Here is a 55,789-nt window from a genome sequence, read left to right on the forward strand (position 1 = left end):
GGTTGCTATCAGCCCCAAAGCGCCAGCGTGCGGTTGGGTGGGATCGTCGACCAACGCCCGTTGCGAACCGCGAGCTAGCGCTCTGCGGCTGATAAGATTTCGGCGATGGTGATACATGATCAGCCGCGACGCGCCAGCGTGCGGTTAGGCGGGCAGGATTGATCGGCGCCAAATCCATGCAACCGTCGCTAGCGCGATACCGGCTCAGTTTGGATCGTCGCTATCAGCCGCAACGCGCCAGCGTGCGGTTCAATGTCTTCCAAACGGCCTAGCGGCTTCGGCGTGACTGCATCCAGTATGCGTACTCTTTGACTGTCACGATCGCGTCTTTGTTTGCGTCCGCTTCGATAGGGCTCATCAACATCTTTTCGTATTCGCTTTTGACCAACTGCTTGTCGTTGTTCTTGTCATAGCGACCGATAATGCGCTCGGCATAAGCCATCATCTTCTCGTCGACTTCGCCAACCGGACCTGATGAAGCAGCGGCTGCTCGTGGAGATGAGTCCGTATCACCACGGCTGGACGCCATGGATCCACTGCTGGCCGACGAGGCGTTTTCTTCGACAGCTTGGTAGGCTTCCGAGATCGTGATAAATCCATCGCGGTTTAAATCCGAACGAAAGAATTCTTCAACCGTTTGGTCGTCCCACTTCTCGGCAAACTCAGCCATTTCGATCTGGCCATCGCGGTTTTCGTCTTTGTCGGCAAAGTAGCCCGGCAGGTCCTTTGGCAAATCCGCCTCGGTCAGCACTCGATAGGATTTTCGTCCGCCATAAACGTCAACGATTTCGGCTTCGCCACCACGGTCGCGACCGCGATCTCGATTGCGATTATCGCGTCCGGAATCTTCTGCCGTTTCACGACGACGCGCATAGCGAACGGCCAGTTCGCCTTCGGTCAGGCGTCCATCTTTGTTGCGATCGAAATCCAATGGGTTGCCTGACATGCGGCTCGAAATCTCGTTCTTGTCCAGCACGCCATTGCGGTTTCGGTCATAGCGTCGGATCGTATTCCGCGCGTCTTCACGGTCTTTTTCTGTCACGGCAACGGACATCATTTCCGCAGCAGCCCCAAAGCCGAGCAGGGTGGGTGCGGCCTCTTCGTCTTCTTCCATGCCGAAGCCGGGAACCAAAAGTTCAGGGGTTAGCCCTTCATCACCGTTGGAACGTGAGCCGCCACGAGAGGAATCGTCACCGCCACCTTCACGCATTTTTTGGAACGCTTCGGTGACCCGTTTGATCGAAATCGGCTGGCCCGGTTTGATGCTCGAATCAGTCGATTGCAGACGCTGGATCAGAAACTGCGCCGGGCCTTGCTGTTCGTCGGGATCAATGGTTCCGTTGCCGTTTCGGTCCAAGCGAGTCAGGAAACTGCTGGGATCAAATCCGCCCCGGCTTCCACCACGCCCGCCCCGATCGCCACCGCGGTCACCCCCACCACCGGGAGGTCCACCGGGGAATCCGCCACCGGGAGGACCGCCACGAAAGCCTCCGCCGGAAGGCCCACCGCTGGGAAATCCACCCCCAGGGAAGCCCCCTCCGGGAGGTCCGCCACGAAATCCGCCACGGCCTCCACCTTCATCATTTCCTCGCTGAGCGAAGGCGGATGTGGGGGTGAAAATTAGCGAAGCGGCGAAAATGCCGCGGACGAAAAGTTTTTGTGCGTTCATAGATGATGAAACCATCGCTGTGCGAAAAGGTTTCGATCGTCAAAACGCAAGACGCGAAGGACGACCGATCACGCAAATTTTAACAGAGCGTACTTCTTTTTACCGCGCCGCAGCACCATCACAGTCTCACTTGCGAGGTCAGATTCGGTCAATTTGAGGTTCATGTCGGTTACGCGCTTATTATTCAGGTACGCGCCCCCTTCCTTGATGCCTCGCCTTGCGTCACTGCTGCTGGATGCCAATCCGGCAAGTTGGAATGCTTCGACGATCCAAAGCCCCTCCCCCGAGAGCATGTCGCGGGAGAGCTGCTTGTTGGGAACATCCGCAAAAATTTGGCCCAATTGCTGGTCGTCCATGGCTTCGATTTCGCCACCGAATAGAACTTTGCTGGCCGATTGAGCCGAACGGAGGCCGGCGTCACCGTGAACAAATTCGACCAACCATTCGGCCAGACGCTTTTGAGCGGTACGGCGAGCCGGATCGGACTGCGTCACTTCGGCCAGTTCGTCGTACTCTTCACGCTCGATTTCGGTCAGGTACGCGATGCATCGCATAACGTCATTGTCATCGACATTGACCCAGTACTGATAGAACTCGTAAGGGCTGGTGCGTTCGGGATCGAGCCAAACGGTGCCTTTCTCCGTCTTGCCCATTTTCCGGCCATCGGTCGTCGTCAGCAGCGGCGCGGTGATTCCGTACACCTGCTTTGACAACATCCGTCGGGCCAAGTCGATCCCAGCGGTGACGTTGCCCCATTGATCGCTGCCACCGGCTTGGATTCGACAGTCGTGATGTTTGCACAAGTAAACGAAGTCATATGCCTGCAGCAGCATATAACTGAATTCCGTGTAGCTCAGTCCGGCATCGCTGCCCAAACGAGCACGCACAGATTCTTTGCCCATCATCGCTCCGACGGGAAAGTTTTTGCCGATGTCACGAAGGAATTCCAGGTAGCTGTAGTCCTTCATCCAGTCGAAATTGTTAAGCAGCATCGCGGCTTGGTCGCCTTCGAATCGCAGATGTTGCCGCATTTGAGATTCGATGCCAGCGACGTTCGCAGCCAGTTGATCGGCGGACAGCAGGTTGCGTTCTTCGCTTTTGCCACTGGGGTCACCGATCATCCCTGTCGCGCCACCGACCAAGGCGATCGGACGGTGACCGGCATTTTGAAACCGGCGAAGCATCATCAATTGCATCAACGAGCCGACGTGCAACGATGATGCGGTGGGGTCAAATCCGATGTAGACGGTTTGCGGGCCCGATTGCAGCAATTTCGCCAAGCCATCTTCGTCGGTGGTCTGATGAATCAATCCACGCCAACGTAGTTCTGAAATCAGGTCTTTTTCACTCATCGCGTTTTGCTTTTCGACTTTGCACTATGGCTTCGGCAACCGTCAGGTCGCCTGGGTGTGTGATTTTTAGGTTTTCGGCGGAGCATTCGACTAAGGCAACGTTCACGCCAGTGCGTGAGACCAACTCGGCATCGTCGGTGGCCGGCCGTCCACGGTGACGCTTATAAGCTTGACGTAAAACGTCCGGTTTAAAAACCTGGGGTGTCTGTGCCATCCACAAGATGCTTCGATCAATCGTCGAACATGAACTGCCTTGGTCAAGTGATTGTTTGACCGTTGCCGTCATCGGCGAAGCCAGGATTGCCGCACCACACTGCAGGGCCTTTTCGAAAACTCGTTGCAATTCATCCGTGTGAACCAGTGGTCTGGCCGCATCGTGGATCGCTACCAAATCGATGTCGTTGTCTGTCGCTAGATGATCTAGACCCGATCCGACGCTATCGGTTCGCTCCGCGCCACCTCGAACAATCTCGATCTGTAGTTGCTCGATAACACGGGACTTCTCGTTTTCAAAGTAGTCACGGTCATCGTCTGAAATCGGCATCACCAGACGTACGACAGCTGGATGTCGCCGAAGCATTTCAGCTGTTTGTTGCCAGATGGGTTTGCCGTCCAATTGAGCGAATAACTTATTTCGCTCCGAACCAAATCGGCGCCCGCTTCCTGCAGCGGGCATGATTACGGCAACGCGACTCGGTGAGGCGGACATCAGTTTTCTAATTCTCGCTTGAACCGGTCACTTCAATTGGCAAACGCATATCGCTGCGTTTGCGTTCGATTTTCAGGCGGGTAACGCAAGGGCCGATCTGTTAGGCCCAAGACTTTGTGCTACCTACCCGTCGACTATCGACGAGCGGCTTCGTGCTTCAGAGGCAACCAAGCCGCATTTTCGCTGCTGCTGGCGACACACTGCTGAATGAAGTACATGCCTTCGACACCGTCGTAGCAGTTGGTGTAGACCGTGTCTTTCTGCTCGACTTTATCACCAGCGGCACGCTTTGCCATCGCGTCAAACGCCGCAGCGTAGACGTTGGCAAACGCTTCAAAGAATGCTTCGGGGTGTCCCGATGGCAAACGGCAAGCCGCAGCCCCCATCGAATTCATGAAAGGTGCGTTGGGGTCACGGGTGAGGATTTGATGAGCCTTCCCGTTTTGGCGGAAGATCATCTCGTTCGGGTTTTCTTGCCGCCACTTCAAAGAACCTTTGGTGCCGTCGATTTCGATTTCGAGATCGTTTTCGCGGCCATGGCTGATCTGTGATGCGGTGACGGTCCCCAAAGCTCCGTTTTCATAACGAATCACTGCGGTGCCATAGTCGTCAAGTTTTCGGCCTTCGACAAACGCCTTCAAGCTGCAGCTAACCTGATCGGGCAACAGTCCGGTCATGTAGCGACCGAGGTTGTAAGCGTGCGTCGCGATGTCACCGAAGGCTCCCGCAGCGCCACTCTTGCTTGGGTCAGTTCGCCATGCCGCTTGCTTTTGATCTTCGGCTTCAAGCGATGTACGCAACCAACCTTGGATGTACTGGGCACGAACGGCGTTGATCTCGCCCAGTTCACCGCTGGCGATCATTTCGCGAGCTTGGCGAATCAGGGGATAACCGGTGTAGTTGTGCGAGAGCGCAAAAACGACATCGCTGTTTTGAAGCGTTTGCAGCAACTGTTCCGCTTGGGCCAAATCGAACGTCATCGGCTTGTCGCAAACGACGTTAAAGCCGGCTTTGATTGCCGCGTCGGCAACTTCGAAGTGAACGTGGTTTGGCGTGGCGATGCTGACGAAGTCGATCCGTTCGCCCTCGGGAAGCTTCAGTTCTGCGTCCAGCATTTCTTGATAGCTGGTGTAAGCTCGGTCTTCGGCGATTCCGTAATCGGGCGCGGATGCCTTCGCACGTTCGGGATTGCTGCTCAGTGCACCGGCAACCAATTCAGCGCGATTGTCTAAGCAAGCGGCAATGGAGTGAACGCGGCCAATAAAGGAGCCTTGTCCTCCGCCAACCAGTGCCATTCGGAGCTTGCGGTTTAGGGGTTCATTCAGAGCCATGGCGGTTTTGTTGACCTCGGTGATGCGAAGGGAGACAATAAACGCTTCAAGGGGAAAAAATCTCAGCAGGTTGCAATCGTAAAGATCCTCCGCCTGCGCTACAATTCCCCGTCAACCGCTTGTCCGGCCCCTCAACTGCTTGTCAGGCTCGTCTTCGACATTCAAACCGTTCGTCTGGAGCTTCGTTCATGACCTTGATCCCAACCGAAACCAATGCCGAAACGTCGTCGGCTGAATCGCGCATCGAAAATCTATCGTCGCGTCGAAAGGGTCGGAAACTTACCGTCTTTTTTGCGGTAACAACACTTGCGGCGACATTTGTTGCCGCTTACTTCGCCGGTCAAACACAAGCCCTGCGTGAAACCAGCTCGGGCACCGAAGTCGGCCAATGGAAACTTCCAGCACTCAACGCAACGGCCGCCATTTCCAGCGAAAAATTTTCGATGGCAACCGGTTTGATTAGCAACGAAGCCGAGGGGCTTTTCGTTCTCGACCACAATTCTGGTCTGTTGCAATGTTCGGTGATGTATCCACGGCTTGGCAAATTCATGGGCCTTTTCACCGTGAACGTCCAAGACGTCTTGGGAACCGGCAAGGGCACTGGCTACATGATGGTGACCGGGCTGGTCGACGCCCCCAGCAGCAACAACAACCCAGTTGCAAACTCCGTGATCTACGTTCTGAATACATCAAACGGTACCTACGCTTGCTACTACATTCCCTTCAACCGAACGTTCTTAAATTCGGGCAAGCCACAGCAGGGTTCATTGGTTCTGCTATCCACCGGTTCGGCTGACCCAGTGATCGACCGGGACGCTCAGCGCTAAATCGACCTCAGCGTTCGATCAGGACGCACACGCACGGCTGGGCGGCGAATCGTGTTGCTGATTGGTTCGAAGTACCGTTTACCAGTTCAGTCGGGTTCGTAATAAAACAAAGAAACGCTGGTGGGGCATTCCTCATCCAGCGTTTTTTTTATTTTGGCGCTATGCAACGAGGCGGTATTGACTCCCTCGAATTGCGACGCGCGGCAAAATCCTCGTTGACCTAAATTGTCACCTAGCTGGGACTGCATTTTACGGATCTGCCGAACTGCGGAGCCTGGACAGGTCATCTGCTGATCGTCGCTTGCCGATTTCCGCGGAATCATTAGCATTTCAGCTGAACGTACCGAACGCCAACGGTGCTCAATTTTGGCGACCATTCGTATCGCCGCTGGCCACCTCATCATCTCGCACGCTCAGGATCCCCGTTGTCTCACGGATTGAATCCCGCCCAATCAGACGCGGTCAACACATTGTCGGGGCCATTGTTGGTGCTTGCCGGAGCCGGAACGGGCAAAACGCGTGTGGTCACGTTTCGCATTGCCAATTTGATCAAACATGGGACGTCTCCTGATCGGATTCTGGCAGTCACGTTCACCAATAAAGCCGCCGGTGAAATGAAAGAGCGGATCGGTGAGCTGTTGGGGTATTCGAAAAAACGCAAAAAACGTGGCGAGAAACGCCCTGAGCCAACCATCAGCACCTTTCACGCACACTGCGTCAAAGTTCTTCGGCGTCACGCGACAGCGCTGGGCTATCCCGACAAATTTTCGATCTATGACCGAAGCGATCAGGAGTCGCTTGCTCGAGCGGTGCTTCGCGAATTGCGTCTGCCCAACACAGCGCTCAAGCCCGGTGACTTGCTGAACATTATCAGCAACTGGAAAAACGCTTCGATCCTTCCCGATCGAGCTCCCTTGGAAGCTTCAAATGACCGCGAGCATTTGGCCGCCGCGGGCTATCGACGTTACCAGGAGGGTTTGAAAAGCCGCGGCGCGATGGACTTTGACGACCTATTGCTGCAGACCGAGATGCTTTTCGATCAGCACATCAGCATTCGCGACGAAGAAGCCAAGCGGTTTGATCACGTCCTTGTCGATGAATACCAAGATACCAACGGTAGTCAGTATCGCATCACAAGGCACCTTGCCGGTGCGCACCGAAATCTCTGTGTGGTCGGTGACGACGATCAATCGATTTATGCCTGGCGTGGTGCCGACGTTACTCACATTCTGAACTTTAAGAACGATTGGCCGGATGCCAAAGTCGTTTGTCTGGAGGCGAACTATCGCAGTTGTGGTTCGATCCTCGAAATGGCGAACCGGCTGATCAAGTTCAATAAGTATCGGCACGACAAGGTCCTGCGTCCGTCACGTCCCGATGGCATCCGTCCGCGTATCGCACAGCACAAAGACGAAATCAAAGAGGCCCAATCGGTTGTTAGTGAGATCAAACACCTGATCGAAAACCAACATATCCAACCACGCGACATCGCGATCTTGTTCCGTACCAACGAACAGCCACGACTCTTTGAAACCGAGCTTCGTAAAGCGAATGTCCCCTACGTGATGTTGGGTAGCCAATCGTTTTTTGATCGGCGCGAAGTGCGTGACATGGTCGCTTACCTCAAGTGGATCGACCAACCCGACGATGAAGTCTCGTTGCTTCGTGTTATCAATACACCGGCACGCGGCATCAGTGCCAAAGCGGTGAAGACGTTGATGGAACATGCCGTCGCCGCGGGCGTTCCCATTTGGCAGATCATGCAGAAGCCAGATTTGGTTGCCGATCTATCCCCAGCAGCACAGCGTGGTGTCGAGCAGCTCAAGTCGATTCACGCCGACGTCAACACAAGAGCTAAAAGTGATTCGCTGGCGGCGGCGATGGAGACCCTGCTGACTCAAACCGCTTACAGCGACGAAATCAACCGTTTGTACGACGAACCCGAAGATCGTCAAAACCGCATGGCGTCGTTGGGAGAGGTTACCAACGCGATCTCGGCTTTCGAAGATGGTCGCGATGACGCTGACTTGACCGGGTTCCTTGCCGACATCGCTTTGTCGGGGCGTGAGATGGGAAACGAGAAAGACAAGCTAGCGATGCAAAACGCGGTGTGGCTATTGACGCTACACGCCGCCAAGGGACTGGAGTTCCCTGTCGTCTACATGGTTGGGCTCGAAGAAGGCCTGCTGCCACATTCACGTAGCGTTAAATCGGGACGTGACGAAGACATCGCCGAAGAGCGTCGTCTTTGCTACGTGGGAATCACCCGCGCCCAGGAAAAACTGACCATGTCACTCGCGTTGACCCGCCGAAAATGGGGCAAGGCACGGCCGACAATCCCAAGTCAGTTTTTATACGAAGTGACCGGACAGGCCGAAAATGCCAAGAAGTACCAACGCAAACGCGGGACTCCGGCCCGATAGTGAGTCCAACCTGCGGGCGATGGCTTGCAGTTGACGGTTTAAAACCTTGCCAGATTTCGCAGGTAGGAAACGCCGTGGGCGATCTCGTCGATTGTCGAGTCTTCTCGGCCGACGATCATCGGTCCGCTAAAGTCTGCGTCGTCGAGTGTTGCCAATAGATGCGGGTAGTCGACGGTGCCTTCGCCAATCGGAACACGAATTCCACGCCCGGCAGCGAGGTCCAGGACGCCATCGGTGGCACAAACGACTTGGACGCGGGATTTCAGCTTCGCTAATGATTCGATCGCATCATGGCGATTGACGACCAGCTGACCGGGGTTGAAAGCAACCGCGACGAAACCTTCGTCGTCTCTATCCAAAAGTTGCGCCAGAGTCTCGCCTGATTCGGCCCCCGTTTCAGCGGCTAAAAATGCCCCGACACGTGCACCGTAACGGCCGAGGTCTTGCATCACCGATTCCAAGGTTTCATATCGAGGATCGGTAATTTCTTCAGGTACGTAACCGATGTGATTGATGACGGCCGATGCGCCCAATTTGTAGGCAAGCTGCATCGCTGACTTCGTCGCATCAATTCGCCGTTGCAAGTCTTGCGGATTGTCATACCCACGACGCGTTTGAAAACGGAGGCTGGCGACACGCAGGTTGCGTTCATCAAGTAGCTTCTTCAGGTGTCTTAAACCGGTTTCGGTCAAGCTATCCGGATGAACTTCGCCACGACCGTTTAACTCAACCGAGCCAACGCCCATTCTGGCTGCCACATCAAGTGACTTTTTCAATGGCAGTTTCAAGGCGTCCAAGCGGATCGCGATTTTCGGTTCGGTCATGAGACTTTACAACGATGAGGCAGTTTCGAGCATGGAAATTAGCGTTCGATTGTGAACCAAGCAAGCACGAGATGAACAGGGCGAGGCGAACAGACGGATGTTTGGTCGGCAAAGCAATCGTTTTAAGGGGAAGGCTTTAGCCTACGTCCCAGATCTTTCCTAATCGCCTATGATAGTGACTTGATTCGACGTCTCGATTCGACGTCCAGTCAGACAGTCCGACTTTTTGCTCTGAGTGTGATATTGATGGCTGATCCTGCGAAACGAGTGGATGAACTTCGCGACGAAATCCGCAAGCATGACAACGCGTATTATGTGCTCGCCCAACCGACCATCACCGACCTGGCATACGACCAGCTGCTGGACGAACTTCGTCAGCTTGAACAGCAGCACCCGCAGCTACTAACCGCGGACTCACCAACGCAGCGAATTGGCGACGAACCCGTTCCACATTTGGAACAGGTCGAACACTCCGTTCCCATGTTATCGATCGATAACACGTACTCCATCGAAGAGCTACAAGCGTATTTTGAGCGGACCGAAAAGCTGCTCGAAGGGCAGGCAATCGGTTGGGTGATGGAGTACAAAATTGATGGGGTCGCCGCTTCGATTCGCTACGAAGACGGGCAGTTGACTCGGGGCCTGACGCGTGGAAACGGAGCCGTCGGTGACGATATCACGCACAACATACGCACGATCCGTGATCTTCCGCTGCGAACGTCGGGCGATACCGCACCCGCCGTGCTCGAAGTCCGTGGCGAAGTCTACATGACAAACGAGGATCTGTCGGAGCTCAACAATCGCCAAGTCGCCTCTGGTGGTGAGCCTTACAAGAACACTCGCAACGTCACCGCGGGGACAATTCGGTTGCTCGACCCGGCGATCGCGGCCCAGCGCAACCTGCGTTTCTTTTGTCATGGCGTCGGCCAAGTCGAAGGACTGCGAGCGACAAACCACATGGAGTTTCTTCGCGAGGTCGCCTCCTACGGAATTCCGATGACTCCGGATGTGAAAGAGTTCAAGCACTGGAAAGACGCATTGTCAGCAGTGCAAAAACTGGAAGAGGCGATGCCAGATTTGGCATTCGAGATCGATGGGATCGTCTTCAAGGTCAACGATTTCGCGCAGCGTGACGAACTGGGGATGCGCAGCAAAAGTCCTCGTTGGTTGATTGCCTATAAATTCGAACGCTATGAAGCCACAACGGTCCTGGAAAAGATCACCGTTCAAGTCGGTAAAACGGGCGCGATCACTCCGGTTGCTCACTTAAAGCCGGTCAACATTGCCGACACAACCGTCTCGCGTGCTTCGCTGCACAATGCTGACGAGATCGAACGTTTGGACGTACGTGTGGGCGACGTCGTCGTGGTTGAAAAGGCTGGCAAGATTATTCCCAAAGTCGTCCGCGTTGAAAAACACGAGCGTTCCAAAACGCTGCGCAAGTTCAAATTTCCTGACCAGTGTCCCGAATGTTCGACCGAGCTAGTTCGTGACGAAGGCGGGGTCTACATCCGCTGTCCCAACCCACAGTGCCCGGCCCAACTGAAACAACGATTGATTTATTTCGGAAGTCGTACCGGCATGGATATTGATGGGTTGGGTGAGGAAGTCGTTGATTTGTTGTTGTCGCATGAACTCGTTTCCAGCTACGCCGATCTTTATCGATTACAAGTCGAACAACTCAGCGAGCTCGAATGGAAGAAGCAGCGCAAAGGAAAAGATGGCAAGCTTGTCGAAGTTAAGTTTGGAAAACGCAATGCGGAGAACCTCGTCAAAGGCATCGAGAAAAGTCGCCAGCGCGGTCTTGCACGCGTCTTATCGTCTATCTCGATTCGCCACGTTGGCCCGCGCGTTGCGAAGCTGATCACTGCGAAATATCCGACCATCGAATCGCTGCAGGCAGCCAGTACGGAAGACCTTGCAGCGATTCACGAGATCGGCGAACGGATCGCTGAGAGCTTGCATGAGTTTTTGCACGATGACTATGGCCAGCAAATCATTCAGCAGTTCGCCGATGTCGAAGTCAAACTATTTGATGATGTCGAGGTATCTGAATCTGGCAACCGTCCGCTCGATGGCAAGACGCTTGTCGTAACAGGCACTTTGAATCACTACAAACGTGATGAAATCAAAAAGCTGATCGAGCAACTCGGCGGTCGGGCATCGGGAAGCGTCAGTAAGAACACGGATTATCTGGTCGCTGGGGAGAAGGCGGGCAGCAAGCTCGATAAAGCGAACCAGCTGGGAGTCAAGGTGCTCTCTGAAGATGAATTTCGACAGCTAGCCGAAGGTGAGTAACGTATCACCGTCGATCGACGGTGATGTTGCTTTAAATCAACATCGCGTCCCACCTGGTACGACCCATCCAATCGCCTTGGAGCGTTTTGTAAGCAGGGCTGTACTTGGAATTGATGAAAATAGAGTGACAGAAATGGGAGGCCGATCGAGCCTGGAAATGTTGACGTACGATTTTGCGATTTTCGAGTCAAAGTTGGCGAACATTGCGAGGGTAAGATGATCGAAAAATTCATTCAGGAAAATCAGATTTTTGTCGGTCTGGCGCTCATTCTGGGTGTCGGGCTGCTCGCGTCTATTTTCTCGCTCGGCGGTTTTGACGGCCATTCATCGAGTGACTGGAGTGGTGACTGTGACGGCGATTTCGGCGACTTTGACTAGGTTCAGCATGAAATCTGAAGCGGATCAATTGGAACGTGATGCAGGGAGCTTCAAAGTGAGAAAAGCTTGACCGGAGCAGCGGGAGCGAGGTCGAGATAGCCGAATTGGCGACCAAAGATGAAAATGTTTCGAAACGGCGTGAACTTGCTGAGGGTAAACGTACGAAACAGTCAGGTACGTCGATGAAGCGAGTGTTAAAAAACCGAGCATCGAAAGCCGATCCGGGCCTTGTTGGGCAGCCGGATGTTTTGTAAATAATGTGCCTCGCAGGAAGCACTGCAAAAAACAAAAAGGCGGCATAGCTCAGCTGGTTAGAGCAGCGGAATCATAATCGTATGAAACCGCTGCTTTTTGCATTTAATACCACGTTTTTACGTGAGTTTCTAGTCCTCGACCGGATTGCAGCGGACCCTAACGACCGTCACTGACGGTAGCTCACCGTCATGCATCTGATCACCGGCGCATCGGTCACCGTCATATCGAATCTTCACTCGGTGTGGGACAACTTCTACGTCAACGCCCACGCTCTTGTATGCGATCGCTTCACTGATCGCCTTGTCTTTTTTCATCAGCCACGGACCATCATTTCCCGTCCTGATGAATCTGATTTTGTACTGCATCTTCACTGACACATTCAGCTTGTGGATTGGAAAAGCGAGTGAAGTTATTTGCATGAACGCAAAGGTCAAAAGCAAACCTGACGGCAGTAGGTGCGAATAACCGTTTCTTAACACAGAACTGTCTACAGACCCCTCAACCGACGTTGCTTCGTTTTCTCAGAAGTGCAGTTGACTAAAAACATCGCGTAGCTACATTTCAGAAACAGTCCTGTTTAGGGCGTAGATCGGTTTTAAGTAAATCTCCCACGGAACGGCAAATGCTTAGCGACTTTATCAAGTCAGTCCAACTATCCGATGATGAACAACTTCGCTTGATCAAGAATGTGCAGGAGGACAACTGTGAGGAATCACTGATGATGTTGATTCGCCAGTACCTTGATGCGATCGAGTCGATCTGCAATTCAGGCTCGACGAAGTGCAAGCAGACTGCAGAGGAACGCGAGTCACTTGCAGTTGAGGCAGTCATCAATTCCGTCCGCAAGTTCGATGAGAATCGCGGAACCAAACCGAGCACCTACATCTTTCAATCGATGCTGAACTCAGTGTTCGACCGCGATGAAGCAGGTCCGATTCGGATTAGCAAACGGCGGAACCAGGACGGCAAGTTTGCAAAGCGGATTCCAACGCAAGCGATCCATCCCGAAGACAAGGTGTTCAGCGAAAGCCTCGGTCCAGAAGAAGAGGCAGTAGAGGCAGAAGAGAAGGAGATCAACGAGCAGGTTCTGGATCGAATCCTGAACATCCTGTCCGAAGACGATCGGAAGCTTTACGCAGACTACAAGCGACACGGATTCGTCCAGGTGAACCTTGCGAATGAGTATGGGATCTCACGCGGAACAGCCCACAGTCGCATCAAGCGGTTAACGGAACGCATGACCAATGTCGGGCACCGAGCACGCATCGAAGTCATGGCGGAACGCCGCGAAGCTTTGTCGGCCTGCTAGTCCTGAACTTGACTGTTTCCCGTTTCACTCATACCCTTCCACGGAATCACCGATAATGACACTTTCACCCGAGATCCTTAAACGCATCCAGCATCAAGTTCGCGGAGGGTTGCGAACTATGGGAGAAGGTCGGGACATCAACATCGAGTTGACACAGACTCTCGAAAACTTCGGCAGTTTCGAATACAAGACCGTGAAGTTCCTGGTTGGACCGGCTTGCTGCGAAGTTGAAGCGGAGAAGTTTCGGCGGTGGTCGACCGACTTCGCTGCAGATTCAATCACTAACGCCTTAATTGGGAAGCTTCAAACATGAACGCCAAAGAACTCGCGCTACGATGCGCAGCCTGCTTGCAGATGGTCGCGGACAACGAAGGCAAGGTCGATGAATCGATCCGCGACGAATTGATGGAGAGCGTCAACTACACGCTCAGATTGTGCCTCGATGTCATGAACACCGAGGATACCAAACCACCAAACCTTGAACCGGGGAACAACTAAATGTCGATGGTAATCGCTATTGATAAGCTGACTGAGAAACAGCTGCTCAAGGACAAGATTCATAGGCTTGAACACAAGGCAGAATATTTGCAGTTGAAGCTCAACGGCGTGAAGGATCATAACGAAGCCTTGATGCGTAAAACGTCTGAGTTGGAGTGCTACAACAAGACGCTGGAAGCGAGCAACAAAGTGCTTCGAGAAGACTGTGCAGCACTGAACGAGAAGTCTGAGAGGCAGTCGCGCCGATTGGCTAACATGGCTTCGCAAATGGCTCAGTTGGATAAGGACAAGGAGTCGCTGCAGAACGAGATGAAGCGGTTGCAGGGTGATCGCGAATACCTGCGGAAGAAACATGACACGGTCGTGGAATGCCTTGTGCATGCCCGCGAAGAGTGTGAGCAGCTAAAGAATCGCTGCAAGTCGCTTGAATCTGAACTCGGGACGACCAAGCTGATGGCAGACACCGATCGGTTCAACAACGCTCACATGGAATCCGAGGTGACCATCCGTCAGATGCAGGGGGTTGTGGACTCGCAGAAGCTTGCCGACAACGAACGGCAGATCAGCATGATGACGTCCGAGATCAGGTATCTGAACGCCCACGCCAACGCACAGGCGAAGGTGATCTCGAACTTGCAGGAACGTGTACGCACTGCTCGTGATCCTGAAGATGTGGAGCGCATCGCATCACTGCAGATGGTCAACAAGGGGCTGCGGTCTGAGGTTGTTCGACTTCGGAAGGCATCACATGAAGCCTTCGTTGCAATCAACAAGGAGCGTGCGAAGCATGAAGCAGACAAACGCTCAATCATCCGCGAAGCTCGGAATTGGAAGGCGAAGTCCGAGAAATTAGAGAAGCAGCTGGAAGACGCGGACCTAGCCATCGAGGACCTGACGGTGGACATCCAGAACGAACGCGCGAAGTTCAACCGCATGGATGAGCGGCTAGCACACTCGGAGCTAGAAAACCGGAGCCTGCAAGCGGTTATCAAGGACGAGCGTGAGAAGTTCAACCGCATGGCGAAGCAGCTGGCACCGCAGCAGCAGCCTGTCCAGGCTCAATCGGGACAGTCACCGATCGATGCAGGCATTCGGATGTTTGAGTCGCATCACAGGAACTATCTGCAGGATGTCGAGAGCCGCCTATCGGAAGTGAATGTGGGGTCCTGGTGCCACACAATGACAATCGATGCTGCCCTCCGGATGTTTGAGTCGCAGCACAGGAACTATCTGCAGGATGTCGAGAGCCGCCTGTCGGAAGTGAATGTGGGGTCCTGGTGCCACACAATGACACTGGAACGGGATGTGAGCATGTATTGGTTTGCCGTCTACATGCATTCCAAGGGCTACGGCGTGACGAGGTGCGAGGGCAGGGATGGACGCCGTCTCAAAATCTCACTGCTAAACCTTCGCTAGTCCTGAACAGACCCAAACAGACAATCGCCGCGCCGGGAATAGATTTCCGGCGTTTTTTTATGGAATCGCATCAAAATAACTTTTTGGGTGAGTTCCTGATGGGGGATGGGCAAAAAACCTCGAAAAACCGCCGATTGTGGTGGTGAGCCTCCCCAAAATTTTCTACGTGTCAGTTTTTCTCGTTCGGTCAGCTGCTCGCGAACCTACCCCCACCCCCGTTGGGAGGACCCGTCGCATTTTGAGACCGGGCAGTCGCATTCTGAGACGGCGTCGCATTTTGCGATTGCCCTGAATGTGAAGAAACCTTCATGCCAAACGCGATGAAACTGGAAAGATTTTGCCGCGACGCCCAATGTGAAGAACGTGTGAAGACTCGACGGCGCGGGCGGTAGCGTGTCGCCGGCTGCAGCAATTGCCGGTTTCGCGTGCGATTCGACGCCATTGTCGCCTACCGCAATAGGCGTGCCAAACCTGGCGTTCGAGGGTGCTAACAATTTGGGCTTAGTATTTGGGCGTGCTGCGCGAGTCCTGAGCAGGACAGAAAAGGGGAGTAACAGGACTAGAAAAGCGTAGGGCTAGCGTCGATAGTGACTGCGGATCGGTTGCTTCGACCGACCGCCCAACACCCCGCAAACGTCACAAGCAATGTCAATCGGACTAAACGACAGCGAAGCGAAGCTTGCAGCTATCGCCCTAGTTCTCGCCCTATTGAATCTCCTTGCGTGGTCGTTTGCATAACGAGGACTGAATCATGGAAACCGCAACACAAAACGAATGCTCCCATTTTGAAAACGCAAACACCCGAATGACTGCAGCTGCAGCGCGGGACTGGGTAGCCGATATGGGGTTCGAATGCCGTTTAGTCAATTCGCTTCAATATCGCTATCGAATCGAAGTGAAGCAAAACGGCGAATGGCTACCAATCGCAATGGCTAGCCAGACCGCGGGCATCGTCGCCAGTGAGCTATCGCGTTGCTTTGATCGGTTCTACGCATGCCGCGAAGCGCTACCGGGTTGCGATCCAGCGCATACAAACGAGCTACGGTTGGCACTCAGTTTCTTTAACGTGGCTTGTATCCACCGCTGGCGCTCACGGGTCGAATGGATTCTTGCCCGCTATCCCGAATTGATCACTCACGCCGAGTGCGTTTTGTTTGGCGAACGAACCCGATGCGCCGTAGGTGACCGGGAAGCTAACCCAGCATTTACTGGAGCGCTGCAGGCTGCAATTGACAACGCTCGACCCGTCCGCGCGGCGCAGATTGTCACGCAACTGCTGCAAGACGGCGAAGAAGTGTTGATCGGTTATTGTCCCGATATCCGCCACCCCCACAAAACGCGCAGTGTGAAAGCCACTGCAGCGGGTAGCGAGTTTGTTTTACCCGGTGACGGTACTGCGGTTGCCTCCTATCAGATTTACAAGATCCAAACCTTCGGTTGCATTCAAAACTTGCTGCACCAATACGTTTAACTTTTACCCTCCCTAGTCCTGATCAAGACAGAACACCCAAAACGAGACTCAATACAATGGCAAACCGATATTCTCACGCATACCGTGTCGCGCTAGTCCGCGAAGGCAAGATATCCAATCGAACGGCGATCACATCAACACAAACCGCGAGACAATTTGTCGGTGAATACTTCGCGGAACGGGATGATGCGCGCGAGGTGTTCGTTGTATTTATGCTCGACACAAAGCACAAAGTAATTGGCGCTACAGTCGTGACAACCGGAACGCTCGATGCATCGCTAGTTCATCCTCGCGAAGTATTCCAGCCCGCAATTCTCGCTAATAGCTCGGCTATCCTGATAGCCCACAATCACCCGTCAGGCGACCCCAAGCCTAGCAGGGAAGATCTGCAGGTAACCGACCGGATAACCGATGCCGGTAACCTCCTTGGGATCACCGTACTCGATCACATCGTTGTCGGTGACGTATTCCGCGAGGACTGGTCAATCTATTCAGACGTTGTATCCATTCGCGAGGACCGCTAGTCCTGATCAAGACAGAACACCCAAAACGAGACTCAATACAATGGCAAAAAAACAAGCAACATTCAGCACCGATCACATGATTCAGATTCACGAAAACGGCAAACACCTAGGGTATCTTGGGGGCGGCTATCCCCAGCGCCAGCTGATTCACGTTGACCACTTCCCAACGCGCACCGATGCCGAGTGGTTCAAATTCAGTGAGCTAGTTCTGCAGCTGCGCAAGCTGAACCCCGGTCTGCGGTTCACTCCCAAGCCAGCGCGAAAGAATCAACGTCTTTACAAATAACGGCACCACACAAAAACACGGGATAGCAAACGATGGAATTGAACGTAACGGCGCTAGTTGAACGCGCGACAGATCTGATTTATTACTCGGCAAGTGTTGCCGAGTTGGGGAGCGATGCCGGGTCGGTCACTTGGCAAAATGCCGTCGACCGGTCGGAAGAATCGCCATTGATCACAGCCGATGACCAGCTGCAGACCGCGCGGGACTACTTCGCCGAGTTTGGAGCATGGGAGCAAACTGAGATTGACGCATGGAATGCGCACGAAGTGAACGCGCTTCTATTGCAATTTATCAGCGGCGATATCCGTGAGGCTGATTCGCTCGGGTTGCTGTCCGATCCTGCAGCGTATGAGCGAGAAGCGGAGCGGGGGACAATCTCAGGACGGTTGTATTTTGGCGATTGCGGGCAATGGTTTTTCTATGTTGGCAACTGAAGGAGCGAAGACAATGCAAACTCAACATTCAACAGCGCCGGTAATCGGCAGCTATAGCAAGTCGATCGAGGGTGGCATCTCGATTAACTTCGGCACATCTGGCGGCGCGAACTGTGACGACGGTTGCACCCATAAGGGTTCAACTTGCTATGCCGAGCGATTAGAGATCCGACCAGACCGGCAGCAGCTGCGAACGAAGCTAGAACGTCACGAAGCTATGCCGCCGGCGCTCGTTTGCGGGGTAGCAATTTTGGAGATCCAGCGGCTAGTGTTGCTCGGCGCGCCGCCCCCTTGGATTCGCTTCTCAACAGCTGGTAGCCTTCCGCAGCCCGATAGCGTGCGCGGCGATTCGCTGTTCGCTTCACAGTTTCGGGCGCTGCTGCAGCTGTGCGAAAAACACTCAATCCCGGTCCACATTCCGGTCGAGACGTACAGCAAAGCGCGGTTCTATCGCGCTCTAGCTGGATCGCTCGTTGTCATTCGCGAATCGGCGCAGACTCGGGAGCGTTTCTTCACTGCAGCGGGTGCAGTCTCGTTTGCCGATCCGACAGACAAGCGCCGCACAATGACCGAGCGAATCGATCACGCGCGGAACCTAGCGGTTGAGCGGACACGGCGCAGCGGTCGGAAGGCTATCGTCTGCCCTGCAGTGACTGCTAACTTCCGATCGAGACTGGGACAGCGGAAAAACCCACTCGCGAAGTGCGGAAACTGTACCGCCTGTGCTGAAGGTCACATCGACGTTGTCTACCCGTTACACTAATCACCACCAACAAAAGGGAGCACCAATTGATAATCAGGCGAAACCAGCAGCTAACGAAAGATCAGGCAATCGATCCAGATCTAGTCGACTGCGCGGGATGGATTGAACACGGAAAACCGAGCGAAGCGCCCGACGGTTACAACTGTTTTGACTACATCAAAGGCAACCGGTATCTCGGTCGGGACGAATACGGGATTGAGCCTATCTTCGATGTTATCGAAACCAGCGAACTCGCTGCGGCGTTAGGCTATTTGTCGCTCTATCGCAATGGCTCGGGTGAATGGTGCGGCGTAGGCGCAGCCGATCCAAGCGATCGATCCCGAGACGGCGATGAGGAAGGTTTTTTAGTCGCAATTGATAGCGACGAATTGCTAAAAATCGCTCGGGAATTGGACACTAAACAGGAATAACAAAGGAATAAAACATGACAAAACCACCGAAACTAAACCCCGGCGCAGACCTGCACCTAACCGACGGTTACACAATCCAGCAGCACGGACACGGCACATGGTGCTGGGGTCCTGAGGATAACTTCGGTGACGTTGCATCGATCGAGGGCGAAGGATTCGAAACGTCAACGGAAGCGGAAAAACATATGTTTGACACGTTGCGTTTCAAACGGTCTGCATGCGATGCAGCAAACGAAACGCACCGACAGGCCGAAGCGTTCCGACGATCGCAGCGCGGACGCTAGCCGAACACAACACAACCGACCAACGCGAACCCCGTCAGATCAGATCTGACGGGGTTTTTTCGTGCTGCGCAGTCACCTCACAGCTGTTCGGTTGATTCGCGGTTGAGTCTCGATTGAGCCTTTGAAATTAATCCGCAATCCGATCGATAACTTCCGATCGATCAAGTTAATTTCACGCTGCCCCTTGAAATTTTGAAACCCCGCAAATTGCCGAGTGAAACCCGTGTAGAGATATAAAAACTCAATAAATCAACCCCTACACATGTATTCATTCCCTCTAATCGAAAAACCCCGTGTTTTTTGTTTCCACGCATGCGTGAGGCTGATTCGCGTTGAAACCTTCCGACGCAACCAGTGAGGCGACCACTTGCCGCGCAGCTGCAGAACCGATCAGAACCCTAGGGCAGTCCTGAACAGCCCTATCTAGCGCCAGAACAGCCACCATCGCCCGCTCGCGCGTAATCACGCCCGATCTCGTTTGCGCTCGTTAGCGCGGACGCTAGGTGCCTTCTCGACCTTGCACCCCTATCGGTGGCATCCCCGCAGACCGTAGACAATCCGTCTACGCATAGACAGCGTGTCTGCGGATCTTCACGGAACCTTCACAGACTCGATTAGTGGCGGGGATTGTCGCACTATCCGGCGATAGTGTCACCGTGAAATTTCGATGAAGAAACGGTGATCGGAGTGTGAAGATTTCGAAATTAAATTTCGGTTAATCCGCGAAATTGGCCTTGACACGCCAATTGTGAAGAAAGCTTAATGTGAAGATTGCGTGAAAAAACGGTTAATCTAATGTTAAGAAATTAACGCAATCTTCATGAAAAACGGGGTTTCGTTTTGGATTGCGTGTATTGTACCCCCGTTACGGGCCGCGCCCAAGGAGGCTCCTTCCGAAAACAAAGCAAATTTTTAGCGATCGGTATTTTTATCGTCGCTCAGCAATCACCGACTTGAGCCACTAGCAGGGGTGGGGGTCGTTTTTTCCGAGCATCCTGGTCGAGCTGGGAACCTAGGCGGATTGTCGAAACACGCCCTGCCTTTGGCGTGGTAGTAGCCGATGTCGCATGGCTTGCCGGGACAGATGATGCATCCCGTCGATCCGTTGACTGTACCCCAGCGAGGGCATGATCGATTGCACGCATCGTCAACCAGTCTTCGCCACTGTTCAATCGCGGTCTGGTTTGGATCCACCACAGGGATCTCCCCAGTCCACTGTAGCGGGCGTCCACAGCATTCTTGCATCCTTGGCGATCCAACCCGAAGACGTCCGCAGGATTCGCATCGAGCCTTCATGCTAGAACTCCCATGTCCAGTCCAACCCCACGACCGCTACGTGATCCGTGATCGCGGTTCCGCTGACTGTTGCGCCGTCGAGCAGATCATTGACTGGGATCGATTCCAGATCGTAGCTCACCCCATCGCTAGCCAGGGCACCCAACCTAGCCACCGGTTTTGGGTAATTGTCTCCTGCCGTCGCTAGTGGATAGGAGTAGTCCGCGTACCCTTGCACGCGCTGTCGGTAGTTCTGTTCGGGGAACGTCGAGAGTAGACCGTCTGCATCAGTCACATACCGCGAACCACTGCTGTTGTAAGTCTGCTCTGGATAGTCGTGAGTTGTGAGCGTGCTTTCCCACTCTTCAAGGCTGAGCGGATACGTCGCGAAGATGATCGCATAGCTAATCGAATGATCGTCAGCTGATCCAACCACCCTGGATGGCAGCGAATACAACGCAGTGCCAGCTGTGTTTGTGCAGTTGGTCGCTTGCCCTGTACTGACTGGCGATGCAGGTTGCCACTTGGTCATCTGTGTTCGACTTGCATGACCGACAGGTGTCTTCGTCCGCGACCATTCGCATGTCGAGTTCGTGAACGAATCGTAGGTCGGTCCACCCCCTGTCACCTCGACCGAATCGTCGATCGTCACATCCGGCCAGAACGCTTCGCCATCCGTCAATGGTTCGGATGGATTGTTCTCGTGACGCATTGCGAAGTAGGTCGCGGGGTCATTCTTGAGCAGTGCCAAGAACACGTTGTAGGGTCGCGGGTTCAGTTCTTCGGTATTGCATCCGATGTACTTGTCGCCGATCCAAACGAAGGCTGACTGGATGCCAGCCGCGTAGATCTTTCCAGACCCGCTAATCGTGATCATGCCCTCGGGTTCAGACACGAAGTCCTCGGTCAGGATCATTCCCAGGTTCTCGTCAGAATCAGATGTCCCGAAGGACACGGTGTCTGATGTTGCGATCGAAACCCAACTAGGCGTGACACGAACGAGCACCCGTGTTGGTGCAGCTGTCGGATCCAGATCTGCTGTTTTAGGAATTGATGCCGAGACTGATCCACATGTCAGCGTGCCTGTACTTCGATCGATCGACAGTTCAACACCACCGACTGACAGCGTGATGTCACCGTCGAGGTAAAAGTGCAGTAGGTACGAAGGCCCCATCGACGGGGTGATCGGTGTGTAAGTGCCCGAACCCATCACCAGCCAGTCATCGAATGGCAGCGACAGATCCGCTCCATCGTACGATGACTCAGTCATAGTGTCCTCGCCGCCATCCCAGTCTGCTGCGGTTTGCAGTCCAGCTGATTGGCATGACGGTAGGCAGCATGGCGAACCGGGGCGACGTTTCAGAACCTTAGTCATCGCATGCCTCCGAGATCACGATCCAGTCACCCTCTGTGATCCGACCGAGAACCAGCACAGTGTCGACTGGACATGTTCCGTTCCATGTCCAGATCACATCGACTGGTTCGCCTTCTGTCTCCTTGAGGGTAGGTGCATCTCCACCTGCGCTGTAGTCGGGGTACAGTAGGTCTGCAGTGAACTTCGTGCATGCCAACCCAGACGCTGAAGTTGGTGCTGTCTTGACTTTCGCGAGTGAAATTTCAGCGTACATTATCGGCTCCGCCACCGTTTGCTATCGAGATACCGCCTCCGTGCTTCTTGCCGCATTTCGCGTTCTGCTTTGCGACCAGCAAGAACCTCACGCCGATTCATTGACTTCTTGGCCGAGTGCCTGACGATCTCATCACCAGCTACGCGACCGAGCAGATCGACGATGTCAACATCATTCGTTGTCGCACGAATCGTTTGGATCACCGGGGGCACCGCGTTGGCATCACCGGTCGGTGCTTCGATCCGAACTTCACGCACGATCGAGTTCGTGTTCTCGCCATTGGCTTGCCGGATGATCGAACCGGGGAAGATCCCCGAGATCCGCCGTTGCGTTTGAATCCGAACCGACGTCCTGGTGTTCAGGAATGTTTGTGCCGCAAGGATGCATAGCGCCTGCAGCTGCGGTCGAGGGTCACGCAGAATCCCGCCTTCAGATGTCTTGAAGGTTCCGTCCAGATTCAGTCCGACCACACACCCCTTGGCAAGCCGAACGTGTTGAAGCGATGGATCTTCCAGTGTGATCACCTTGCGGCGGATAGCATCGCTGGTCGATCCGTTGCTGATCTTCCAGAATGGCCTGCGATCACCTTGCAGTGCGCATGTCAGCTTCATGTACCTGTAGTTGATGTACCCAAACACCCTCGCTGGCTTGTTGGTCTTGTCGCCATCATTGCCCGTGAAGGTGGTTGCAACTGCGTGTGCGGGGGCACCTTCGGTCTTCACGCGAAAAGATGGGCATGTTTCATTTTCGCCATCCACTGTGATCCTGACTGGAACGCTGTTGCCCTGTCGTGCCAACACGTTTGCTGGCAGCTTCCCTTTGCTGACTGCGTTGATCCACTTGCCTGGATTCTGGGGATCGCGATCGAAGTATAGGACTGGCTTTAACAGCACTGTCCCGCGTTCCTCGACTTCGTCCACTTTGCCTGAGTAGTCTGTCGATTCAAGCAGTGGCAAGTCATCAAGAACGATCACATTGTCATAGAACGGGACGTAGACTTCGCCCTCGTCATCCTTCTCGAATACCTCGGTCGGTTCCTCGCCGTCTTCGTTTCGATTCGCCTTCCCGTCCCAGGTCGACTTGATCTTGAACAGTTGGTAGACATCAGATACGGGTGGCAAACTTCGAAATGCCGCGTTTGCTTCCCACTTCTCGAACGGTTTTAAGTTCGCCCAAGCAGGGTCGTTCGAATCGGCTAGCTCGTACTTTTCCTCCAGTTCGCTTGTCCAACCCCTCTCGATTTCATCGTCGTACGTCAGCGTGCAGACCGCAATCTCTTTTGGTCCGCGTACGATCACTTCATCGACTTGCTGACTGTCGTCCTGGTCGATGCGAATGTTGGTGATCGGATCGTTGTCTGAATTGATGGTGTGGACGTACCGGTTGCCGGGCATCACACCCACGCCGGGCAATGAGATCGGTGATGCAGACCGCGCGAACGGAACGACTTCAACCGCACTGATGGTCGGGTATCCGCTGTCGTCGCTTGTCACTCCTGCGCCGACGAACCAGCCAAGCATCTTCTCGGGCGACAGGACTTGATCGAGGATGTCGCCAACCGATTCGCCATCAGTTTCGATCGTTGGTCGATCCCAAGTCGGAACCAGATTGCGACCTACTTGATTGACTTGCCAGGGGATTGCCGATGCGCCGTAGCTGTTCGTTGGCAGCTGGAAAGACAGTAGGTAGTCGACGATGTCACGCGATGACCAGTCTTTGATTGATGAAGTAGTGTTGTTGAACACATACTTGCTAAGCGGTCCCTTCGGATCGTCTGATCGGTTGCCGCTCTTTGGGTGCCAGTTGAATGTCGAACCACCGCCCGTGCGACGATACTCTTCTTCGCTGCTGTCCCAGGTCACTGTTGATGTGACGATCGTCTCACGCAGGGTAGCTTCCATCCCGTAACACGGAATGATCTGCATGCCAGAAACAGGCGTCTGGGAATCGCCGATGTCCTCCCATTGCTTGACTGCAGCATCTGCAATTCCAAGCCAGTACATCGGTTCCTCGGTGTCGGTGTGCCACTTGATGAGGACGTAGTACCCTCGCGATGTGATTGGCGACAGCGAGTATGAGCGGTTTGCACCTGGCGGTCGAACCATGCCGTAGCGATACTCGATCGCAGCTGTCGGGATCTGTGGACTGATCGACCATGTCGATTCAACGGGCAGCATGTCATAGCGACGAACCCATTCGTCACTCCAGTTCGCCCTGATCCAGACTTCCGCAGCTGGGCACAGCGGATTGTCAACCCATCGGGTTTTGTCGCCGAAGTTGTAAGTTGTCATTAGGCTGGCACCGCGTGCATAACGAGCTGTGACTTGATCTTGATTGCGGGTGAGTAATCGAACCGCTCACCGTCGAGGTATCCGCAGGCTGCGGGCAGTAGAACATCGTCGACGACACGGGCGTGGCTAACCAGGAACATGTAGCCGCCATACTGTGGCAGCGAGAATTGCATCCCATCGATCATGAGGTTGACCGCAGTGCCGTTCAGGCTGTTGATGAACGCACGGAACGACGACCGCTCTGATGGCAGGACGTATCGCGTCAGGATCAATTGGAAGGGTTGCCCCTTCTTGCCTGACACTTGAGCGCCGACATGATTCGATGTTGGCGAGTTGAAGACAGTCGTCTTACGCTCGGGCAGAACGTACGTGCCCTCACGTTTGTTGAACGCTGTCGTGTTGATGTAGGTGTTGCTAGTGGTACTCATTACCGATTCCCGTAGGCATCATTCATTGGCCGACCGCTAAGAGGATTCACCTTTGGCTTATCCGTGTTGTTTGCTGTGTCTTCGGATGCGTCAGCGGTGCGAGTCAGGATCTCGCGTTGCTCTTTGATTGCTTCGTGGATGGCGTGCAGCACATCGATCTGAGCCTGAGTGACTTCAGTGTTCGCGCCGTACTTTTCGCGGTATTCGGCGGTCGTGAACTTGGGTTTCTTCGCCCACCGACTTGCATCTGCCAGTTCGTCCGCTTGATACACACCCGACTCGATCTGACTTACAAGGTTCTTGCCGTACGTCCGGATTGTGTCGATTTCATACTGCTTTCGATTAAGCTGTTCCGTTGTCAGTGAATCGTTATCTGTCCTGTTCCACTTCTCGTTGGATCGAGCGTACATCCACTTCTGCATGTGGATGCCTTCTGACAGAAGGTTCCCCTGCTTGTCGCCCATGATGGATGCACGGAAGCTTCGACCGGTCACGACGTCATCAAGCTTGTTCAGGATGCCAGTCATCCCTTGACCGCGTGTCTCGGTGATGTACTGGTTGTAAAGTTCTCGGTTCTGAGCCAGATACGCTTCTTGCGAGGATGTTGCATCGCGACGGTCCTTCACCGCGTTGATTGCGTTCTGTTGCAATCCAGCTCGCTGTTGTGGGGTGGCGTTCTTTGTGATGCTGTCCAAGAACGTGCTCAAGTCATCCTGGCTTTGCGCGGCATGCAACAATCCCTGCCGACGTTGCCCCAATGTCATCCGTGTCTCGGGGTCGACCATGCTGCTTGGGTCCGTCAGCATCTGCTCGAACACCTTGCGGTATTTCTGCTCGGCAAATGGACCGACCGTTTGCAGCATCCGCTTATACAGTCCGTTCTGTGCGATCACGCTCTGGCGACCGCTGAACGTCTCGGGGTCCATGTCAGCGATTCGACGACCGTTGATGTAGTAGGACTGCTTCTCTTGACGCAAGCTATCCATGTGACGACGTTGCGCGTCGGTCACATACGCTCCACCCTTCAGCGATTCCAGTTCAGCAACCAGCTTCTCGCGGCGGATCTTCTGCGCTTCGGTGATCACCGGACCATCAACAGTCTCTCCGCGTCCACGCTGCCGAGCGCGTTCAACTGCTTTTTCCGTTTGGGATGCGATGATCCGATCCAGGTCAGCGAGTCCGCTCATCGCAGATTCACGCTTTGCGATGGTCTGGTCCTGAATGGTCTTGTTCAGGTTGCGGATCTTTTCATCGACACTGCTTTCGCCGTCACGCATGCCGGTGAAGAACTCAGCCATCTTGCTGTCGAGGTTAACCAAGTTGGTCACCGTCGCTTCACCACGCTTGTCGTTCACGAGCTGCGAAACGAGCGTGAAGGCAGAAGCTGCTTCGATCGCAGACTGAGCACCCTTGCCCTTCCCTGCATTCACGCTTGCCGATGCAAGCAGCGCTGGGAAGTCCTTTACCAGTTGCTCGTCGTCTTCGATCCGCGACATCCGCTTGACGTTCAGCAGGAAGTTGGCAGACTTCTCAGCGAACCCTTCGCCCTTGAGTCCAAGGTTCTGTCCGATCGAAACCAAACCGCTAGTTGTTTCGTCGATCTGGTCTTGCTTGAACAGGTTCATGCGAGTTGCGACATCGATCGCGCTCTTCACCTGATCGACCGTACCGCCAGCCGAGATACCCACGCCGCCGGCGAGGATCGTTGACGACAGACCAATTTCGCTCAGGTCATACTTTCGCTGCATCTCGAACGGGATGGTTTCTTGCAGCGACTTCCGATCAGCTGCATTCAACCCAGCAAAGTTCGACGCAGCTGCAGACTGAGCTTCACCGACCGAGATGTGCTTGTTCTTCATCCCATCGAGAAGTTCTTGCTGCTCCCTGAGAGTGTTGGTGACGCCCTGGATCGCTTGATCGATCCCGATGTACGTCGCCATTGCTCCGCCGATGTGCCGAACAGCATTGTCGGACATCTGCTGCATCAGCGTATTTGTTTCGTTGGTGTTCTTCTCGACCGTATTGCGGATGTCGGTCATCGCTCCAGACAGAGCGGTGTTTGATGGATCCAGTGGAGCGAAGATCTTATCGATCGCTGAAGCACTGAGGCGACCTGCCCGCTGCATGGCATCGACAATGGCATCCGCAGCCTTCTCACCTTCCGGTCCTGCCATGCGAAGGACGTTGATCGATTCACCGAGTTCTTCATGAACCTTGTCTGCAGCGATGTTCCATGTTCGCCGCCATTCTTGCGCGACACCAGCGAAGCGTGGTTCCATCGCCGAGATCTTCGCCATCAGCTGATCGATGCCGCCCCCGGCTTCAATCTCTGCTGATCGCATGTCATCGCGAAACATCCGCACAAGCAAGTCGCCTTGCGTACCAGCAGCAGCGAGTTGCTTCTCCCACTTGTCAAACTCTGTCCTGCCAGACGCAGCTTCTGCTCGTTCGATCGCCTCCTGCAGCTGCCTCGCGCGCTCGGGATCGATGTCCATCAGCTCGTTGACAATTTGGTTCGCTCGAACACGAGCATCACCCAGTGGCTGATTCAATGCCTCATCGATCTCGGTTCCCCATCCACCGAAGACGCCCTCGATGCCCTTCAGTTCGCCGACCAGTTCACGTACGCGGTCCTTCTGCTCCTTCAGTCCTTTGGAGTTGGCGATTTCCTCTTCGTTTTTCTTCCACTGAGCGCGAGCGTTTTCCAGAACCTTCGCAAGCTCTGGATTGACCTTCTTGTAGTGCGCAATGATGTCGTCCGCAGACTGTTTTCCTGCCAGTCCGTTGTCACGCAGATACTTTTCCATCGCATCGTGCATGTCTTTGCCTTCGCCCTTGATCGACCGAAGTTGTCGACCATAGAACGAAAAGCCATCGGCAGCACCTTTGATGAACGACTTGACGGAACCGGCGATGCGACTTACTTCTGCGTCAATGTCCTTCGCTGCAACACCATTGGCTGCTGCGTATTTGCGTGCAGCAGCCTCGGCAGCATCAAAGGACTTGATGATGCCGTCGTGCTTACCATTGATCGTTACGACTACGTTTTTGTCAGTCATCGCGCGTCTGCATGAACTCCATTAGTGCGACAAATTCGCCTACAGTTGGTCGGTAACTACTGGCAATTCCTTTGATGGCCGATCGACTCCAGAGGACGAATTGGAATCGTCGGGCGTCGACCGGCTCATGAAGTTTCCCAGCAGTTCACCGTAGGTATCCAAGTCCAATGCTTTGCGAGTGATCTCACTGCAGTCATCGGTTGACAGAGCCTTGAGGATCGACATCTCGAGAAGCGAGACGCGATAGTTGACAGCGAGTGCATCAACGGCAAACTTGAACATCTCGGACATGCTCATACTGCCATTGCCGTTGGGGTCCTTCTCTGCAGCGACGTACAGAGCGCGATGCACAGCAAGTGCCTTGTTCCAGATCTCGGTGTAACGAGGGATCACATCACCAGCGATCGCATTGCCCTGGTTGTCGATCGAGACGAGCGACGGAAGCTGAGTGCCGTAGGCAAACGGGATCTCTTCGTCGACAGGGAACCACTGACGGATGATTGGGATCTGCCATGTGTTGCCGTCCTGCAGCGTGTACGGAACGCTGGTGACGATGGAGTCCCGCAGCAAGTCGCCAGGACCGGGTGGATCAGCGGTGTTGTAGCCAACCCAGTACGGTGGCGATTCCTGATCGCCTTGCGGCGCGGGAGTCCACGTTTGGTTCGCCGGATCAGACATCACCGATTGACCGCTGCCAGTGTTCTGACGAAGCACTGCGCCTGGTTCACCGCTGGGGGTGTTGTTCCTGCATTGTCGCAGGACTGGTTTATCGATCCGGTCATACAGACCAAGTTCTTGCAGTCGCTTAGAACCGATCTGTGGTCCGCAGTGCGGAATAAAGTAGAAGAAGTCGGACATCGCCTAGTCCTTTGTTGAAGTCGACGCAGCAGAGTGCTCGCGTCGTAAAGAAGATGCCTGCGAATCAGAGATCGCGGCTACACATTGGTCGTCTCTGTATTCTTACGGCGACGACGCGGTTTGTTCGCGCCTTTCTCGACACGGGGCTTAGGGCCAGACAAGGCAGCGGTGATCAGATCGCGTACGCTCTTGCCTGCAGCGTGCAGATCGACCATTGATGCGACATCGGTTTCGGTCATGCGATCAACGACCGATGAGGCAGCTGGCTGACCATACCCGATGCTTCGAGAAACAATTTGAACAGGGTCCATAATCAAACTCGGTGTGGAGTAAAACGAAACGAGCCACCGAGGGAGTCTCGATGGCTCGCTGGATGAGATGTTGTTACGCGCCGTCGATGTCGTAATCGAATGCGAAGACGAGCGGTGCGTTAGTGCCGTCATCAAGACAGGTGATCTTGATGGTCATTTCCGAACGCTGGTTTCCCTGCGCGCTCATTGGACTGTCAACGGAAACCAGACCGTCGAACGTCAGTTCCATGCTGTCGGCGCTTGTGCTGAAGTCACCTGTGCCGTTCACCCGGCGACGGAAGACGATCGAGCTGTTCGAGTGCAAGCCATGCAAGCCACGCAATGGGATCGATCCGGTTGCGAACTTGCTCACGTCACGGGTCGTGATCATGATCTCGGGCTTGACCTGGACGATCTGCAAGTGCGTGTCGAACAAGTCGCTGTCACCACCGTCAGGTTGAACCTCAACACCGAAGTTGACTTCGACGCTGGTGTTGCCTTCAAGTGTGACACCAGCGACCGAAACAGCACCTAGGGTGAACCGGTAAGCGTCAGTCAGACCAGTCGGTGCAGCAACACTAGCGGTCGGAATGACAGGGTCATTCGTTCCGTCGTACGTTGCAATCACTTCGCTGGTTAGCTCGGCGTTTTGCCGGTGACTGCAGCTCAAGGATCGAGGGACGATTCGACCGTTGGGAATCAAGATCTTGCGGTGAACAGATCCGCTTGCAACTTCACCGCATTGGTCATGCTTGATCTGATAGAGCGCGAAACCTTCCGCGTCTCCACCTTCCAGACATGCACCTTCACTACCGATCAGGCCGAGCATCGTTCCGATGTCAAACGTCGTGACGCTGGCGCGTGGAGAGATGCTTGTGATTTCCGAGTGAGCGGCGCGTCGCTGACCAGCGGTCGGTTCAGCACCGTGTTCGGTTCCCAGCTGGGCGCTCTGGTTGCTTACGCCACCGAGGATGGTGACCGAGCTAGCGCCTTTGGGCTTCAGACCAATGCCCCAGCCATTGTATGTATCCATACTTGCCTCTGATGTTACAGTCCTGAACAGGACTAGGGAAACTAAGATGATTCGCCTGCAGCCATCTCTTGACTGAGATAGCGATCGAACTCCTGACCAAGCACGCCAAATTCGAACGGAAGCAACCGTCGGAACTCCTGTGCCATGTTGGCCTTCTGGTTTTTGGCGCGATAATTCAGCTTTCGCAGTGCGTAGTAGGTCAGCTTTGCGTAGCCGCCATCGCCTGCACGCTGTGATGCTGCAACAACAGCGATCTTGAACCTGTTCGATGCTGCCTTCGCTTCACCGCTGTAGACCAGTGGCAGTTGGTGACCGAACTTGTTCTTCTTGTCCTTCAGGTACTTCCGCGATCGTTTCGCGTACCCGGCAAGCACCGCGTGTTGTGTCGTGAACCGGCGTGGTCGCAGCTTGACCTGATAGGTTTCGCCGGTCTTCTTGTATGCTGTTTTCGCTGATTTCGTGAACAGCTTTCGCTTCCGCCGAACAACTTGCAGCGGAGTGATCTTCATCGCCATCGACGACTTTGCTTTCAGGCTCATTACAGCACCGTGAAGTCGATGATCCCGTACCAAAGTGATCGAGCGTCATTGCCGAGTTCGATTTCGTCGCTGTCAGGTCGCTCTGACCAGGGCACCTTCTCGGGATCGTAGATCACCGGATCACTGACATGCACGTTGCCCGCAGATCCGCTGATCTCCAACATCTCGAACAGGATCTTGCTCAGTTGGTCAGACGCCCATGTGAAGCGATCGTCATCGGTTACCGGGTCGGATGCTCCACCAGTCCAGTTGCCGAGCGCTCGCATGTCGTCGTCGGTTGGCGAGTACATGAAGAACCCGCAAGTCGAGACGCGATTCGAGACGCCCATGATGTTGCCGGTCGTGTCGGTTTCAAACTGAACCGGTTCCTTGCTGACGATCAGTCGCGGGAATCCCATGTTCTCTCGCGAGTACACGGTGCCCTTCTCGATCGCATCCGCCAGGTTCGAGACGCCCAAGATGGATTGCCAAGTTGCCGATCCTGATGCAAGCTTGCGCACCAGCAGATCAGTGTTGCTTAGCGATCCAGAGTTTGGTTGGTAGCTCATCCGCCACGACGTCCGCGCTGTGAGAAGAACTCGTTGGTCCTGACGCAAACAAGCGTCTGGGAAACAGGGTCCGCACCGGCTCGACGGTGCAGGTTCACATAGACTTCACTGCCTGATGGGTCGGTGACTTTGATGATGTCGCGTCCGTTCTCGTTGATCGATACGCTCGATGGCATTTCAATCGTGCAAGTCTGTCGAACGCTCTTGCCACGGTCCTGGTTCAGGCTGGACCGACCGTCGCCGCGTACCGAGTTGCTGCCTTCTTCGTCAGCCCAGGAAACATCTGCGTTGATGCTTTGCGGGCTATCCATGTCACCTTGGGAATACAAGGTGATCGTTTCGGCAAACATCTCGGTGTTGGTCATCACCGAAGCAAGAGCTGCTTCGGCGTTTTCGATTGCCGATGGCATGGCTTACTCGTTCAGCCCAAGAACCTTGGCGATCTTGTCGGCCTTGACCTTGCCGATGCCAGTCAAGTCGACAAGCTTCTTGCCGCTGGCGACATACTGCGCGATCGATTCAGGGGTGACTTCCCCGCCAAGTGCCTTGACGTTCTCGGGTTCATCAAGGATCGCAAGGATGTCATCATCCAGGTGGACATCGACGCTAGGATCGACGTCTTCACCTTGACGCTTGACATGCATCTTCCGCTTGCCTTCAAGCTTTAGCTCGCGACCAGCTGCGGCTTCAACGAAGGCACTTGTTTCGTCGTAAAGAATGTTGATGCGAATTGGGTCGGTGCCGTCCTGCTCGCAGATGAAGATGGCGCGTCCAACGTCATTGGCGACCGCCGCAAGATCATCACCTTCGCAAAGGACAGGGATTCCAGGTTCGAACACCAATAGCTTGATCGCTTCATCCTTCTCGTCACGGACTGAACGGCGGAATGGCGAACGCTTACCAGGGGCACGAACCAGCAGCAAACTTGACATATTGATGGGGTGGATTGTGGGTTGTGGTTTGAAGATGGGGCCGACCGCAAACACGATCGGCCCCTAATTGCCAGTGTTAGAGCACTGGACTTTTCATGGATCAGATCCGCTTACGACGCGGTCGTCAGCTTCTGGCGAATGGCCAACCACCAAGCCAAGCCACCGATGTTGTGGCGAGCCTTCGCACCGACAAGGATGTCGCGTTGGGTTGGCTTGTCAGCACCTTCTTGGAAGGTTGACAGCGATTCCCGGTCTTGGAACACGAGCGGCTTGATCGACTGTCCCGTGCGGAACACATCGAAGTAGTCGCCGGTCATGTGAGCCATCGGGATGAACGTCGGCTTGACAACGGTGTAGTTAGGCACCGCTGCACCACCCTCGACCTTCATCGTTCCGTTGAACGCTTCATCCAGCAAGAAGTAATACTTCAGCGGGCAGAAGACAACGAGATCGTTGATGGTCGTTGCATCGGGAGCGGCGAAAGCCTCACCCTTGTCGTTCTTGTAGCTCAAGAACTTGGTCAGGATGTTCTGGAACAACGCACGCAATTCAGCCTTGGTTGGTACATCCTTGTCAACGACCGCGGTCGTCAGCAAGTTGCTTTGCGTACCGCTGTCGCCCCAGCTGTGGTCGGTGTCAAAGAAGTATTGACCGTCGAACCCTTCGTACGCCTCAGCGTCCTCAAGGAACTCGAACATCAACTTGTCGGGGTGACGATCCATCTGCTCGACAAGACCTGGAATCAGGTTGTCAAAGTAGCCGGTGTTGCCGTCATCGATCTTCTGCTTGTTCAAGCGGATACCGGCGTAGAACTCGCGGTTCTTGATCGTGAAGTCGGCGCTCGCCATCTGTTCGAACACCATGTCGCCCAGCCATTCGCGAACCTTCGGGAACGCTCCCAGCCAGTCGTAATCTTCGCGATCGGTGGTCGAAGGCACCGTCATGGCGACCAAGTGGTAAAGCGCCTTGCTTGCTTCCAAGCCTTGCGAGATCCGGTGTCGAACACGCTGTGCAGCTTCGTAGTAGAGAGCGTTTTGAGTCAACGCCATTGTTGCAGTCCTGTGCAGGTTGTCGGCAGTCCTGAACAGGACTGCATAGAAGCGGGTAAAAAAACGTCAGGTCCGCTGACGATTAGCTAGTCGCGTCTTCGGGAGCGAAGATCGGCTTGACGAGCGCCTTGGTGGACGAGATGAACTTCTCGATCACACCGAACCACGATGCATTCGTTGCAGTGGGCGACAGACCGAAGTTGTCTTGGGCGTAGCAGCGATCGCCGGTATTCGCTTGCGTGATCGCGTCATTGAACGGAAGTTCGAAACGGTTCTTGAAAGCGTAGAAGACACCGCTGATGTCACCGTTACCGCCGCTGGTGTTGTCAGCGCGGCGTGCCATGATGCCTGCGACCTTGTTGGCACCACTGTTGGAGGTGTTGGTCAGCATGCCAAGAGTGGCATCAATGAACGCGATCGTGCCGTGTGGAAGCAGGATGCCTGCCTTCACGGGCATGTCCGATTCACCGTGCGGCTCGCCGGTCATCTGGACCTGTTGATCAACAGTTGTTTGAGTCATGATCGTTTGTCGTTGGGGAAGTTAATGAAGACAGATGATCGATTCGTCAGACTGGCTCGATCGGGCCTGAATAGAGCGACGGGTTAGTTGTCGCTCGGGATCTCGATGTTGCGTTCAGCAGCCTTTGCTGCCTTCCAGTCGTCCATCGTCCAGCCAGCCTTCTGCAAGTCGGCTTCATCCTTACGCCATTCGGCGTTCAGTTTTTCCCACGCGGTGGGCGCGACGTCGCCTTCGCCTTCGCCAAGCTTGACCGTGTTCTCGCACAGCTGTGTGAACAGCTTCTTTTGGACGTCCGCGACAGACAGCGAAGCGTCTGCAATAAACGAAGCAGCTTCGGTCGAACCGGCTTGCTGACACAGCGCGGCGATCTCTTCGCTGCGGGTCTTGGCGGCAAGTGCTTGCTGGGACGATTCCTGCGCCGACTTGACAAGGTCAGTCAACGTGCCGATCGACTTGGTGACTTCCGACAGCTGGCCTTCGAACGCGGTGCGCTGAGCTGCCAACGCTTCTTGGATCTCTTTGTCCACAGGGGGTTCCTTTAGTGTTGATGGCTGGAATCCGTCGAACCGATTCGATAGATACCGATCGACGAACCCGTGTAGCCGGGCTTGAATGGTGGAGGGTTCTGCGTCGGGGAACGCGCGATCAAGTTGGGTGCTGAGCACCTGAGTCAGCTTGACATGGGTTCGCCGTGACGAACCTTCGTTCAGCCAGCTGATCATGTCGTCTTCGCTTAGCGAATCGCCGTGAACGGCATCGCCGGTATCGACAAAGTCACTGGCTTTCAGCTCAACTGGCATCCACAGATCAGGCAGTTCTTCGTTGTCGCTCAGTTCGTCCTCAGCGATTTCGAACTTCAGGACGATCGAGTTCTGGAATGCATTGCGGTTCTCTTCCAGTTCGCTCATCAGGTATGGCCCCCAGGCTGTTTTGCCCTTGGGGTTCATGGTCATGCCTGCTTTGCTGAACAGCATGTCAGCGCGAACGATGTGCGATCCGTTGGGACGCTTGTCGATTCGATAATTCGTCTCGCGTCCACAACCGCTACCCAATCCATCGTCGGATGCATTGGGGTGCTGTGCGCGTTTGCGGATGCCGTCTGATGCCGCATTGCCGAGTGCGACGATGCGTTCAAGCGATTGAAGATTGAAGCGACCACGCCCAGACTTGAACGGACCCTCTTCCGCGATGATCAATCCGTTGATGCCGTTACGGTCTTCATTGACACCGGCTTTCGCGTCTTGTGTTGGTGAGGCGATTCGAATCATCGAAGCAGTTGCAAAATGGGTTCGAGTTGATCAATGAAGTCGCTGAACTTCTTTAAGTGATCCTTTGCGTTGATGGCTAAGATCGCGGTCAGACCGGTCGTGTAGCACATCGTTGCGATCCAGATGATCAGGATGTCTGTTCGGCTGACTGGTTGTTTGAGCCAGCGTGTTCGGCTAGGCATTCCTGCGCCTCGTCAGTTAGCTTGGTGATGAACCGATTAAGCACTGGTGCGATCGCGTCATTCAAATCGCAAGCAAGGCCATCAAGCTCAGAGTCCGTCAGTGACGTATTGATCGCCTTCATGAGTCGGCAACCAAGCTCTTTGCTGTGTGTTTTGCCGACCGTGATAAACTCGATCATCTCGATCGATTCAGCGGACTGCAGGCAGCGAGCGGCTTTAGTGATTGACATAAGTTCTTGCTTGATCTGCTTTGGCATTACCGCTTTCGTCCGGTCTTGAAACCGAAGTACAGCGCGGTGACGATCCAGCGAAGAATCATCGTGAATGGGTTGCTACTTGGAATCATTCTCGCTGTCACTCTCGTCGTCATCTTCGTTGTCTTTTGGGGCATCCTTGCCCCGTGCCTTCACGGCATCCTTGCCGTCATCTTCGCCTTCGCCGGGCATGGGTAGTCCCAGTTTCGTGCGTGCATCCATTTCGTCCTTCTCGCGGGCGAGACGCAGGTCTGTTTCCTTGCGGATCTCACGGTCACGCTGCGTTAGGACGTCTTCCCAGTCTTGGTTGTGCTCCGCGTGGATCTCAGCCAGGGTTTCCTGGTTGCTTTCCACCGCGTCCCGGTGAGCTTCGATTTCCTTGTTCGGGTCGATCGCACCGAAGGACTGACCGCCCCAAGCGTGATCTTCAAACAAGTGCGGTGCTGCGATGTAAGCCAGTCGCGAAACGATCCCGTCGAGATGCCCAAAGAAGAAGGCAGCTGCGACAAGTCGACGCCAGAGCGGATTACAAAACTGCTCCACGATTGGCTGGCGACGGATCTCGAAACTGAGCTTTCCGTCGAGCATCGCCAGTCGGCCAGACGAATAAGTTGTGCGGTGAAAGTTCTTCGCCAGGATCTCGTAAGGAAAGTTCAGCGCCGCGGATACCGCACGCAAACCTGCCTCGATAAACGGCGCGAAAGTCGAACCTGGACGCGATGGATCGATCTTGGTGATCTCGCCGTCTTCATCGACGTACTCGATCATGCCTGGATAGATGTCTTCCAGTCGCCGACCTTCACTGTCGGTGTCACCCGACCAGTTCTGTTCGGCAACGGACATAGGTCCGCCAGACTTCTTGCTGGTCTTGATGATCAAACCGAAGCAAGCTTCGATCTGCTTGGCGACTAACTCAGCTTCGTGAAAGTCGTCGAGATCTTTCAGCAGTGCGAACGCAGCACATAGCCACGGTACACCGCGTGATTGTTCCGGCAGCAAAGCTTCGAAGACATGAACGATCTGTTCATTGCCCGCTTTGTCGTAACGCCGGATAAATTCGTATTTTGGCTTGATCGCGTCATAGCGTTTGCCTTTGACACGGACGTAGTAGCCGATGATCTGGTCGGTCTTCGCGTGGTAGCGAATCCCCATCCGAACATTCTCATCGCGTGCAAACTCCGCTGGAGTCTCGACGCGCATCGGATCGATCAATTCGACCGTCAGGCCGATTGGGCCTTTGGCTGGTGCTTCACGGAAGACAGCGAACGCTTCACCGAATGTCGCGACGTCGCGTGCAACCATCCGCTGAGTCGCACCGAGGGAATGCCTGCGACGACGATCAACGCCATGCATGCTCCATCGTCGGCAAACGTCTTTCAGTTTCAGGTTGATCTGATCGGCAGTTTTCGCGTCGAACAGTTCGCACTCCGTGACTTTGGGGCGGCACGATAAGCCGACGCCAATCTCGTGTGCGATACGTGCTTCGATAGCACCGTGTGCGTGTGGACTGGTCTGGAACAGTTCTCGCGATCGCCACTGCGTATCATTCAGTGACATTTCAAGTTGTTCATCAGCAGTCAACCGGTTATTCAGATACCGGTGATCCCGCGTGTCATTAGACGCCACGGATGGATGCCCGAACGAACCGGACGACAGCTGTGCCAATCGCTTGGTGACAATGTCACCCTTGGCGCGAGCAGCCATTCGTCGCATGCCACGTTCAGGCGCTAGTTGGTACATCGCGTGATCAATCGCGCGACCTACCCGTCCCAAGACTCCTTCTCGCTTTACTTTCTTCACCGTCGCGTCCTCGCACGGTTTCGTGGGCGTTTTCCTGCAGCCCGATCAAGTTCAAGCAAGCATTGGCTGATCTCCGCGTTTAGAGCTTCGAGCATCTTGAGATGGTCAACGAACTTCACCTTCTTGCCACGGATCTCGTATTCCAGAACGGGCGATCCGCCAGTGCTGATCTGAGTGATCAGGTTGGCTTTCGCTGTCTGCAGGGCGGTAAGAAGTTCTGATGTTGTCATTGCAACGGATACTAAGGCGTTACAAGACGGATGCCCGCGTGGACGTACTATCTATAGTACGCAGCGATGGTTTTTTATTTGCTGGCTAGCGATAGAGACTCGATCTCATCAACCGTGACGGTGGTTCGGTCGCGGATTCCGTAGACGGGGTCGATCACAATCGAGTCCATCGTACGATTCGATGTGTACCGTTCAGCTGCGTGCGCATCGTTGGCAGCGATCGTTGTAAATGACTCGTGACTGTACCATCCGAATCGCTTCACAGTTTCATGGTGGATGTGACCAGTCCACCAGTAGCATCGCGAGCATTCACCGACGTCAGTCCTTCGGTGCTCCATCATCTTGTCACCCAGGTCTTGTGGCTTAGCCAAGTGACCGTGCGTCATGCCGATCAGGTTGTTTCCGAATCGGTGATAGACGTAGTCGCATTCTGGGTTAACGATTGTGACGCGATTGTTCTTGGCGAACGCTCGCTGCAGTGTCCTGCCCAGCATGTAAGCCACGTACATGTCGTGATTGCCACGGACGTTGTAAACGGTGACATGCTTATGCTTCTTGAGCGCCGCCTGGATGGTCGAGACGTACAGTTCTTCACCGATCCGAACCACCCGTTTCCACCGCGTATCGACGTCCAGGCGGTTCTTGCCGCGCGGCGTTTCGTTCGTCTCGTCGGTCATGTGCAGGTAATCGCCGAGCTGCGCGATGATCGCCGATTCGGTGTCGGGGGTCCGCTCCATCAGCAGCTGCATCGCGCCGCCGAGGATTCGCCGAGCGATCTCGCAATCGTAGTCGCCCCCGGTTTCCGCTTTCCACGCATACATCCCCAGGTGCAGATCCGCGATGACGTATGCCGCAAGTCGATCACTGATTGCCTTGCGCCGCGGTGCAGCGATCGTTGGCAGTGGCTTGAACCCTTGGGTGATGTTGTCGGCCAGTTCACGGGCAACCAGCTGCAGCTTCTCTCGATCGGGTTCCGCTCGCGCCCAAACCTTCTCGATGCCATCGCTGCCGAGCTGCACTGTCATTTTGCCGAGGGTGTGCGTCTGCTGCGGTACAGCGTCTCGCAGATCCATCCGCTCGGTCAATCCTTTGCTTGCTGCAGTCGCCCTTACGCGACCGATATGATGAGCGATCGTGTTCTTGCCAACGCCAAGCAGCTTTGCCGCCTTCCGCTGACTGCCCTCTGACATCATCGCCCTGATGACTTGGGTCTGCTTCGGTGTCTCGCAGTAATCCAGCAGGTTTGCGATGCTGCTGGATTCGTCCTGGTTTAGGCTGATTGACACTGTTGCTCCTTGCGTGATGTCCAGCTGTCGCACATCGCGGATCGCACCGGCGCGATCTCCAGTGGCAGCACTTGTTTTTCCGGTCGGTGATCACAGTTACTGCATCGCCGATAGCGAGTGCGAACACGAAGCTTTTGGTTGGCTCGTGTCGCGTAGACTTGGATGACACCTGTCCCGCAAACGGGGCAGCGACTTGACTGTGACATGGTTACCTGCCTCGAACGAATCGTCGGCGCTGTGAAGGCTTGCGGACAAACGAACGTCGCTTGGGTTCATTGCGATCAACAATCTTTCGCTCTGGTTCCCGACGTTCTTCTTGCTGCCGTTCCTTGGCTACTGCTACTTGACGCTGTCGACGTTCCATGTCTTCTGCGGTTGCTTTGGGGAAGTTTCGTTTTTCGGCGACACGTTCCCAGTTCCCGTTGACATAGCTTTCCGCATTGCATCGTGCGTATCGGAAGCAGTCGCGGAAGTCGACCGGAATGGTGCTTTCGTCAAGACGAACCCACAATCCCTTCTCGGGGTTGAACGCTTCGTTCAGCAGCTGCGAGAACAAGTCCTCGTCAGTTGCTACGTGCTCGTGAATGACAATCGAATGGAAACTGCCTGAAGCTCGTCGAGCGATGCAGTTATCCAGCCATTCCTGCGTCATGGTTGTGTTGACCTGAGTCAACCGCAGCCCAGGGATACTAAGGCCAGAAAACTTCTTGCCGACGTTTTTATCCTTGTCGATGTCAACATTCTTGAAATACTGCATCTGCAAGCTGCCGGGTTTCATCCCCATCGAAGGCCAGACAAACGGTCCACGCTCGCTGTTCAGCGCCATGCAGTTGTCGATGACTTCGTCTTTCCTGTTACCGTCCTTGGAGTCGATGGTCGTCATCTTCGCCTGGATTGGCGGACCCCCATCTTCATGGCGGTATGTCCTGAAGATCCATTCTGCGACGTCTTCCCAGCACTTGGCGATCCCGTGCCGGATCAGGTAAGCGATCTTTTGGTTGTCCCATCCGAACGTCGTGCAAACGAAGTGGTCGTCCTGAACGTCGACTGAGCATGTCAGGAAAACACACTGCTCTGGGACGCAGCCATATTCCCACTTGCCTGTGCAGAGCCTTGCCGCAAGCTGCATCCAAGTCATCTTGACTTTCAGCGGCGTGAACGTCGTTCCTTCCCAGTTGTTCAGGAAAGACTGTTCGCCTTCTTTGCCGAAGCAGGTTGCATAGGCGCGGGCATACTTTGCGAACGTGAATGTCGCGCCGTACATCCGCGACAAGTTGAATGATTCATCCGGTCCCGCGTTGACGGGCGTGCCTTCAAGCTTGCCGTTGACGACATACTCACCAGGGGCAACCCAGATACCGCGACGCACCTGTGGTCGTCGATGTTCCTCGCCCCATTCCTGATTGCATGTCGGACAGATGAAGCGAGCTGTCGTTGCCGCCAGGTTTCCGGTCGCTTCGCCGTTTTTGTCGCGGTCCCAGTACAGGCCGCCCTTCGACAAGTTCTTCCAGTCGGCGACGAACAGCGGGTGGAAGGCTCCGCACTTCGGACATGGAATGTGGAAGAACCGATTCGTTGCTGATTCGACAAACCTGCTGATACGACACACACCGGTAACCGTTGGTGTCGATTCCGCAAACAGTTTCCGACCGGGGATCTCCGCCCCACGTTCCATCGCCAGCTCGAGCGGGTCCGCTTCTTCGCTGTTGTTCTTCGTCCACTTTGACGCCTCAAGTAGGTTGACGTATCGCGGGTCGATGTCACCGAGTGTTGTCGGTGATCCAGACCATCCGCCGTAGATGATGTACCGAGGACACTTAACCTTCTTTGCATTGCGGCGATGCACCGGGGGGCAGTAGCTGCGTGTCTTCGGTGACTTTTCCAGCATCGAGAAGTATCGATCGCCGATGGTTTTCATCAGCAACCCTTCGGTCGGACATCCGATCATGCCGACATCGGGGTCCATGTCTTGCGCTGCTTGATGCATCGCGAGACTGATCTCTGTCTTGCCGAGTCGAGATCCGGCGCGAAAGAACATTCGCTCCACATCGGGCTTATCCCAGATGTCGCAGATACCTTCGCACCAGGGAAACAGGTCGCCGTTGAAGGGATCGCCTTTGTGAGTCACCGCGTATTGTGTGACCCAATCCCAAGTTCGCATCTTCTCTGGTGGCAACCAGGAATCGGTGACGGACTTCGAAAGAACTAAAGTTCCTTGATTTCCGAAACAGTCGCTGCTTTGTTCGCCATCCACCTTAGCCAGATCTCCAGCTGCTTAATGCATTCTTCGCGGATTGCCGGGCGAAGATGCTCGGGGAATCCCATCGGTAGCGTCTCGGGGATCTTCAGCAACTTGCGTCGTCCTTCCGTGAACAGTGATGTCAGATACAGTTCGACTTCGCTGATGTGAACGACGTCTTCTGTCTTTTTGAGTTGGTCGTGCTCTTTGATCGCCGCTTCAGCACGACGCTTTCGAACATCAGCCATAAGCAGCTCGATCTCCAGCTGCTCCTTGGTCAGGTTGCGTTCTGGCTGCTTCTCGCGATTCTCCGCTCGCCATGCGGCGATCGCATCAAGATCGAAACGGTCATTGTCCTGTTTGCCGGGACAACCATCCGCCAGCCACTCCGCAACAGTCCGCCGATTGACACCGAAGTGTTTGGCGACTTCTTGCTGTGTGCCTGCGGTCTTCATTAACTGCTCGCAACAATGTCAGTCCATGATTCGATCAATCGCAATGGGCCGGACTGGTGAGTACAGACTAGACCGTCGCTGTCGACGACTTCCGCGTCATAGGCATAGGTTCCCGCATCCGCTGCCGATGTGACTGATCGCGGCGCTTGGATGCGAAGCTTAATGGCGCCATTGACATCGACGACCGAAGCATTCGCAGAAACAGACACCGACTTGTCAGTGTTGGCGAACTTGCAGTACGCAGTGTCACCGGCTTGTGCGGTCGATCCCGAGATGTCGATGTCAATCTGCCGATTGTTCGTGACAACGTAGTCATCGCCGCGAACCCAAGTGATCTCGCCCGATTCTGAATCGTACGATGGATCAGATTCGATAACGCTGGTGTACGTGATCTGGTCGCCGGATGCCGTCGCGTAAATGACGCCTTCTTGTGGCTTGCCGTCTGCGTACGTCAGCTGGATCATTGTGAATGATCCATCGACCACCCAGCTGTCGGGCGGACAGAATTGATAGATGTTTGATGTGACTTGCACAAACGAGTTGGCGACGTATGCGCCGAGAGTTCCCTCGACCAGCGTGACCGTCGTGAACGCACTGTCACCGGGCTGGATGTACTTGATCACCAAGTCGGTGTCGTCATACTCGACGTCCTCAATGGGATCGTTGCTGTCATCCACCAACTTGATGAACAAAATCAGCTCGGTAGCGTCTCGATCTACTTGCATGTCGCCAGTCTCGTTTGCGGTGTCTCTCGTGTTATCCGGCAGTCAACGATTAGCTGACTGCGGTCGTGTCACGAATACTAAGGCTGTGCGCGTTCAATGTTCGCGTAACTTCGCTGGTTGCCACGGTCGCGGTCGCACCGAGATCCAGAAGGTGCAGGACTTTCGTGTTGGCAACGTCCAGCCATGCGGCATGGGTCGCATCACCGTCTTGCAAGATCCCGACCGCCTGAGCGGACAGTGTCAACTTGCGTCCATCGGTGTCGTCATCGCCAAGCGTGAAGTCGCTTGAATCGACCGTGACTTCGCCAAGCTTCTTGCCACTGCCGGTTCCCAGTTCGGTGTTAGCATCGCTGTACCCACCGGTTCCGATCGTGACGGCAGCTGAAAGCAGAACCACCTTGGTCACGTTGTCTTGAATTAATTCCAGCGCCGCATCGCGTACGCTGTCGTCTGATGCTTTTGTCATTGCTGCTACTCGATAAACAGACCGCGAGATGTGAAGAACAAGCCACGTTGCGGCGATACGATGGCTGCTGTTGAAACGATGGTCACCGATGATGCTTCAAGCACCATCTGAGAGTTTGTTGCTGAGATGGCGGCGTAGGATGAAGCACTGCTCGCCTGCATCAACATCGCGGTGTCATTTGGAACCAGCGATGGATACGAGTTTGGCGACGAAGCTTGCATCAGCATCACAGCTGACTCTGCTTCGATCAGCGGATAGCCGATCACCGCAGATTCGGACTGCATCAGGATCTGGCAGTCACTGCCCTGGATGATCGACTGGATCGATCCGGTTTCAGCTTCCATTGCAAGCTGAGCCGAGTTCGCAATGATCGCAGCTGCGGCTACAGTCGCCTGCGATGCCTGCATGAGCATCTGCGAGCTGTCAGCATCGATTGCACCTGCAGCTGCAACAGTAATGTCGATCGATGGCTTGTCGGTCGTGTTGTTCGCTGAGTAAAACTGGTTGTAGGACCCAGAGAGGCGAGTGAAGATAAGCGTGAACGTGCCGTCAAAACCAGACTGCGCAGCCAGTTCTTCAATGATCGGCGACAGGTCATCTGTTGTAATTGGCGTACCAACAACCAGCCCTGTAGGCGACCAATCGACGTATGCCGTGGTTAGGTTGGATAGCGCGGTTGTGTACTCGCCTGACGTCGCTGGTGCAGATTCAGAAGCAACCTTGTGACCGTAGATTCGGTAGACATTGTCCTGTGCGGGCGGGTCAAGTGCTGGAGTGATCGTTGCTGCAGCAGATGAAATGCTGTCCGATTCACTCAACCCTGCGCTAGCATCGAACACGAGCGTGAACTCATAGGTCTTCGATGCAAACGAGTTGTACCCGCCGTACAGCAGGTTCCCGAAAATTACAGATCCGGTCGTGAAAGTTGCGTCTGCTACATCGCCGGTATAAGTCGCCATCTAACCTACTCGTCCTTCATTGGGTCTTTGCCGCTTCGGATACGCTCGATCACGACCAGCTGCTGCACGACGTCTTTCAAGTCGGACAGGATGACACGGATGTCGCCCCATTCCTTGCGATCCTCATTGCGATCGGCCTTGATGCATGCAAGCGCCGTTTCAAGTCGAGCATCAAGGTTTTCGATACGCTCGCTGTTCCGTACAGAACGGAATGCAAGCGTGATGATGGGTCCGCCGATCATGACAATCAGGATCGCGGCTTGAATGATGTCTGCAGCGTCCAAGCTACTTCACTACCTCGCGCAGAAGTGCGCCAAAGATTGCTGAGAGAATCAGCGAACCGAGCATCCAAAGAATCTTGTTGATACCCTGGACCTTGCTTTCGATGATGGCCATTCGAGATTGACCATCTTTGATCCGGTTGTCATCCGACAAGATCGAAGCATCACGCATCGACTGCAGATCGTACCGGCGCAGTTCGCCTTCGAGAGATTGGATCCGACTGGCAATGCCGGGCGTGGTAGCGTCCATGCTACCCTGGATCTGCTCGACAATATCGCGTTGGTGCTGTTCGAACCTGTCTTCCAGCTCCGCGAGCCTTGATTCGACGTCCATGTCGAATTGCTTCCTTCAAAAAGAGAGTGAGAAAAGATTACCGCGAAGAGTTAGACCTGTTCGCAGCAGCAGGGGCTTGTGGAACGAATGGCAATTCCGATTTCGAAGAAACCTTCGTCCTCGTCGTCTTCATCTTCATCTTCGCCTTCGTCATCCCACTCGTCGTCGTCGTCGCATTCGTCATCGTCTTCGTCGACAAGCACAACATCTTCTGGTTCGTCGTCGACAATCAGCTCATCGCCGAACACGATGCCCATTGCACTAGCGATCTGGTTGTAGGTCGCCTCAAGTTTACGTTTCTGCGATTTGACTTCGTCGAGTGCGTTGCAGAGATGTACGTTTTCTAGGCGCAAGCCATCCAGCCTGTCGTGCAGTTCGTTGCGTTCACGGATCAATGCAAGGAGGGATGCGCGAGTGTCGATGCAGTCATTGCGAGACTCTTCCAGCATCCTGCGTGCTGATGCATAAGAATCTTGATGCTCGCGACACTCTGTCTCAGCGCGAAACTTCGCGATCGCAAAGTGGATGATCGCGGAGATTGCGAACAGGAATGCGAATAGGTGGCAGTAGTCGTTGAAAGATTCCATTAGGACTTTGGTTTGCGTGGTAAGGGTGGAAGTGAGTGAATGAAACCGGCGAGCCTAGTAAGGACAGTTCGGGCCGTTGCACGGTTGGCGGAAGTTTGGCAGTCGGTATGGCTTGGGATCGCTGCCGAGCGATGGTTGTTGCCACGGTTGTTGCTGAGGTGCCATCTGCGGATACTGTTGCTGGGACTGCCCAGTGCAGTGCGGGCACTGCGGGCAAGCACATCCAGCGAACGACAGAGCGATGGCGGCGGTAACTGCAAAGAGTGCATGGAAACGGGTCATCTTCGGTTCTATTGCGAGGGGAAGTCAGTCAGAAGGGGAGCAGCCCGAGTCGAACGGGAAGGCGAACCTGCGGAACCTGTGCCGCTCTGCCCCCACCACACCACACCAGAGGGAACGCTACTATTCGTAGCTCTCCATGTATTCCAGGGCTTCACGCATGCGTGCCAGTGACTCAGTGCGGCGAGTCATCGACTTCTGCTCGTTCATCGCCTTGATCCATTCCTGAACGTCCCCCGCGTAAACGTGCGTCGGATCGTTCGGATCACAGCTAAGACCTTCCAACGCGATCGGTGATGCGACAGGAGGCGAACAAACGGTGGCAGGGATGCAGTGGTTTTGCGCGGGCTGATTGCAGTTGCATCCTTCATGCGGCAAGTCGACCGTGACTTGCTTCGGTTCCTTGTCACGACCGCCGTAGCGCCGCTTGCCCGCATTGCGAACAATCATGACGGCAACACCGATGACGACCAGGAAAAACAGCAGGACGGCGATGCCGCCAACGATCATTGGGATAGTGAGCATTGATTAAAATTGATTGTGGTGCGTAAGGTTACAGAGGCGGGCTAGTCGCGGTCGGTCACGGTTGCCGACCAGAGCGATGCACACCAGACGATGACTCCACCGAGAATCAGCGTAATGATGATCGCGGTGATCAAAGTCGCATTGCCGATGCTTGCCGATGCCTCGATCGGAATCGCGTTGTCTGGGACGACGATGTTCGGTCGAACATTAAATAGTCCGCCTCCGCTGTCGCCTCCGCGATTGAACAGCGGGCTAGGTCCGCGTGTCGGTGGACCGGTCGGATCATTTGGATTCGAAACCGGCGTGTAGGGCGGGGTGTTCGGCAGGATTGCATTGGCAAGCTGATCACTCGACATCGAATCGAATGGGTTTTGACCTGCCCTCGCAGCTGCGTCCAGAATCGCTGCTTGCGCCATATCGAACTTGCGTGCAAGCTGATACTCGTCGGTGGGAACCTGATTGCCGCTAAGCTTGCACCATGTTCCGCCTTTAGGACCGACAAGCGCGACAATCGGATAGCCACTGACGCCTTGGATCAGATCGCCGTGATGTTCACGAACGATGTCGTCCACACCGTAGTGTGTGCTGATCTCGGATACGCTCAACCAATCAAACAGCGGTTGAGTCCTTGGTTGCCGAAGCATCTGCTCCAGCTGCCCAGGCACCGGAACGGAAGATGATCCGAACCCGGTTTGGGGTCGCGGTGCATCAATCAAGATGACCGTGAATGGCTTGGTGCTTGCATCAACATTGCCACTGACTTCGACTTGTGCGAAGCTTGGCGTAGCGATGCAAAGCACCAGCAGGATTGAGTAAAGGACGCCACGCATTAGCGATTGCCCTCGCACCAACGACAGACGCCAGTATCCAAGTTCATGTCGCTTCCAAGGATCGCTTTACCGCACCGACCGCATTCTTGCATGCCGGTTTTCTTCTCGCTGAGCGGATCGATCGCGCCATAAGGACGACGATTCGGACAGGTCGGACACGGGGCAGGTTGGTAGTACGGTGAAGGACTTACAGGTTGCGGACTGTAGTACGGAACCTGCGGGCGCTGTGGGTAGTTGGGGATGTAGTACGGTGACGGTGGGTACTGCGGCTGGTTGTACTGCGGATAGCTAGGCCAGCTCTGTGGTACAGGGTTCACCGGGTATGGATAATAGGGAACAACCGGGCGGTAGTTCGGCGACGGGCGGTAAGCCATGTGTCCGCCGACAGCGTACTGCGCCGGTTGCTCCCCTGGACGAATCGGATGGTAGTGATTGCCACGGGCATCACGAACCAATCCAGTGCTATGTTCGTAAGAATCACCAGGGTTCAGCCACAGCGTTCCGTGCTGTCCATTCGGGTCCTTCGGGGTGACCCATGCAGATGCCTTCGCTTCGGTGCATCCCTCTGCACAGGCAGGATTGCATTCGCCAGCGAAACCGCAGACGGTGACGCAGGAAAGCAACAGGGCGACGAAAATTCCACGCATGTAAAACGCTCCAAAAAGTGGGAAGTGGTGAACGGAGTCAGTTGCTAGATTGCACGCGGGTAGGTTCGCGGTGCTACCGGATCGATCCAGGGCACCAGGGCGAAACCGCCAAAGTATTTCCACGTACGGATAAACAGCTGCTTCTCGACGACGATGTATTCGTCGCGGAAGTTGTTGTCGAGCAAGATTGCGCACTCGCGACCGCCTACATTCGCGAAGCTGATGAAATTGATGCAGTGCGACGGGTAGTAGAAAATGACCGCCACCCGGCGTGTCCGCGTTGCAGCTTCAAGAAGACCGACGTCAGCTGACTCGGTGGCGACGAACGGGATGTTCTGAGCGGCTAGTTTCGCTTTGATTCGCGATGCCGTTTCCGGCCCCTCATATCCGCGATCGCGGTTTGCGAACCAAACCGCTTCCAGGTCGTCGCGTGCAGCGGCGCGGAAGCAGTTGATCGTCGATGCGTGAACGCAGGAACCACCCGAGTCACCATCGACATCACGACCAACCCAGTTCTCCACGCGGATTCCAGCTGGCAAGTCTGCGACAGGAACGAGCTGCGCTCGATCTGGCAAGTAAGTCAGTTTCGGAACCCGAGTGGATCGGCATCCAGCAGTCGCAAGAAGCGCGACAGCAAGCGTTAGAATAAGTGGTTGGACAGTTCGCATGTGAAAGCGTGCCTAGTCTTGAACAGGACTGTTGACGCTGAATACTACGCACGCTCGCGAAGCTGTCTGGGGGTTTTCTTACTCTACAGGGCAATTTCCGCGAAGTGCTGCAGGAACAGCTGGCGAGCCTGCGGTGGACTGTAGAACTCGATACCAGGGCAGAACCGGGTTCCGTCACTACGTGATCGACCGAGTTCATCACACTCACCCCGATTGACTGCGGCAACAATTCGCTGGATGCAGTCGCGGTAGAGTTCAAAGTTCAGGCCGAACCGGATCTCAATTGCTGATTCGACAACGGTTTCGAAGTTGGTGAACTCGTCGGCGCGACTATTTAGCGAGTGATCGCTGATATAAGCTTGCGTTGATGCGTACAGCAGGCAGGCCAGTTGCCCCTTCCGGTCCAGGTCGTGCATCGCGGCAAGCTTTGCGCAGGATACGCTGTGCTCTGCAACGCTGTAGAATTGATCCAACTGACCGCCAAACATGCACTTATTCGACAGTGCGGTTGCGATGTCGCCGATGCTGATGATCAGTGGATCGGGATGCTCCAGATCCAAGAGGTTTCCGCTGACAGTGTGGATGCTCGGTCGTTCTGCAGTCGTGTTCATGTTGTCGCCTTTCGTGTGTGGTGTTGCTAGTAAATTCTGTTGCGTGACTCGTTAGGTCACGGCGGGGGTTTCCGCGTCCGAGAACGAGAAGATTTCATTGACTTCGCGATGCTGATTCGCCAGCTCGATGATCTTCGCGACCACGTCGTTCACCGTCACGCCAGGACCGTTGTCGATGACGTAGGTTGCGTCCACGCCTACTTCGCTGACATGATTTCCACGAATCCCGCCACGGTTTTGCAGACCGACTACGAATCCGTTTTCCTCAATGCAAGCCAGTTCGTTGTCAAACCGGACGTCGTCGCAGATCACGATTGGACAACTTTTGACGCTGTGCTTCCAGCTGTTGATCCAGAAGTCTGGATGCATGACCTGACGCCCCCATTCCGTCCCCAGGGTCTGCAGTGCATGCCGCACCGATCGACCGCTGAGTTCTTCTCGCGGCTGCTCCTTCTGTCCTTGCGTTCCGTACAGAACATCCTCCTGAACCCCGATCGCGTACAACATCGCTTTCATCGGATCGGCAAAGGCAATCCGCCACGAACCACCATGCGAGTGCATGGATAGCGTTTCCCGCAATGCCTCCCCGATAGTCGACTTTCCGCTGCCAGCTGGACCGGATAGACCGATCCACAATGGTTGCTCGGGGGTTGGTTCAAACTTCAACATGTCACGCTCCAGGGCGATGGGTTTTGATCATGGCGCGGTGGTTGGTTCCGTTGCGCTTTCGATCGAAGAAGAATTTCTCGACGCCTACTGCCCGCAATTTGGCAGCGAATTCGTTTCTGAGTCGGATGAAGGGAATCTGCCCTTCGCTCGCTACTCCGCGAATCTCGGCGATGCGACCGAGATCATGGAAGACAATCATCGCGGAAGCGGGGAACGGATCGACATTAGGGATCGATCCCGGTTTGAAGTGACGGACGATCGCAAACGTCGGCTCGATCGTGAACGTGTCCGTCAGGGTAGGTACAGGTCGATCTTCGTCGCTGGTCCGTTCTTCCGTTGACTCGCATCCTGCAGGCCGATCGCTGGCTCCAGAATCCATTTCGTCGAGTCGTCGACAAACCATCCGACTGCCACCAGGGCATCGACCAGCTGCTTGCTGTTGCCCCGCCAAAAGTTCACCGTGTCCCACAGCTGTTGCTTCGATTTCAGGATTCGAGTCATCACCAATCGAACCGGATGGTCGAATGGTTCCCGCTCCAACCCCTCCTTGATCAACAGCTTCTCGATCTGCTTGCGGACTGTGTCGCTCTTGTACCACTTGTGCCCCTGCCCCTTATTTCCGTTCGTCAGTTCCAGTGGGATGGTCACCGAAAGTAGTGGTTCGGTGTTCATCGAAAACGATTCTGCCATTCTTAGACTTTCCTTGTCAAGCCAGTTCAAGACTGTTTGGATCGTGCTTTTGCTTGTTTATCCAGCCAGCGCTGCAAAAGTTCATCAGAAAATTTGGAACGCTTAACATACGCGGTCACCGGTCGCTTTCCGCCGTACAGGACCTCCCAGAAGACCACCTGTCCGCTTTCGAACAACGTGTCGAGAACTTCTTCGCGTTCACGTTTCTTTAACCACTGAGTGCGGCGAGACAGCTGCGTTCGTGTTACCGGCTCATCAAGCATACGGAGGACACGCTTGGTGCGCTCTTCAGTTTCGTTTTCGACGACATGATCGAACACTTTCTTCTGCACCCTGCGAGTCAGCCAGTTGCTGATCGCGATCGCTCGATCGACGTCCTCGACTTCGATGCTGATGCAGTTGGTTTCTGGTTGTCGGCTAATCGCAAACAGCAATGCCAGCTTGCCAGCGCGGCCAGGCGCTCGTGACCACAGTGCGCGTGCCTGCTCGTCTTCATCGCGGTGCTTGTTGTGGATCTCTCGCATGTGATCCTCAAACCGCTTGCGAGCCTCCTGCGTATGAACAGCGACGATCGATGGCTCGCATGACTCTTCGTTCAACGGCGGGCGCTGATCCACCCACCACTTGATCGCATCAACTAGCGTGCCAAGTGGTTCGATACGCTCGGGCGACTTAGGCTCGACGTATCCTTCAGTGCTTTCGAATGGCATCAATCGACCGAGCAGACCGTCGCTAACATTCTCGGCAGTCAGTGAACCCCAGAATGATTCGGCAACGGTCGTGCCATAGATCACCGCGTGCGGTTGGTGGATCGTCTTCGTCTTACTCGTGTCGGCGTATGCATCACCAACCCATGTCTGACCGCTCGACGAATACAAGTGCATCAAGACAGACGCGATGTTGTATAGGTGTGTCGCGCGTGACGGGTTCTTCATTGTCTGCAGCAGTCGACCGACTTCATCGAGCTGGAACAGCTGCGATGGCTGCTCGCCAAGCACGCTGACAATCCCAGCATGTGAAGCGAACCGTTCAGGACCAAGTAGGTGTGCCGCATCGGCGCGACGCAACAGCTTCTTGTTCGTGGATCGCGCCTGTTCCTTGCCAGAACCAGACGGTGCCATGCCGATGATGTAGAGATTGGTTCGAGTGCCGTACATGTCCGTAACCTTCCGACCGGTGATCACTGACATCAGTGCAAGCGCACCAGCGAAAGCAAGCTCGGGCTGCGGATACATTGATGTCCGAAGCGTATAGTCGACGATGTGTCCAATGATTCCCTGATCCTGCATCGCCCATGTCGGCTGACTGGATTCGCTCATTCCACGGGCATCTGGTTCGGTTTCTTCGTCGATTCCGAACACCTTGATCGATAGCTCATTCTCTGGCGAAGGAATCTGCGGGACAGGCTCGATCGGTGCGATCGGCTCGACCGGTTGAACGCCAGGTTCTACGGGCGATCCTGCCACAAGTCGCGAGAAGTCGACGCCATGATCGCTGCCAGTGCTGAACTCCTTGACATGCTTGGTTTCCCTCGCTGTACCGTTGACAGCTGACGATTCGATTGTGCGAAGCAGCTCGCGCTCGTCGAGCGGATCTGGAAGCGACTGGTTCCACATCTTGACCAGCTCGACAACTTCATCGTTGCTTAGTCGCTGACCATGATCATCGATCGCACGCAGCGCACCAGATAATCGGAACGCAGCATTGTTCCGATGACTGATCGGGCGCTCGGCTTGATTGATGTAGTCAACACCGCGTGAATAGACGCTCGACCGATGACCGACCGTGTAATTGATCGGTGGCAGTGGCTCAGCAGGTTTCGATTGCTTTGGCTGTGATAAGTATTCCTTGCACAACCAATCGATCGCATCCTGACCGTCGCCGATCTCCATCTGCGATCCAAGCCAGTAGTCTTCGGTTACCGTCCAGAACCGAGCTTTGTCGTAGACTTCGAGGGCTTGTTTGCCATCTCCCATGCGTGCAACACACCTAGCCCCAGCCAGTTTAGATCCTCGTGTGAGGAATTTGATTCCTGTTCCGCTGGGGCTAATTTCACCGTACGCCACCGGGTTGAGTCGACGGACGATTGGCTTAGCCCAGTCTCGGAGGATGAGTTCCCCGTCAACTGTTTCAAGGCAATCATCGAGGTCAACGCCCGTGAGCGCATCCGATTCCTGAATGACAAACGCTTTGTATTCGAGTTCCGAGACTGCATCGTACGATTCAAATGTTGAAGGGTCATTGGTGCGTGCGTTCGCACCGTTAAGTTGCTTGGGGATCTTCGTGCCGTTCACGAGTTCCCATGTGATCCACTGTCGCAGACCGCGCAGATAGCTAGGCGTCAACTGAAACTAACCTCCAGACCTTGATCTCGCGTGCATGGTTTGACACCTTGGCGCTCTTGATTCGCTTTCCGGTGAATTGCCACTGACGACCACGGAACAGTGATCCAGCAGCTGGCCCTAGGTCGATCCCTCGGGCTACTAGGACGGCGCTGACTTTGTCTGCGTTCGTCTCTCGTTTTGGGTGTGCGATCGCCAATGCTTCGGCGATCTGTCGTGCCTCCAGCAGGAGCGGGAATTTGTCGCTCTTGTTGGCGGCTAATTGCATGCCACGCTCTTTGCGGTCCATGCTTGCGATGTAGTCGAGCAGTGGCTGTTGCTTCATGCTTCTACAAGCTCGACTTCACCCTCGGGCGCTTGCTTGACGCATGCCGTAACACGCTCTGTCTTTGGATCGATCCGGTCTTCATCGACCAGTCCGCCGATCGCATCATCAGGTGATTCTGCGTGCGTATACATCGACCGTGTCTTGCCCTTCATTCCGATTAGTGGTTGAACCACAACGCGGTACTTGATCATTAGAACGGTGGTGCCTCTTCGTCAAAGGGATCAGAAAACAATGAATTACTGACTTCGAATTGCGGCTCATCTGGCACTTCGCCGATGACCCACTGTGTTACGCGCTGATACCGACCATCCTTAATGGTTGTGATCGCCTGAGTGTCCGCGACGAACCCTTCGTCGAATCGCTCGATCGCCTCTTCGATCGTTTCGGGCGGGTCTGCCTTGGATCGCTGACGCCACCAGTCACGAGCCTTCTTGCCCGCGAACCCTTCATGCTCCAGGCAGATCCATTCGCTGATCCACTTCTCAGTTAGGTTGCCTGCCGATTCCGCATCTTCCGGCTGGCAGCAATAGTCAACGCGAAGAGATCGCGGCTCGTCATCGGATGCGCCACGTTTGCGATGAACAGCCCACCGGATCTCGGTCACTTCCCATCGCTCGGGCTTGATCTGTTCTTCTAGCACAGCTGCGTTCGTGTCCGCTTGTGCTTCGTGCTTGGTGTTTGATTCGGGTGGTGGAAACTGGAACCCACAGAAGCATTCACGCAGACCAGCTGGCACCATCTCGGTACACTGCGGACACTCCTTGACTGGCGCGTTCCCCATCGTGGCTTCACCCTTCTTGCCACGACGAACACCGAAGTCTTTCGAGTCGATAGGACCGTGACGCTCCAGGTTCTCGCCGTAGTCGAGTACCAAGCATTCAGACTTCTCGGGGTGCAGCCGAAGTCCGCGACCGATCATCTGTGCAAGCAGACCGGGCGAATCAGTTGCACGCAGAAGCGCAACGCAGTCGACACAGGGTGCGTCGAATCCGGTCGTCAGTACACCGACGTTGACAAGCCATCGGATCTCCCCTTCACGGAACGCCCGAATCGATGACTTGCGAAAGATCGGCTTGGTATCACCCGTGATCGTGTGAACGATCTCGCCGGTTTTTTCTTCGATGTAATCCGAGATGTGCTGTGCATGCTCGACGCCAGAAGCGAAGATAATGACATGCTTTCGACCGGAGCGATCGCAGTTTGCGATCAAGTCATCACAGGTGCTTGCGGTATGCTCATCAAACCGCAGCTGCATGTCACTGGCGACGAACTCACCGCGACGGATCGGCAGATCGCTTGTCTTGACAGACTGAACCGGTTCCGAAGTGATCGGGCACAAGTAGCCTTCTTTGATTAGCTGGCCGATCTGGATGTTGTAAGCAACGCCATCGAACAGCTCATCTGGACCGTAGATCAATCCAGTTGTCATCCGGTATGGTGTCGCAGTAAAACCGATGACGCGATGATTGGGTGACGTCTTGGACAGGTCATCGAACAGCTGGCGATACATTCCGTCGCCGGTCGCCGGAATCATGTGTGCTTCGTCTACAAGCACCAAGTCGATCTTGCCGAGATCGAACCCATGTTTGTAGACGGACTGCACGCCAGCAACGACGATATCGCCGGTCAGATCCTTCTGCCCCAAGCCAGCTGAATAGATTGTGACATCCGCATCAGGAACAAGCGTGCGGATCTTTTCAGAGTTCTGCTCCAGAAGTTCCTTGACATGCGCCACGACCAGGACACGCAGGCCAGCTTCATGCGCCGACTTGCAGATGTCAGCGATCATCAAGCTCTTGCCAGCGCCGGTTGGCGCGATGACAACGGGGTGTCCTTGTCGATGGCATAGGTATCCCCAGGTCGCATCAACAGCGTATTGTTGGTATGGTCGCAACACGTAGTGCGACATCGTTCCACGGGTTCCAGGCAATTCGCAATCTCCAGCAGTAAGTAAAAGCAGGCACCCAGGGAATCGAACCCTGCCACAAGCGTTTGGAGCGCTCGTCGCCACCTTGGTACATGGGCACCTGATGCGATCTGATTAGGAATCGCTCACACCAACCGTTTACTAGCGCTGCTGCTGCGCGAACGCAGCTGCGTTGCCGGTCGGTTGCTGATACTGCTGGCCTTGCTGCTGCTGGCCTTGCTGCTGCTGGCCTTGATTCCAGTTGCCTTGGGCTTGCCCTTGGTTCTGGTACTGCGTCTGACCTTGGGCTTGCTGTTGTTGCTGCCCCTGGTTCTGATTCCAGTTGCCTTGAGCCTGCGATTGGCTTGGCTGCTGGCTCAGCGGTTTGACGTCCTCGACCGCGTTGGATTCGAAGAACTTGTTGGGGTCGTTCCTGTCCTTATCCTTGACGCAGATCACCGAGATGATGCATGGTCGGTTGTGCGTTTCGCATGTGTCGCCGGGGTTAAGCACGCCGACAGCACGACACTGCGCACCAAACAGGTTGCGACCCGTATCGCACTTCGACCTGTCCTTCTTGGTCCACCATGCATCGGTCCAGATCTTGCGACCTTCATACGGACCTTCGATGATGCGGTGAGTGAGCTTCAGAAGCTCTGCGCCCGATTGGAATTTCATCAGATCGGAATCTTCCAGCACTGCCTTGTAGTCGCCATTGGGCAACAACTTGCGAGTGACTACTTCGTCGGTCTTGGTTGGATCAAACCCAGAGTCGATCAAACTTGCCATCAGTCTTCACCTATCAGTCCTGTTCAGGACTACGAGAAACAAAAAAAAACTTAAAACGGTAGTGAGGCTGTTTGCTACAGCGTTGGTTCGTCGCTTTCGTCGCGGACGGGTGCCACGGTTTCCTTGGCGGGTTCTTCGGGTTCCGCCTGCGGTTCTGGAGACGGGTCGAAGTCCTTGCCGTCCGACCACTCGATCGCCAGCAATGCAGCTGTCGCAATGCCGATCATGCAGTCGCGAAGCAGCGTGGACTTGCGGTCCCGGCTAACGTGCATGCCGACCTTGGTGCAAACAATTCCCTGCATGATCGTGGCAAGGAATGGCGACCAGGAAGTTGGACTCTTTGAGAATGTCGCTTGGTTCGCTTGGTCGACGATCTCTTCAAGGATCAAAGCACGCTTGTGGAAATCAGAACTCGTCATGATGAAACCTTTGTGGTTACAGGGGTGTGGTGTGGTTGGTGATTGATTCGAAGCAGCTGCTAGGCTACTTGGCTTGGAAGCGGTGGCAGGTACTGCATGTACTCCTTGA

General features: G+C 54.8%; 63 protein-coding genes (1 of these 63 cut by a window edge). 15 read left to right on the plus strand and 48 right to left on the minus strand.

What is annotated here, in order from left to right; genetic code table 11:
• Positions 1–268: 268 nt before the first annotated feature.
• From LOC67_RS23260 to LOC67_RS23275, 4 genes are all read right to left on the minus strand, one after another.
• Positions 269–1,669 carry an EF-hand domain-containing protein gene (locus LOC67_RS23260; protein WP_230265235.1) on the minus strand — a complete coding sequence of 467 codons (1,401 nt, stop codon included), beginning with the start codon at positions 1,667–1,669 and terminating at the stop codon, positions 269–271.
• 68 nt (positions 1,670–1,737) lie between these two features.
• Positions 1,738–3,021 carry a tyrosine--tRNA ligase gene (gene tyrS / locus LOC67_RS23265; RefSeq protein ID WP_230265236.1) on the minus strand — a complete coding sequence of 428 codons (1,284 nt, stop codon included), beginning with the start codon at positions 3,019–3,021 and terminating at the stop codon, positions 1,738–1,740.
• Complete coding sequence (gene ispD / locus LOC67_RS23270) at positions 3,014–3,730, minus strand: 2-C-methyl-D-erythritol 4-phosphate cytidylyltransferase (RefSeq protein ID WP_230265237.1); 717 nt, start codon at positions 3,728–3,730, stop codon at positions 3,014–3,016. The genes tyrS and ispD overlap by 8 nt, the downstream gene beginning before the upstream one ends.
• Positions 3,731–3,864: 134 nt before the next feature.
• Positions 3,865–5,061 (minus strand): Gfo/Idh/MocA family protein, encoded by a 1,197-nt coding sequence (locus tag LOC67_RS23275; protein WP_230265238.1) that lies wholly within the window; start codon positions 5,059–5,061, stop codon positions 3,865–3,867.
• A gap of 188 nt (positions 5,062–5,249) precedes the next feature.
• On the opposite strand from LOC67_RS23275, the gene LOC67_RS23280 reads away from it, so the two are divergent.
• The gene (locus tag LOC67_RS23280; RefSeq protein WP_230265239.1) at positions 5,250–5,888 is read left to right on the plus strand and encodes a hypothetical protein; all 639 of its coding nucleotides are present in this window, start codon (positions 5,250–5,252) and stop codon (positions 5,886–5,888) included.
• A 425-nt stretch (positions 5,889–6,313) separates the two neighbouring features.
• A complete protein-coding gene (locus tag LOC67_RS23285) occupies positions 6,314–8,311 on the plus strand; it encodes an ATP-dependent helicase (RefSeq protein WP_230265240.1) in 1,998 nt (665 codons plus the stop codon).
• 38 nt (positions 8,312–8,349) lie between these two features.
• Here LOC67_RS23285 and LOC67_RS23290 read toward each other — a convergent pair whose 3' ends face one another.
• Entirely contained in the window at positions 8,350–9,135 is a 786-nt protein-coding gene (locus LOC67_RS23290; RefSeq protein WP_230265241.1) for a sugar phosphate isomerase/epimerase family protein, read from the minus strand.
• A 246-nt stretch (positions 9,136–9,381) separates the two neighbouring features.
• Here LOC67_RS23290 and ligA point away from each other — a divergent pair, with 246 nt between their 5' ends.
• Both ligA and LOC67_RS23300 read left to right on the plus strand, forming a co-directional pair.
• Positions 9,382–11,433 carry an NAD-dependent DNA ligase LigA gene (gene ligA, locus LOC67_RS23295; RefSeq protein ID WP_230265242.1) on the plus strand — a complete coding sequence of 684 codons (2,052 nt, stop codon included), beginning with the start codon at positions 9,382–9,384 and terminating at the stop codon, positions 11,431–11,433.
• 216 nt (positions 11,434–11,649) lie between these two features.
• Positions 11,650–11,811 carry a hypothetical protein gene (locus LOC67_RS23300; RefSeq protein ID WP_230265243.1) on the plus strand — a complete coding sequence of 54 codons (162 nt, stop codon included), beginning with the start codon at positions 11,650–11,652 and terminating at the stop codon, positions 11,809–11,811.
• 383 nt (positions 11,812–12,194) lie between these two features.
• Here LOC67_RS23300 and LOC67_RS23305 read toward each other — a convergent pair whose 3' ends face one another.
• Positions 12,195–12,380 (minus strand): hypothetical protein, encoded by a 186-nt coding sequence (locus LOC67_RS23305; RefSeq protein WP_230265244.1) that lies wholly within the window; start codon positions 12,378–12,380, stop codon positions 12,195–12,197.
• A gap of 308 nt (positions 12,381–12,688) precedes the next feature.
• On the opposite strand from LOC67_RS23305, the gene LOC67_RS23310 reads away from it, so the two are divergent.
• The 10 genes from LOC67_RS23310 (at position 12,689) to LOC67_RS23355 (ending at position 19,461) form a co-directional block, all read left to right on the plus strand.
• Positions 12,689–13,375 (plus strand): sigma-70 family RNA polymerase sigma factor, encoded by a 687-nt coding sequence (locus tag LOC67_RS23310; RefSeq protein WP_230265245.1) that lies wholly within the window; start codon positions 12,689–12,691, stop codon positions 13,373–13,375.
• A gap of 55 nt (positions 13,376–13,430) precedes the next feature.
• A complete protein-coding gene (locus tag LOC67_RS23315) occupies positions 13,431–13,688 on the plus strand; it encodes a hypothetical protein (protein ID WP_230265246.1) in 258 nt (85 codons plus the stop codon).
• Positions 13,685–13,873, plus strand: a complete 189-nt coding sequence (locus LOC67_RS23320) for a hypothetical protein (RefSeq protein ID WP_230265247.1) — start codon at positions 13,685–13,687, stop codon at positions 13,871–13,873. The genes LOC67_RS23315 and LOC67_RS23320 overlap by 4 nt, the downstream gene beginning before the upstream one ends.
• Positions 13,874–15,289 carry a hypothetical protein gene (locus tag LOC67_RS23325; protein WP_230265248.1) on the plus strand — a complete coding sequence of 472 codons (1,416 nt, stop codon included), beginning with the start codon at positions 13,874–13,876 and terminating at the stop codon, positions 15,287–15,289. It abuts the gene before it with no gap.
• A gap of 805 nt (positions 15,290–16,094) precedes the next feature.
• The gene (locus LOC67_RS23330; protein WP_230265249.1) at positions 16,095–16,760 is read left to right on the plus strand and encodes a hypothetical protein; all 666 of its coding nucleotides are present in this window, start codon (positions 16,095–16,097) and stop codon (positions 16,758–16,760) included.
• Positions 16,761–16,816: 56 nt separating this feature from the next.
• Complete coding sequence (locus LOC67_RS23335; RefSeq protein ID WP_230265250.1) at positions 16,817–17,284, plus strand: RadC family protein; 468 nt, start codon at positions 16,817–16,819, stop codon at positions 17,282–17,284.
• A gap of 40 nt (positions 17,285–17,324) precedes the next feature.
• Positions 17,325–17,570, plus strand: a complete 246-nt coding sequence (locus tag LOC67_RS23340; protein WP_230265251.1) for a hypothetical protein — start codon at positions 17,325–17,327, stop codon at positions 17,568–17,570.
• A 32-nt stretch (positions 17,571–17,602) separates the two neighbouring features.
• Entirely contained in the window at positions 17,603–18,004 is a 402-nt protein-coding gene (locus LOC67_RS23345; protein WP_230265252.1) for a hypothetical protein, read from the plus strand.
• 789 nt (positions 18,005–18,793) lie between these two features.
• Positions 18,794–19,177 carry a hypothetical protein gene (locus LOC67_RS23350; RefSeq protein ID WP_230265253.1) on the plus strand — a complete coding sequence of 128 codons (384 nt, stop codon included), beginning with the start codon at positions 18,794–18,796 and terminating at the stop codon, positions 19,175–19,177.
• 14 nt (positions 19,178–19,191) lie between these two features.
• Complete coding sequence (locus LOC67_RS23355) at positions 19,192–19,461, plus strand: hypothetical protein (RefSeq protein WP_230265254.1); 270 nt, start codon at positions 19,192–19,194, stop codon at positions 19,459–19,461.
• A gap of 1,297 nt (positions 19,462–20,758) precedes the next feature.
• Here the strand turns inward: LOC67_RS23355 and LOC67_RS23360 are convergent.
• The 34 genes from LOC67_RS23360 to LOC67_RS23525 all read right to left on the minus strand — a co-directional run bounded on the left by LOC67_RS23360 (position 20,759) and on the right by LOC67_RS23525 (position 49,206).
• On the minus strand, positions 20,759–22,006 hold the full coding sequence (locus LOC67_RS23360) for a hypothetical protein (protein ID WP_230265255.1): 1,248 nt from the start codon (positions 22,004–22,006) through the stop codon (positions 20,759–20,761).
• Positions 22,007–22,103: 97 nt separating this feature from the next.
• Positions 22,104–22,364, minus strand: a complete 261-nt coding sequence (locus LOC67_RS23365; protein ID WP_230265256.1) for a hypothetical protein — start codon at positions 22,362–22,364, stop codon at positions 22,104–22,106.
• On the minus strand, positions 22,364–24,655 hold the full coding sequence (locus LOC67_RS23370) for a hypothetical protein (protein ID WP_230265257.1): 2,292 nt from the start codon (positions 24,653–24,655) through the stop codon (positions 22,364–22,366). Before LOC67_RS23370 ends, LOC67_RS23365 begins: the two co-directional genes overlap by 1 nt.
• Positions 24,655–25,083 (minus strand): hypothetical protein, encoded by a 429-nt coding sequence (locus LOC67_RS23375; protein ID WP_230265258.1) that lies wholly within the window; start codon positions 25,081–25,083, stop codon positions 24,655–24,657. Before LOC67_RS23375 ends, LOC67_RS23370 begins: the two co-directional genes overlap by 1 nt.
• Positions 25,083–28,142, minus strand: coding sequence for a hypothetical protein (locus LOC67_RS23380; RefSeq protein WP_230265259.1), 3,060 nt, complete (start codon positions 28,140–28,142; stop codon positions 25,083–25,085). The genes LOC67_RS23375 and LOC67_RS23380 overlap by 1 nt, the downstream gene beginning before the upstream one ends.
• Before the next feature lie 39 nt (positions 28,143–28,181).
• Positions 28,182–29,000, minus strand: coding sequence for a hypothetical protein (locus LOC67_RS23385; protein WP_230265260.1), 819 nt, complete (start codon positions 28,998–29,000; stop codon positions 28,182–28,184).
• A gap of 77 nt (positions 29,001–29,077) precedes the next feature.
• A complete protein-coding gene (locus LOC67_RS23390) occupies positions 29,078–29,311 on the minus strand; it encodes a hypothetical protein (protein WP_230265261.1) in 234 nt (77 codons plus the stop codon).
• Between the two features lie 73 nt (positions 29,312–29,384).
• A complete protein-coding gene (locus tag LOC67_RS23395; protein WP_230265262.1) occupies positions 29,385–30,323 on the minus strand; it encodes a hypothetical protein in 939 nt (312 codons plus the stop codon).
• A 41-nt stretch (positions 30,324–30,364) separates the two neighbouring features.
• Positions 30,365–30,862: a hypothetical protein gene (locus tag LOC67_RS23400; protein WP_230265263.1), complete on the minus strand. Its 498-nt coding sequence runs from the start codon at positions 30,860–30,862 to the stop codon at positions 30,365–30,367.
• Positions 30,862–31,410: a hypothetical protein gene (locus LOC67_RS23405; RefSeq protein WP_230265264.1), complete on the minus strand. Its 549-nt coding sequence runs from the start codon at positions 31,408–31,410 to the stop codon at positions 30,862–30,864. The genes LOC67_RS23400 and LOC67_RS23405 overlap by 1 nt, the downstream gene beginning before the upstream one ends.
• Positions 31,407–31,820 carry a hypothetical protein gene (locus tag LOC67_RS23410; RefSeq protein WP_230265265.1) on the minus strand — a complete coding sequence of 138 codons (414 nt, stop codon included), beginning with the start codon at positions 31,818–31,820 and terminating at the stop codon, positions 31,407–31,409. Before LOC67_RS23410 ends, LOC67_RS23405 begins: the two co-directional genes overlap by 4 nt.
• Positions 31,821–31,823: 3 nt before the next feature.
• Positions 31,824–32,342, minus strand: coding sequence for a hypothetical protein (locus tag LOC67_RS23415; protein WP_230265266.1), 519 nt, complete (start codon positions 32,340–32,342; stop codon positions 31,824–31,826).
• 110 nt (positions 32,343–32,452) lie between these two features.
• Positions 32,453–33,391: a Mu-like prophage major head subunit gpT family protein gene (locus LOC67_RS23420; protein ID WP_230265267.1), complete on the minus strand. Its 939-nt coding sequence runs from the start codon at positions 33,389–33,391 to the stop codon at positions 32,453–32,455.
• A gap of 82 nt (positions 33,392–33,473) precedes the next feature.
• Complete coding sequence (locus LOC67_RS23425; RefSeq protein WP_230265268.1) at positions 33,474–33,911, minus strand: hypothetical protein; 438 nt, start codon at positions 33,909–33,911, stop codon at positions 33,474–33,476.
• Positions 33,912–33,994: 83 nt separating this feature from the next.
• A complete protein-coding gene (locus LOC67_RS23430) occupies positions 33,995–35,179 on the minus strand; it encodes a hypothetical protein (protein ID WP_230265269.1) in 1,185 nt (394 codons plus the stop codon).
• Positions 35,180–35,306: 127 nt separating this feature from the next.
• On the minus strand, positions 35,307–35,618 hold the full coding sequence (locus LOC67_RS23435; protein WP_230265270.1) for a hypothetical protein: 312 nt from the start codon (positions 35,616–35,618) through the stop codon (positions 35,307–35,309).
• A 75-nt stretch (positions 35,619–35,693) separates the two neighbouring features.
• Entirely contained in the window at positions 35,694–37,355 is a 1,662-nt protein-coding gene (locus LOC67_RS23440) for a phage portal protein (protein WP_230265271.1), read from the minus strand.
• A 56-nt stretch (positions 37,356–37,411) separates the two neighbouring features.
• Positions 37,412–37,645, minus strand: a complete 234-nt coding sequence (locus LOC67_RS23445) for a hypothetical protein (protein ID WP_230265272.1) — start codon at positions 37,643–37,645, stop codon at positions 37,412–37,414.
• Between the two features lie 74 nt (positions 37,646–37,719).
• Positions 37,720–38,931, minus strand: coding sequence for a metallophosphoesterase family protein (locus LOC67_RS23450; RefSeq protein WP_230265273.1), 1,212 nt, complete (start codon positions 38,929–38,931; stop codon positions 37,720–37,722).
• Entirely contained in the window at positions 38,916–39,137 is a 222-nt protein-coding gene (locus LOC67_RS23455) for a hypothetical protein (protein WP_230265274.1), read from the minus strand. The genes LOC67_RS23450 and LOC67_RS23455 overlap by 16 nt, the downstream gene beginning before the upstream one ends.
• Positions 39,138–39,139: 2 nt before the next feature.
• Complete coding sequence (locus LOC67_RS23460; protein WP_230265275.1) at positions 39,140–41,107, minus strand: terminase gpA endonuclease subunit; 1,968 nt, start codon at positions 41,105–41,107, stop codon at positions 39,140–39,142.
• Positions 41,108–41,136: 29 nt separating this feature from the next.
• Positions 41,137–41,625, minus strand: a complete 489-nt coding sequence (locus LOC67_RS23465) for a hypothetical protein (RefSeq protein WP_230265276.1) — start codon at positions 41,623–41,625, stop codon at positions 41,137–41,139.
• Positions 41,625–42,350, minus strand: a complete 726-nt coding sequence (locus LOC67_RS23470) for a hypothetical protein (RefSeq protein WP_230265277.1) — start codon at positions 42,348–42,350, stop codon at positions 41,625–41,627. Before LOC67_RS23470 ends, LOC67_RS23465 begins: the two co-directional genes overlap by 1 nt.
• 49 nt (positions 42,351–42,399) lie before the next feature.
• The gene (locus tag LOC67_RS23475) at positions 42,400–42,816 is read right to left on the minus strand and encodes a hypothetical protein (RefSeq protein WP_230265278.1); all 417 of its coding nucleotides are present in this window, start codon (positions 42,814–42,816) and stop codon (positions 42,400–42,402) included.
• Between the two features lie 5 nt (positions 42,817–42,821).
• Positions 42,822–43,775: a hypothetical protein gene (locus LOC67_RS23480; RefSeq protein WP_230265279.1), complete on the minus strand. Its 954-nt coding sequence runs from the start codon at positions 43,773–43,775 to the stop codon at positions 42,822–42,824.
• Positions 43,776–43,780: 5 nt separating this feature from the next.
• Entirely contained in the window at positions 43,781–44,059 is a 279-nt protein-coding gene (locus tag LOC67_RS23485; protein WP_230265280.1) for a hypothetical protein, read from the minus strand.
• A 1-nt stretch (position 44,060) separates the two neighbouring features.
• On the minus strand, positions 44,061–44,390 hold the full coding sequence (locus tag LOC67_RS23490) for a hypothetical protein (protein ID WP_230265281.1): 330 nt from the start codon (positions 44,388–44,390) through the stop codon (positions 44,061–44,063).
• A 50-nt stretch (positions 44,391–44,440) separates the two neighbouring features.
• Positions 44,441–44,977, minus strand: a complete 537-nt coding sequence (locus tag LOC67_RS23495; protein ID WP_230265282.1) for a hypothetical protein — start codon at positions 44,975–44,977, stop codon at positions 44,441–44,443.
• A gap of 402 nt (positions 44,978–45,379) precedes the next feature.
• Positions 45,380–45,781, minus strand: coding sequence for a hypothetical protein (locus tag LOC67_RS23500; RefSeq protein WP_230265283.1), 402 nt, complete (start codon positions 45,779–45,781; stop codon positions 45,380–45,382).
• A gap of 41 nt (positions 45,782–45,822) precedes the next feature.
• Positions 45,823–46,611: a hypothetical protein gene (locus LOC67_RS23505; RefSeq protein ID WP_230265284.1), complete on the minus strand. Its 789-nt coding sequence runs from the start codon at positions 46,609–46,611 to the stop codon at positions 45,823–45,825.
• Positions 46,611–47,258 carry a hypothetical protein gene (locus tag LOC67_RS23510; RefSeq protein WP_230265285.1) on the minus strand — a complete coding sequence of 216 codons (648 nt, stop codon included), beginning with the start codon at positions 47,256–47,258 and terminating at the stop codon, positions 46,611–46,613. The genes LOC67_RS23505 and LOC67_RS23510 overlap by 1 nt, the downstream gene beginning before the upstream one ends.
• 44 nt (positions 47,259–47,302) lie before the next feature.
• Entirely contained in the window at positions 47,303–47,926 is a 624-nt protein-coding gene (locus LOC67_RS23515) for a hypothetical protein (protein WP_230265286.1), read from the minus strand.
• A gap of 83 nt (positions 47,927–48,009) precedes the next feature.
• Positions 48,010–48,537, minus strand: coding sequence for a hypothetical protein (locus tag LOC67_RS23520; RefSeq protein WP_230265287.1), 528 nt, complete (start codon positions 48,535–48,537; stop codon positions 48,010–48,012).
• A gap of 51 nt (positions 48,538–48,588) precedes the next feature.
• Positions 48,589–49,206, minus strand: a complete 618-nt coding sequence (locus LOC67_RS23525; RefSeq protein WP_230265288.1) for a hypothetical protein — start codon at positions 49,204–49,206, stop codon at positions 48,589–48,591.
• Between LOC67_RS23525 and LOC67_RS23530 the strand changes: the two genes are divergently transcribed.
• On the plus strand, positions 49,205–49,546 hold the full coding sequence (locus LOC67_RS23530; protein WP_230265289.1) for a hypothetical protein: 342 nt from the start codon (positions 49,205–49,207) through the stop codon (positions 49,544–49,546). The genes LOC67_RS23525 and LOC67_RS23530 overlap by 2 nt on opposite strands.
• Here the strand turns inward: LOC67_RS23530 and LOC67_RS23535 are convergent.
• The 8 genes from LOC67_RS23535 to LOC67_RS23570 all read right to left on the minus strand — a co-directional run.
• Positions 49,498–49,896: a hypothetical protein gene (locus tag LOC67_RS23535; RefSeq protein WP_230265290.1), complete on the minus strand. Its 399-nt coding sequence runs from the start codon at positions 49,894–49,896 to the stop codon at positions 49,498–49,500. The two genes, LOC67_RS23530 and LOC67_RS23535, sit on opposite strands and share 49 nt — an antisense overlap.
• 26 nt (positions 49,897–49,922) lie before the next feature.
• Positions 49,923–52,190, minus strand: a complete 2,268-nt coding sequence (locus LOC67_RS23540) for a DUF3987 domain-containing protein (protein WP_230265291.1) — start codon at positions 52,188–52,190, stop codon at positions 49,923–49,925.
• Between the two features lie 40 nt (positions 52,191–52,230).
• A complete protein-coding gene (locus LOC67_RS23545; protein WP_230265292.1) occupies positions 52,231–52,563 on the minus strand; it encodes a hypothetical protein in 333 nt (110 codons plus the stop codon).
• Entirely contained in the window at positions 52,560–52,739 is a 180-nt protein-coding gene (locus tag LOC67_RS23550; RefSeq protein WP_230265293.1) for a hypothetical protein, read from the minus strand. The genes LOC67_RS23545 and LOC67_RS23550 overlap by 4 nt, the downstream gene beginning before the upstream one ends.
• 17 nt (positions 52,740–52,756) lie before the next feature.
• Entirely contained in the window at positions 52,757–54,475 is a 1,719-nt protein-coding gene (locus LOC67_RS23555) for a DEAD/DEAH box helicase (protein WP_230265294.1), read from the minus strand.
• A 159-nt stretch (positions 54,476–54,634) separates the two neighbouring features.
• Positions 54,635–55,261: a DUF669 domain-containing protein gene (locus LOC67_RS23560; protein WP_230265295.1), complete on the minus strand. Its 627-nt coding sequence runs from the start codon at positions 55,259–55,261 to the stop codon at positions 54,635–54,637.
• 74 nt (positions 55,262–55,335) lie between these two features.
• Positions 55,336–55,680: a hypothetical protein gene (locus LOC67_RS23565; protein ID WP_230265296.1), complete on the minus strand. Its 345-nt coding sequence runs from the start codon at positions 55,678–55,680 to the stop codon at positions 55,336–55,338.
• Between the two features lie 59 nt (positions 55,681–55,739).
• Positions 55,740–55,789, minus strand: partial view of an ATP-binding protein gene (locus LOC67_RS23570; protein WP_230265297.1) — the 3' portion only. The gene runs 709 nt beyond the window's last position; 50 of the gene's 759 nt are visible here — the last part of the coding sequence; its start codon lies off the right edge, out of view; its stop codon occupies positions 55,740–55,742.

The sequence above is a fragment of the Stieleria sp. JC731 genome (assembly GCF_020966635.1).
Classification (GTDB): domain Bacteria; phylum Planctomycetota; class Planctomycetia; order Pirellulales; family Pirellulaceae; genus Stieleria.

Excerpts from the sequence above, each read along its gene's own strand:
- LOC67_RS23490 (WP_230265281.1), bottom strand. The coding sequence starts at position 44,390 with ATGGACGTCGAATCAAGGCTCGCGGAGCTGGAAGACAGGTTCGAACAG.
- LOC67_RS23465 (WP_230265276.1), bottom strand. The coding sequence starts at position 41,625 with ATGAAGACCGCAGGCACACAGCAAGAAGTCGCCAAACACTTCGGTGTC.
- LOC67_RS23470 (WP_230265277.1), bottom strand. The coding sequence starts at position 42,350 with ATGCAAGTAGATCGAGACGCTACCGAGCTGATTTTGTTCATCAAGTTG.
- LOC67_RS23310 (WP_230265245.1), top strand. The coding sequence starts at position 12,689 with ATGCTTAGCGACTTTATCAAGTCAGTCCAACTATCCGATGATGAACAA.
- LOC67_RS23390 (WP_230265261.1), bottom strand. The coding sequence starts at position 29,311 with ATGGACCCTGTTCAAATTGTTTCTCGAAGCATCGGGTATGGTCAGCCA.
- LOC67_RS23415 (WP_230265266.1), bottom strand. The coding sequence starts at position 32,342 with ATGTCAAGTTTGCTGCTGGTTCGTGCCCCTGGTAAGCGTTCGCCATTC.
- LOC67_RS23530 (WP_230265289.1), top strand. The coding sequence starts at position 49,205 with ATGTCACGCTCCAGGGCGATGGGTTTTGATCATGGCGCGGTGGTTGGT.
- LOC67_RS23435 (WP_230265270.1), bottom strand. The coding sequence starts at position 35,618 with ATGCCAAAGCAGATCAAGCAAGAACTTATGTCAATCACTAAAGCCGCT.
- LOC67_RS23475 (WP_230265278.1), bottom strand. The coding sequence starts at position 42,816 with ATGACAAAAGCATCAGACGACAGCGTACGCGATGCGGCGCTGGAATTA.
- LOC67_RS23400 (WP_230265263.1), bottom strand. The coding sequence starts at position 30,862 with ATGAGCCTGAAAGCAAAGTCGTCGATGGCGATGAAGATCACTCCGCTG.
- LOC67_RS23405 (WP_230265264.1), bottom strand. The coding sequence starts at position 31,410 with ATGAGCTACCAACCAAACTCTGGATCGCTAAGCAACACTGATCTGCTG.
- LOC67_RS23275 (WP_230265238.1), bottom strand. The coding sequence starts at position 5,061 with ATGGCTCTGAATGAACCCCTAAACCGCAAGCTCCGAATGGCACTGGTT.
- LOC67_RS23260 (WP_230265235.1), bottom strand. The coding sequence starts at position 1,669 with ATGAACGCACAAAAACTTTTCGTCCGCGGCATTTTCGCCGCTTCGCTA.
- LOC67_RS23360 (WP_230265255.1), bottom strand. The coding sequence starts at position 22,006 with ATGACTGAGTCATCGTACGATGGAGCGGATCTGTCGCTGCCATTCGAT.
- ispD (WP_230265237.1), bottom strand. The coding sequence starts at position 3,730 with ATGTCCGCCTCACCGAGTCGCGTTGCCGTAATCATGCCCGCTGCAGGA.
- LOC67_RS23380 (WP_230265259.1), bottom strand. The coding sequence starts at position 28,142 with ATGACTGACAAAAACGTAGTCGTAACGATCAATGGTAAGCACGACGGC.
- LOC67_RS23345 (WP_230265252.1), top strand. The coding sequence starts at position 17,603 with ATGGAATTGAACGTAACGGCGCTAGTTGAACGCGCGACAGATCTGATT.
- LOC67_RS23565 (WP_230265296.1), bottom strand. The coding sequence starts at position 55,680 with ATGACGAGTTCTGATTTCCACAAGCGTGCTTTGATCCTTGAAGAGATC.
- LOC67_RS23315 (WP_230265246.1), top strand. The coding sequence starts at position 13,431 with ATGACACTTTCACCCGAGATCCTTAAACGCATCCAGCATCAAGTTCGC.
- LOC67_RS23510 (WP_230265285.1), bottom strand. The coding sequence starts at position 47,258 with ATGCGTGGAATTTTCGTCGCCCTGTTGCTTTCCTGCGTCACCGTCTGC.
- LOC67_RS23545 (WP_230265292.1), bottom strand. The coding sequence starts at position 52,563 with ATGAAGCAACAGCCACTGCTCGACTACATCGCAAGCATGGACCGCAAA.
- LOC67_RS23365 (WP_230265256.1), bottom strand. The coding sequence starts at position 22,364 with ATGTACGCTGAAATTTCACTCGCGAAAGTCAAGACAGCACCAACTTCA.
- LOC67_RS23340 (WP_230265251.1), top strand. The coding sequence starts at position 17,325 with ATGGCAAAAAAACAAGCAACATTCAGCACCGATCACATGATTCAGATT.
- LOC67_RS23305 (WP_230265244.1), bottom strand. The coding sequence starts at position 12,380 with ATGAAAAAAGACAAGGCGATCAGTGAAGCGATCGCATACAAGAGCGTG.
- LOC67_RS23455 (WP_230265274.1), bottom strand. The coding sequence starts at position 39,137 with ATGTCACAGTCAAGTCGCTGCCCCGTTTGCGGGACAGGTGTCATCCAA.
- LOC67_RS23520 (WP_230265287.1), bottom strand. The coding sequence starts at position 48,537 with ATGAACACGACTGCAGAACGACCGAGCATCCACACTGTCAGCGGAAAC.
- LOC67_RS23385 (WP_230265260.1), bottom strand. The coding sequence starts at position 29,000 with ATGTCCGACTTCTTCTACTTTATTCCGCACTGCGGACCACAGATCGGT.
- LOC67_RS23535 (WP_230265290.1), bottom strand. The coding sequence starts at position 49,896 with ATGGCAGAATCGTTTTCGATGAACACCGAACCACTACTTTCGGTGACC.
- LOC67_RS23505 (WP_230265284.1), bottom strand. The coding sequence starts at position 46,611 with ATGCGTGGCGTCCTTTACTCAATCCTGCTGGTGCTTTGCATCGCTACG.
- LOC67_RS23375 (WP_230265258.1), bottom strand. The coding sequence starts at position 25,083 with ATGAGTACCACTAGCAACACCTACATCAACACGACAGCGTTCAACAAA.
- ligA (WP_230265242.1), top strand. The coding sequence starts at position 9,382 with ATGGCTGATCCTGCGAAACGAGTGGATGAACTTCGCGACGAAATCCGC.
- LOC67_RS23500 (WP_230265283.1), bottom strand. The coding sequence starts at position 45,781 with ATGCTCACTATCCCAATGATCGTTGGCGGCATCGCCGTCCTGCTGTTT.
- LOC67_RS23410 (WP_230265265.1), bottom strand. The coding sequence starts at position 31,820 with ATGCCATCGGCAATCGAAAACGCCGAAGCAGCTCTTGCTTCGGTGATG.
- LOC67_RS23425 (WP_230265268.1), bottom strand. The coding sequence starts at position 33,911 with ATGACTCAAACAACTGTTGATCAACAGGTCCAGATGACCGGCGAGCCG.
- LOC67_RS23280 (WP_230265239.1), top strand. The coding sequence starts at position 5,250 with ATGACCTTGATCCCAACCGAAACCAATGCCGAAACGTCGTCGGCTGAA.
- LOC67_RS23430 (WP_230265269.1), bottom strand. The coding sequence starts at position 35,179 with ATGATTCGAATCGCCTCACCAACACAAGACGCGAAAGCCGGTGTCAAT.
- LOC67_RS23495 (WP_230265282.1), bottom strand. The coding sequence starts at position 44,977 with ATGGAATCTTTCAACGACTACTGCCACCTATTCGCATTCCTGTTCGCA.
- LOC67_RS23555 (WP_230265294.1), bottom strand. The coding sequence starts at position 54,475 with ATGTCGCACTACGTGTTGCGACCATACCAACAATACGCTGTTGATGCG.
- LOC67_RS23440 (WP_230265271.1), bottom strand. The coding sequence starts at position 37,355 with ATGTACCAACTAGCGCCTGAACGTGGCATGCGACGAATGGCTGCTCGC.
- LOC67_RS23320 (WP_230265247.1), top strand. The coding sequence starts at position 13,685 with ATGAACGCCAAAGAACTCGCGCTACGATGCGCAGCCTGCTTGCAGATG.
- LOC67_RS23445 (WP_230265272.1), bottom strand. The coding sequence starts at position 37,645 with ATGACAACATCAGAACTTCTTACCGCCCTGCAGACAGCGAAAGCCAAC.
- LOC67_RS23335 (WP_230265250.1), top strand. The coding sequence starts at position 16,817 with ATGGCAAACCGATATTCTCACGCATACCGTGTCGCGCTAGTCCGCGAA.
- LOC67_RS23300 (WP_230265243.1), top strand. The coding sequence starts at position 11,650 with ATGATCGAAAAATTCATTCAGGAAAATCAGATTTTTGTCGGTCTGGCG.
- LOC67_RS23330 (WP_230265249.1), top strand. The coding sequence starts at position 16,095 with ATGACTGCAGCTGCAGCGCGGGACTGGGTAGCCGATATGGGGTTCGAA.
- LOC67_RS23560 (WP_230265295.1), bottom strand. The coding sequence starts at position 55,261 with ATGGCAAGTTTGATCGACTCTGGGTTTGATCCAACCAAGACCGACGAA.
- LOC67_RS23355 (WP_230265254.1), top strand. The coding sequence starts at position 19,192 with ATGACAAAACCACCGAAACTAAACCCCGGCGCAGACCTGCACCTAACC.
- LOC67_RS23325 (WP_230265248.1), top strand. The coding sequence starts at position 13,874 with ATGTCGATGGTAATCGCTATTGATAAGCTGACTGAGAAACAGCTGCTC.
- LOC67_RS23395 (WP_230265262.1), bottom strand. The coding sequence starts at position 30,323 with ATGGATACATACAATGGCTGGGGCATTGGTCTGAAGCCCAAAGGCGCT.
- tyrS (WP_230265236.1), bottom strand. The coding sequence starts at position 3,021 with ATGAGTGAAAAAGACCTGATTTCAGAACTACGTTGGCGTGGATTGATT.
- LOC67_RS23420 (WP_230265267.1), bottom strand. The coding sequence starts at position 33,391 with ATGGCGTTGACTCAAAACGCTCTCTACTACGAAGCTGCACAGCGTGTT.
- LOC67_RS23480 (WP_230265279.1), bottom strand. The coding sequence starts at position 43,775 with ATGGCGACTTATACCGGCGATGTAGCAGACGCAACTTTCACGACCGGA.
- LOC67_RS23525 (WP_230265288.1), bottom strand. The coding sequence starts at position 49,206 with ATGTTGAAGTTTGAACCAACCCCCGAGCAACCATTGTGGATCGGTCTA.
- LOC67_RS23370 (WP_230265257.1), bottom strand. The coding sequence starts at position 24,655 with ATGACAACTTACAACTTCGGCGACAAAACCCGATGGGTTGACAATCCG.
- LOC67_RS23290 (WP_230265241.1), bottom strand. The coding sequence starts at position 9,135 with ATGACCGAACCGAAAATCGCGATCCGCTTGGACGCCTTGAAACTGCCA.
- LOC67_RS23515 (WP_230265286.1), bottom strand. The coding sequence starts at position 47,926 with ATGCGAACTGTCCAACCACTTATTCTAACGCTTGCTGTCGCGCTTCTT.